General features: G+C 72.2%; 35 protein-coding genes and 1 pseudogene (2 of these 36 only partly in view). 19 read left to right on the plus strand and 17 right to left on the minus strand.

Annotated elements, in window-relative coordinates:
* On the plus strand, positions 1-1,118 hold the 3' portion of the coding sequence (locus tag ABZT47_RS14655) for a glycosyltransferase family 4 protein (RefSeq protein ID WP_354840921.1). It extends 19 nt beyond the left edge of the window; the window shows 1,118 of its 1,137 coding nt (coding positions 20-1,137); the start codon falls outside the window, past its left edge; its stop codon occupies positions 1,116-1,118.
* Positions 1,119-1,699: 581 nt separating this feature from the next.
* On the opposite strand, the gene ABZT47_RS14660 is transcribed toward ABZT47_RS14655, so the two are convergent.
* From ABZT47_RS14660 to ABZT47_RS14675, 4 genes are all read right to left on the minus strand, one after another.
* A complete protein-coding gene (locus tag ABZT47_RS14660) occupies positions 1,700-1,831 on the minus strand; it encodes a hypothetical protein (protein WP_354840924.1) in 132 nt (43 codons plus the stop codon).
* A gap of 350 nt (positions 1,832-2,181) precedes the next feature.
* Positions 2,182-3,423, minus strand: a complete 1,242-nt coding sequence (locus tag ABZT47_RS14665) for a hypothetical protein (RefSeq protein WP_354840927.1) — start codon at positions 3,421-3,423, stop codon at positions 2,182-2,184.
* 140 nt (positions 3,424-3,563) lie between these two features.
* Positions 3,564-4,505 (minus strand): nucleoside hydrolase, encoded by a 942-nt coding sequence (locus ABZT47_RS14670; RefSeq protein ID WP_354840930.1) that lies wholly within the window; start codon positions 4,503-4,505, stop codon positions 3,564-3,566.
* A gap of 148 nt (positions 4,506-4,653) precedes the next feature.
* The gene (locus tag ABZT47_RS14675) at positions 4,654-4,953 is read right to left on the minus strand and encodes a hypothetical protein (protein ID WP_354840933.1); all 300 of its coding nucleotides are present in this window, start codon (positions 4,951-4,953) and stop codon (positions 4,654-4,656) included.
* A gap of 297 nt (positions 4,954-5,250) precedes the next feature.
* Between ABZT47_RS14675 and ABZT47_RS14680 the strand changes: the two genes are divergently transcribed.
* The 5 genes from ABZT47_RS14680 to ABZT47_RS14700 all read left to right on the plus strand — a co-directional run bounded on the left by ABZT47_RS14680 (position 5,251) and on the right by ABZT47_RS14700 (position 10,834).
* Complete coding sequence (locus ABZT47_RS14680) at positions 5,251-6,693, plus strand: helix-turn-helix transcriptional regulator (protein WP_354840936.1); 1,443 nt, start codon at positions 5,251-5,253, stop codon at positions 6,691-6,693.
* Complete coding sequence (locus ABZT47_RS14685) at positions 6,690-7,586, plus strand: aminoglycoside phosphotransferase family protein (protein WP_354840939.1); 897 nt, start codon at positions 6,690-6,692, stop codon at positions 7,584-7,586. The genes ABZT47_RS14680 and ABZT47_RS14685 overlap by 4 nt, the downstream gene beginning before the upstream one ends.
* Before the next feature lie 262 nt (positions 7,587-7,848).
* The gene (locus ABZT47_RS14690) at positions 7,849-8,052 is read left to right on the plus strand and encodes a cold-shock protein (RefSeq protein ID WP_248959313.1); all 204 of its coding nucleotides are present in this window, start codon (positions 7,849-7,851) and stop codon (positions 8,050-8,052) included.
* A gap of 120 nt (positions 8,053-8,172) precedes the next feature.
* Positions 8,173-9,975 (plus strand): alpha-amylase family protein, encoded by a 1,803-nt coding sequence (locus tag ABZT47_RS14695; RefSeq protein ID WP_354840943.1) that lies wholly within the window; start codon positions 8,173-8,175, stop codon positions 9,973-9,975.
* Positions 9,976-10,165: 190 nt separating this feature from the next.
* Positions 10,166-10,834 (plus strand): DUF998 domain-containing protein, encoded by a 669-nt coding sequence (locus tag ABZT47_RS14700; protein ID WP_354840946.1) that lies wholly within the window; start codon positions 10,166-10,168, stop codon positions 10,832-10,834.
* 25 nt (positions 10,835-10,859) lie between these two features.
* On the opposite strand, the gene ABZT47_RS14705 is transcribed toward ABZT47_RS14700, so the two are convergent.
* On the minus strand, positions 10,860-11,846 hold the full coding sequence (locus tag ABZT47_RS14705; protein WP_354840949.1) for a malate dehydrogenase: 987 nt from the start codon (positions 11,844-11,846) through the stop codon (positions 10,860-10,862).
* Between the two features lie 187 nt (positions 11,847-12,033).
* On the opposite strand from ABZT47_RS14705, the gene ABZT47_RS14710 reads away from it, so the two are divergent.
* On the plus strand, positions 12,034-13,008 hold the full coding sequence (locus ABZT47_RS14710) for a phosphotriesterase-related protein (protein WP_354840952.1): 975 nt from the start codon (positions 12,034-12,036) through the stop codon (positions 13,006-13,008).
* A gap of 177 nt (positions 13,009-13,185) precedes the next feature.
* Here the strand turns inward: ABZT47_RS14710 and ABZT47_RS14715 are convergent, their stop codons facing one another.
* Complete coding sequence (locus tag ABZT47_RS14715) at positions 13,186-15,594, minus strand: Tex family protein (protein ID WP_354840954.1); 2,409 nt, start codon at positions 15,592-15,594, stop codon at positions 13,186-13,188.
* 270 nt (positions 15,595-15,864) lie between these two features.
* On the opposite strand from ABZT47_RS14715, the gene ABZT47_RS14720 reads away from it, so the two are divergent.
* A complete protein-coding gene (locus ABZT47_RS14720; RefSeq protein WP_354840957.1) occupies positions 15,865-16,068 on the plus strand; it encodes an SHOCT domain-containing protein in 204 nt (67 codons plus the stop codon).
* On the opposite strand, the gene ABZT47_RS14725 is transcribed toward ABZT47_RS14720, so the two are convergent.
* From ABZT47_RS14725 to ABZT47_RS14735, 3 genes are all read right to left on the minus strand, one after another.
* Positions 15,989-21,778: an amino acid adenylation domain-containing protein gene (locus ABZT47_RS14725; protein ID WP_354840960.1), complete on the minus strand. Its 5,790-nt coding sequence runs from the start codon at positions 21,776-21,778 to the stop codon at positions 15,989-15,991. The genes ABZT47_RS14720 and ABZT47_RS14725 overlap by 80 nt on opposite strands.
* A gap of 213 nt (positions 21,779-21,991) precedes the next feature.
* The gene (locus tag ABZT47_RS14730; RefSeq protein WP_354840962.1) at positions 21,992-25,474 is read right to left on the minus strand and encodes an amino acid adenylation domain-containing protein; all 3,483 of its coding nucleotides are present in this window, start codon (positions 25,472-25,474) and stop codon (positions 21,992-21,994) included.
* The gene (locus ABZT47_RS14735; RefSeq protein ID WP_354840965.1) at positions 25,475-29,119 is read right to left on the minus strand and encodes a condensation domain-containing protein; all 3,645 of its coding nucleotides are present in this window, start codon (positions 29,117-29,119) and stop codon (positions 25,475-25,477) included.
* Positions 29,120-29,843: 724 nt separating this feature from the next.
* On the opposite strand from ABZT47_RS14735, the gene ABZT47_RS14740 reads away from it, so the two are divergent.
* From ABZT47_RS14740 to ABZT47_RS14755, 4 genes are read left to right on the plus strand one after another with little or no spacing between them, the layout of a single operon-like run.
* Entirely contained in the window at positions 29,844-31,664 is a 1,821-nt protein-coding gene (locus ABZT47_RS14740; protein ID WP_354840968.1) for a class I adenylate-forming enzyme family protein, read from the plus strand.
* Positions 31,645-35,064, plus strand: a complete 3,420-nt coding sequence (locus tag ABZT47_RS14745; protein ID WP_354840970.1) for an amino acid adenylation domain-containing protein — start codon at positions 31,645-31,647, stop codon at positions 35,062-35,064. The genes ABZT47_RS14740 and ABZT47_RS14745 overlap by 20 nt, the downstream gene beginning before the upstream one ends.
* Entirely contained in the window at positions 35,061-35,351 is a 291-nt protein-coding gene (locus ABZT47_RS14750) for a phosphopantetheine-binding protein (RefSeq protein ID WP_354840973.1), read from the plus strand. Before ABZT47_RS14745 ends, ABZT47_RS14750 begins: the two co-directional genes overlap by 4 nt.
* 7 nt (positions 35,352-35,358) lie before the next feature.
* Entirely contained in the window at positions 35,359-36,726 is a 1,368-nt protein-coding gene (locus ABZT47_RS14755; RefSeq protein WP_354840976.1) for a condensation domain-containing protein, read from the plus strand.
* A gap of 165 nt (positions 36,727-36,891) precedes the next feature.
* On the opposite strand, the gene ABZT47_RS14760 is transcribed toward ABZT47_RS14755, so the two are convergent.
* Entirely contained in the window at positions 36,892-38,856 is a 1,965-nt protein-coding gene (locus ABZT47_RS14760; RefSeq protein ID WP_354840978.1) for a glycosyl hydrolase family 18 protein, read from the minus strand.
* A 766-nt stretch (positions 38,857-39,622) separates the two neighbouring features.
* On the opposite strand from ABZT47_RS14760, the gene ABZT47_RS14765 reads away from it, so the two are divergent.
* The 5 genes from ABZT47_RS14765 to fxsT all read left to right on the plus strand — a co-directional run bounded on the left by ABZT47_RS14765 (position 39,623) and on the right by fxsT (position 48,258).
* Entirely contained in the window at positions 39,623-39,787 is a 165-nt protein-coding gene (locus tag ABZT47_RS14765; protein ID WP_354840980.1) for a hypothetical protein, read from the plus strand.
* Positions 39,788-39,816: 29 nt separating this feature from the next.
* The gene (locus ABZT47_RS14770) at positions 39,817-42,156 is read left to right on the plus strand and encodes an FxsB family cyclophane-forming radical SAM/SPASM peptide maturase (protein WP_354840983.1); all 2,340 of its coding nucleotides are present in this window, start codon (positions 39,817-39,819) and stop codon (positions 42,154-42,156) included.
* A gap of 168 nt (positions 42,157-42,324) precedes the next feature.
* Positions 42,325-42,954 (plus strand): TIR-like protein FxsC, encoded by a 630-nt coding sequence (locus ABZT47_RS14775; protein WP_354840985.1) that lies wholly within the window; start codon positions 42,325-42,327, stop codon positions 42,952-42,954.
* 59 nt (positions 42,955-43,013) lie between these two features.
* Positions 43,014-44,279: a TIR-like protein FxsC gene (locus ABZT47_RS14780; RefSeq protein WP_354840988.1), complete on the plus strand. Its 1,266-nt coding sequence runs from the start codon at positions 43,014-43,016 to the stop codon at positions 44,277-44,279.
* Entirely contained in the window at positions 44,272-48,258 is a 3,987-nt protein-coding gene (gene fxsT, locus ABZT47_RS14785; RefSeq protein ID WP_354840991.1) for an FxSxx-COOH system tetratricopeptide repeat protein, read from the plus strand. Before ABZT47_RS14780 ends, fxsT begins: the two co-directional genes overlap by 8 nt.
* Positions 48,259-48,339: 81 nt before the next feature.
* Here the strand turns inward: fxsT and ABZT47_RS14790 are convergent, their stop codons facing one another.
* Complete coding sequence (locus ABZT47_RS14790) at positions 48,340-49,308, minus strand: alpha/beta hydrolase (protein WP_354840993.1); 969 nt, start codon at positions 49,306-49,308, stop codon at positions 48,340-48,342.
* 504 nt (positions 49,309-49,812) lie between these two features.
* Here ABZT47_RS14790 and ABZT47_RS14795 point away from each other — a divergent pair.
* Positions 49,813-50,589 (plus strand): maleylpyruvate isomerase family mycothiol-dependent enzyme, encoded by a 777-nt coding sequence (locus ABZT47_RS14795; RefSeq protein WP_354840995.1) that lies wholly within the window; start codon positions 49,813-49,815, stop codon positions 50,587-50,589.
* 189 nt (positions 50,590-50,778) lie between these two features.
* Positions 50,779-51,633: an alpha/beta hydrolase gene (locus ABZT47_RS14800; RefSeq protein ID WP_354840997.1), complete on the plus strand. Its 855-nt coding sequence runs from the start codon at positions 50,779-50,781 to the stop codon at positions 51,631-51,633.
* A 135-nt stretch (positions 51,634-51,768) separates the two neighbouring features.
* Here the strand turns inward: ABZT47_RS14800 and rbsD are convergent, their stop codons facing one another.
* The 6 genes and pseudogenes from rbsD to ABZT47_RS14830 form a co-directional block, all read right to left on the minus strand.
* Positions 51,769-52,158, minus strand: coding sequence for a D-ribose pyranase (gene rbsD / locus ABZT47_RS14805; protein ID WP_354840999.1), 390 nt, complete (start codon positions 52,156-52,158; stop codon positions 51,769-51,771).
* Complete coding sequence (locus tag ABZT47_RS14810) at positions 52,155-53,042, minus strand: ribokinase (protein WP_354841001.1); 888 nt, start codon at positions 53,040-53,042, stop codon at positions 52,155-52,157. Before ABZT47_RS14810 ends, rbsD begins: the two co-directional genes overlap by 4 nt.
* 269 nt (positions 53,043-53,311) lie before the next feature.
* Entirely contained in the window at positions 53,312-54,271 is a 960-nt protein-coding gene (locus ABZT47_RS14815; protein WP_354841004.1) for a D-ribose ABC transporter substrate-binding protein, read from the minus strand.
* 176 nt (positions 54,272-54,447) lie between these two features.
* Positions 54,448-55,404: pseudogene (locus tag ABZT47_RS14820) on the minus strand (ABC transporter permease); the annotation flags it as partial.
* Positions 55,388-56,917 carry a sugar ABC transporter ATP-binding protein gene (locus ABZT47_RS14825; RefSeq protein WP_354841007.1) on the minus strand — a complete coding sequence of 510 codons (1,530 nt, stop codon included), beginning with the start codon at positions 56,915-56,917 and terminating at the stop codon, positions 55,388-55,390. The pseudogene ABZT47_RS14820 and the gene ABZT47_RS14825, both read right to left, overlap by 17 nt.
* Positions 56,914-57,671, minus strand: partial view of a LacI family DNA-binding transcriptional regulator gene (locus ABZT47_RS14830; RefSeq protein ID WP_354841010.1) — the 3' portion only. The gene runs 346 nt beyond the window's last position; the window shows 758 of its 1,104 coding nt (coding positions 347-1,104); the start codon falls outside the window, past its right edge; its stop codon occupies positions 56,914-56,916. The genes ABZT47_RS14825 and ABZT47_RS14830 overlap by 4 nt, the downstream gene beginning before the upstream one ends.

Genomic DNA, 57,671 nt, shown 5'->3' on the forward strand with positions numbered 1-57,671 from the left:
CCCGGCTCGGCGGCATCGAGGTACAGGTGGCCGACCTGGTGCGGTCGCAGGCCGAGGCCGGACACGACGTCGAGGTCGCCACGGCGACCCCGGGCGAGCGCCTGCCCGGCGTCCACCGCATCGTGGCGCCGATGCCCTTCGACCTGCCCGTCCATCCCCGCGGCGGAGTGCATCTGCTGCGCCTGATGGCCGCCCGCCGCCCCGAGGTCGTGCACGTCCACACCGGCGCGGCCTCGCCGTTCGCCTGGATGGGGGTGCGCGCGGCCGTCCGCGCCGGGCTGCCGGTCGTGGTCACCGTGCACAGCATGTGGGACCCGGTGACGCGCACGATGTACCGCGGCCTGGACTCGCTGTTCGGCTGGACGTCGTGGAGCGTCGTGGGCACCACGGTGAGCCACGCCGCCGCCCGCCCGATCCGCGCCGTCACCGCCGGGCGGGTCCCGGTCGACGTGGTCTCCAACGGCCTTGACGTCTCCACCTGGCGGCCGGAGGGGGAGGCGCCGCCGAGGGAGGGCGACGAGGTGCACGTCGTGGCGGTGGGCCGGCTGGCTCCGCGCAAGCAGCCGGTGCGCCTGCTCAAGCTGCTGCTGGAGGCCAGGCGGCGGGTGCCGGCGGAGATCCCGATGCGGGCGACCCTCGTGGGCGACGGCCCCGCGCGCGGGTCGATGGAGCGGTTCCTGCGGTCCCACGGCATGCAGGGCTGGGTGTCGCTGCCGGGCCGTTACTCGCGCGAGCGCATTCGCGAGCTGCTGGCCTCGGCGGACGTCTTCGTGGCGCCGGCGCCACGGGAGTCGTTCGGCATCGCGGCCCTGGAGGCGCGGGCGGCCGGCGTGCCGGTGGTCGCGCGGGCGCAGAGCGGCGTGGCCGACTTCGTGCGTCCCGGCAAGGAGGGTCTGCTCGGACGGTCCTTCGACGAGCTGGTCCGCGCGGTGGCGCGCCTCGCACGCGACCGCGAACTACGCGAGCAGATCGCCCGGCACAACAGAGAGACCGAACTCACGCGCTGCACATGGCCGGCGGTCCTCGAAGGCTTCGAACACTGCTATGCCTTGGCGAAGTCCGCCGTGGAAATGCGCGGGCCGGAAGAATCCGGCGGAAAAGGTTTTAGCGGGCGTTAGAAGGGAAGGACGCGGCCGGAAGGGCTGCGGAGGTCCAGAGGGCTCGGACGGCGCGTGGGCTTCGGCCGGGGTGTGATGAGAATCCGTTTCATGTCCTTCTCCTTCGGTACGGGCTCACACTTCCCTCGTCACTCGTCGGCGGGCAGGTCCGTTGCCTCAGTGGTGACTCCGCGGTCGGGGCGAGGTGCGTGGGACCCGACCTCACCTCCTGTTTACCCGCTATTGGGCTGCCGCAGACGCTTTCGACCCCAGTTTCTCCGATCTTGATGTGCCGCGTAACCCCTAGCTCTCCCCAGCAGGGCCGATTGCGGCCCTTTCGCAGGCTCCTGCGAAGACACATGTTCATGTGGACGTATTCAAATCCTAAAAACGCGATGTTTCCAGCGATTATCGAACGTGTTGCGGGTGCCCGCCCCGCGATGGCCGGTGCGGGCCCGCGTATTCGCCGCCGTGAGCCCTCCGGGACCGTCCGTGAAGGGCGCGGCGTCGGTGAACGGCCGGGGTGATCCGCCCGCGATGGATTCCCCGAAGGCGCCGGTACGGGCGCGACCGCGCGCGGCGGCCGCCGCGGGCTCGGCGGCTCAGTGGACGGCGTTCCACACGGTGATGGCGGTGCGCCATGCGAGCAGGGTCATCTCGAGTCCGAGGCGCAGCCATTCGCGGCGTTCGCGGCCGGCCCACCGGGTGCGGTGCTTCTTTCGCCTGTCGGCCATCTGGCCCCCCTTTCCATGCCGGTCTCCGGGGGCGGGGAGCGGGGCGCGCGCCCTCGTCGCCCGCCGTGTCCGGGCGTCCGCGCGGGTGCCGTGAACTTCTGTCCGGGGACCGGGGGGCTGGTCGGCGGGCCGTTCGGGATGCAACCATGCCGGGCGCGTCAATAGGCGTTCCGCGTGCGCCCGCAGTGCCGGACGGCGCGAGGCGCTCCCCGGGTGAAGCTGTTCTCCCACGTCAGGCGCACGCGCGGTTATTGACATGATCGTACCCGTCGGTAACGACCTTGAACCTCCCGGCGGGACCGGCGTTTCCCGGCGTGTCGCGGCGGGGCCGTGCCGCCCCGGGGCCGGGGTCAGCGATGGCGCAGGATGAAGTCGTCCTCCTCGTCGCCGGCGCCGACGCTGCCGACCGCCCACAGGCCGCCGGCGCCCGGGACGCGGGCGATGCCGGTCCTGCGGACGTCGTCGGACTCCTCGTACTGCTGGCCCTCCCGGTGCTCGCGCACCAGCGGGCCGTACGACCGCGACCACCTCGTCCCGTCGAAGTGGAGGAACAGCGCCTGGCCCGAGTGGTCGGCGTCGACGCCGCTGATCCACACATCGCCGGGACCGAAGCCCGTGACGCCGTCGAGCGCGCCGCGCGGCACCGGCACCTCGACGCGCCGCCACGCGAGGCCGTCCCAGTGCAGGACCAGCGGGGCCTGCGGCGTCCGCGGGCCGCCGCCGGGGGCCGTCACGCCGCCCACCGCCCACACGTCGTCCGGACCGGCCGTCCACACCCCGCGCAGCACCCCGCCGGGGATCGCCGGGGTGCGGGCCCGCTGCCACGACTGGATCGCCGTGCCCGAGACGGCGCTGCCGTGCCAGATCATCGGACCGCCCTGCGCGTCCGGCGCCGCGGCGTCGTTGCCGACCGCCCACACGTGGCCGGTCGTGGCGGTCACGGCCGTGAAGTACCCGTCGGCGCGCAGGGCGTTGCGGAAGCCCCGCCCGGTCCACTCGGTGATGACGCCCTGTGTGGTGTTGCGGCCGGCCAGCCACGCGTGGCCGCCGTGCGCGGCGACGTCGGACAGGACGTACTCCTCAGCCACCCCATAGGGATGCCGCGGCGTCCAGCGCGTGCCGTCCCAGTGGGCCGCGTACGGGCTGTCACCGGCGCCGACGATCCACACGTCGCGGGCGCCCGCCGCGCTCACCCCGAGCAGGCGCCCGGCGTCGCCGGCCTCCTCCGGCATCTCAGTCCAGCGCGTGCCGTCCCAGTGCTGCAGGGCGGGGCGGCCCTCGCTGTCCTCGGCGCCGTCCTTGTACCCGACGGCCCAGGCGTCGCGCGGGCCGCTCGCCGCGACGTCGAGCAGCGCGGCGGCGGCGCCGAGGCGGGCGCCGGCGAAGAGCTTCCAGTGCGGAGAGGCGGCCGTCCTGCCCGTGGCGGCGGGGCTCGGGCCGGTCGTCGCGGCCCCGCCGGGGGAACCGGCGCCCGTGGCGGTGGAGGTGGCCGCGCGCGCGGGCGGCGCGCCGTCCTGGTCGCCGGCGCAGGCGGGCGCGAGTGCCAGGGCCAGGCAGGCCACCGCGAGCGGCCATCGGAGCGTTGTCCCCATGGGACGGCATGCTCGCAGGAAGCCCCCTGGCCACGCCACCGTCGCCACGCGTGCCGCCCGGCGTGGCGTGCCGCTCGGTCCGGCGGCTCCCGCGTGACGGCTCGCGGGGGTGGCCGCCCCAGGCCGGGGGGCGCGGGCGGTCAGAGGGTGGGGTCGAGCCGGCGGGCGACGTCCTGGTACACCCCGAGCAGCAGGTCCCAGAACCGCGGGACGTCCAGGCCGGTGCCCACCAGCGCGTTGGGCACGCGGTCGCCGAGGTCGAAGTGCGTGACGGTCATCCCCGAGGTGTACCGGCCGGCCGTCTCCACCTGCACCAGCGCCGGCACCACGTCGACCAGCGTGGGGTCGATCAGGTAGGCGATCGCGCACGCGTCGTGGATGGCCGGCCCTTCCTCGGCGGTGACCATGCCGTAGAACTCCACGCACGGCACCAGCAGGTCGGCGCCGAGCCGGCCCATCGCGCGCATGCGGTCGACGACCTCGCCGACGGCGAGCGCCCGCCGGCTCACGTCCAGCCCGATCATGGTGACCGTCCAGCCGGCGTCGAACACGATGGCCGCGGCCTCGGGGTCGGCGGCGATGTTGAACTCGGCGGCGGGGGAGAAATTGCCCCGGGTGGAGGAGCCGCCGAGGATGGCGAACTCGCGGGCCCACTCGACGATCCTCGGCTCGCGCAGCAGGGCCAGCGCCACGTTGGTCAGCGGGCCGATCGCGACCAGCGTGACCTCGCCCGGCGCGGCCCGCAGGGTGTCGATGATGAAGTCGGCGGCGTGCCCGTCGTCGGCGGGGAGCGTCGCCTCGGGCAGGACGGCTCCGCCGAGTCCGTGCTCGCCGTGGACGGACGCCGCGTCCACCGGGGTGCGCAGCAGGGCGCCGGCGCTGCCGGGGACGACCGGGACGCCGGGGAAACCGAGGAACTCGCGCAGCCGCAGCGCGTTGCCGGTCGTGTGGCCCAGGTCGACGTTGCCCCCGACCGTGGTGATCCCCAGGATCGAGAGCGCGGGGCTGCCGTGCGCGAGCGTGATCGCCAGGGCGTCGTCGATCCCCGGGTCGCAGTCGATGATGATCTTCTTGGGCGCCACATCTGTAGCTTGGACGACGCACGACAATTCCGGCAAATCTCCGTACTTCGGCCGGTGGCCGGTCACCGTCTCCGGGTCCGCGTGCGGACCCGCCGGGAACGTGTACGGCTCGCGCGGGGCGTGGTCGCGCGAGCCGTACGGTCTGGGGTCAGCGCCGGATGACGTGCAGGACGCTGGCGATGCGCTCCGCCGCCGTGACGATGTCGGAGGCGTGGCCGATGCGGCCGGCCCACGACAGCCAGAACCACCACTCGCCGTCGGCCGCGTTGGCGGCCAGGACGTCCTCGGTGACGGCCGGGGCCATGGGGTTGATCACGCGCAGGCGCGGATACAGGCCGGTGCGGGCCGTCAGGCGCACCTGGAACGCGTGCGCTTCGAGCTGCGCGGCGAGTCGCTCCAGGTGGTCGAGTGCCTCAGCCGAATGAACGCTCGGTTCTGCGGTTCTCATCTTTGGTCTCCAGCGGGGACATCGGTGACCGGATGGGGACCAGACTGAACCCGGCCGCTCCTACCGGCAATCGGAGCAAATCCACTGATAAGTGGAATACCGTCGATCGGACCGGAGGTTTACGTGGAAACCACGCGGATGCCCAGGCATCAGTCCCATAACGCTGTGGGCTAATAGGTGCCGGCTGGTTAACATCGGGGAAACATCCGTAAGGCCGAACACTCCAGTGGCGGAGGGCGAGAGATGGCCCGTGGAGAACACTCCCCGGCATGTGCGCGACGCTGGCGTGAGCAGGCCGTGTCCCGCCAGTGGACCCTGTGGCAGACCGCCCAGGCCATCAACGGCTGCTGCGGGGTCAGCCTGCTCAAGGCCCACCGCCTCGCGCGCGGCTGGTCCGCCCGGCAGGCCATCGAAGAGCTCGAACGGCTCTGCGAGGCCCACTCCCTCGGGCTGCCGCGCGCCAGCATCGACCTGCTGAACGCCTGGGAGAACAACCGCGCCCGCCCCCGGCCGCAGACCATCGACCAGATCGCGCGCCTGTACTCCGCCAACGCCGTGCGCCTCGGCCTGGCCGCCGACTACTGCGACGACGGCGAGGGGCCGAACGTCGTGGTCGTCGCCGCCGGCCACACCATCCCGGCCCCCGCGCTCCCCGTCGAGGACGCCGCCCAGCCCCGGCCGCGCCCGGCGCCCGCCGACCTGGACGACGAGGCCGAACGCCGCGCCCTGTTCCACCACGCGCTGCTCAGCTCCGGTCTGCCGCTCAACGGCCGCCTGCTCGCCGAGGTCGAGCGCACCCGCCAGGACGTCGACCGCACGCTCGCCGCCGCCACCGTCAGCGAGGACCAGCTCGACCGGCTCGACGAGCAGGTCCTGCGCTACCGCCGCGAGTACATCAAGAGCGCGCCGCTGCCGATGCTGTACCGCCTGATGCTGGAGATCGCCGATGTCCGCAGGCTGGTCTCGGCCCGGCAGCCCGCCGCCACCCAGCGCCGCCTGCTGAACGCCACCACGATGCTCGCGCTGCTGTCGGCCGACGCGCTCATGAAGCTCGGCGACACCCGTCAGGCCCACGCCTGGTACGGCACCGCGCGGGCCGCCTCCGACGACATGGGCGAGGTCCGGCTGCGCGCGCTCGTGCGCGCCCAGGAGGCCATGCTGCCCTACTACTACGGCGACCTCACCGAGACCGTGCGGCTGGCCCGCGAGGCGCGGATGCTGGCCGGGAGCGCTCCAAGCTCGCCCGCGGCCCTGGGCGCCGCGGCCGAGGCGCGGGCGCTGGCCCGCATGGGCGAGCACCAGGCCGCGCGCGTCGCGCTGGCCGAGGCCGAGCGCATCTTCTCGCGGATGCCCCGCGAGGGCGCCGACCACCTGGCCTTCCGCTTCTCCGAGCGGCGGCTGCAGTTCTACCGCATGGGCACGCTGATCGAGCTCGGCGAGGCCGAGCAGGTGCAAGAGTGGATCTCCCGGTCCGCGAGCCCGTACACCATCGACCCCGTGCTCGTGCTGCTCGACCAGGCGGGCCACGTGGCGCGCGAGGGCGACTACGACCAGGCGTGCCGGCTGGCCGAGCAGGCCCTGACCCAGGTGCCGCCCGAGCACCGCACCTCCATCGTGGTCACCCGGGCCCGCGCCCTGCTGGCGATCATCCCGAGGGCCCAGCGCCGCACCCCCGCCGCGCGACATCTCCATGACCTGCTCGCGGAAGCCGGCCCGCAGCTCGCGCTGGAGCGGCCATGAACATGCTGGCGGACGAGGCCGCGGCGATCCTGGGGGAGGTGTGCGAGAGCGTCGGCCTCGACGCCAGGGACGCGCAGCTGCTCCGGGTGCGCAGCAACGCCGTGTTCAAGCTCCGCGACGAGATCGTGGTGCGCATCGCCACCGCGCCGGACGCCATGACACGGCTGCCCGTCGTGCTCGCCGTCGCCCGGTGGCTGGCCGACCAGGGCTTCCCCACGGTGCGCCCGGCCGACGAGCTGTGCGACCAGCCGCTGGTGTACGACGGGCGGGTGGTCACCTTCTGGCACTACGTGCCGGCGAGCGGGCGGCCGACCACCACCCAGCTCGGCGACATCCTGCGCAGCCTCCACCTGCTGCCTGTGCCGCCGTTCCCGCTGAAGCGGCTCGCCGACCCGCTGGCGGAGGTGCGCGAGTCCGTCGAGCACCGCAAGGAGGTGCTGACCCCCGGCCAGCGCGCCTGGCTGCGCGACCGGGTGGCCGAGCTCACCTCGCGCTGGGCCGACCTCGGCACCGAGGGGCCTCCCGTGCTGCTGCACGGCGACGCCTGGATCGACAACCTGCTGCGCTGTCAGGACGGCCACGCCGTGCTGTGCGACTGGGACGGGGTCGCCGTCGGCCCCCGCGAGTGGGACCTCGTGCACACCTACCACGGGCAGCGCCGCTTCGGCCTGACGGCCGCGCAGGTCGACGACTTCGCCGGCGCCTACGGCTTCGACCTGCGCGCCTGGCACGGCTACCCGACCCTCATGGAGGTCAGGGACATGTACGCGGTGGGCATCCACATCCGCAACGCCACCCGCGATCCGTTCTCCCGCAAGGAGCTGCCGCGCCGGCTCGACTCGCTCACCCGTGGTGACGGACAGGCCCGCTGGTACCTCGCCGAGCCGGCGTGAGCCACCTCACGCGGAGCTCATGATTTCTTTGCCCTGGACACGAGTGATGCGTTTGTGATTCCGGGGGCGGGCGGGTACTGTCGGCGATGTTGCAGTCGTAGTTTCCTCGCACGTCTTTTTTGAAAGCGCCCGCGGGAAGTTCCTGGCAGCGGTCGTTCTTGCTTCTTCAGCGGTTTCGTGGATGCAGCAGGGTATGGTCCGCTACGCAGCCCCGTGCCGCCGACCCGGCGGACCGGTGAAGCCCTAACAGGGAGAAGCAGAGTTGTCTGAAGGTACCGTCAAGTGGTTCAACGCCGAAAAGGGCTTTGGCTTCATCGCCCCGGACGACGGTAGTGCCGACGTGTTCGTGCACTACTCGGCGATCACCTCCGGGGGCTACCGCAGCCTGGACGAGAACCAGCGCGTCACCTACGTGACCGTCCAGGGGGCGAAGGGTCCCCAGGCGGAGCAGGTCACCGTCATCTGACGCGACGTCTCCTCCGGGCCCGTACCGCCTCGCGGTGCGGGCCCTCAGATTTCTCCGGGGTAAGGCCACCCCGTCTCCGTCGCCCGATACTTTGCCCCTTCTTGGGGTAGAGGCGGCCGGGTGAGACTGACTTATACCTCAGACCTGTGGTGGAAGAACGCGGTCGTCTACTGCCTGGACGTCGAGACCTTCGCCGACGGCAACGGCGACGGCGTCGGCGACTTCCGGGGCGCCGCGCAGCACATCGACCACCTCGAACGGCTCGGTGTGACCTGTATCTGGCTGATGCCGTTCTTCCCGACCCCCGACCGCGACGACGGGTACGACATCACCGACTTCTACAGCGTGGATCCGCGGCTGGGCACGCTGGGGGAGTTCGTCGAGTTCATGCGGGTGGCGCGCGACCGCGGCATCCGGGTGATCGCCGACCTGGTCGTCAACCACACCTCCGACGAGCATCCCTGGTTCAAGGACGCGAGGTCCAGCCGGGACTCCCGCCACCGCGACTGGTACATCTGGTCCGACACCCCCGAGCCGGACGACCCCAAGGGCGTGGTGTTCCCCGACGCCGAGGACTCCCTGTGGCAGTACGACGAGGGCAGCGGCCAGTACTACTACCACCGCTTCTACCGGTTCCAGCCCGACCTCAACGTCGCCAACCCCGAGGTGCGCGACGAGATCGCCCGCATCCTGGGCTTCTGGATGGAGCTCGGCCTGTCGGGGTTCCGCGTCGACGCCGTGCCCTTCCTCGTCGAGGACGTCGGCAAGAAGGAGGAGGCCGACGAGGAGCCCTCCGGCGAGAAGAGCGCCAAGGCGGGCCAGGACGGCGGTGAGACGGGCAAGGCGGTGGACCACAAGGCCAAGGACGCCGGGCTGCCCGACGTGCACGAGTTCCTGCGCGACATGCGGGCGTTCATGAACCGCAGGGACGGCAGCGCCATGCTCCTCGGCGAGGTCAACCTCGAGTATCCCGACCTGCGCAAGTTCTTCGGCAACGACCTCGGTAACGAGGTCACGATGTGCTTCGACTTCATCGGCATGCAGCGCATGTACCTCTCGCTCGCGCGCGGCGACTCCCGCCCGCTCGCCGACGCGCTGCGGCAGCGCCCCGCCCCGCCCAAGGACTGCCAGTGGGCCTCGTTCGTCCGCAACCACGACGAGCTGACGCTGGACAAGCTCAGCGAGGCCGAGCGCAAGGAGGTCTTCGAGGCCTTCGGCCCGGACAAGGACATGCAGCTGTTCGGCCGCGGCCTGCGCCGCCGCCTGCCCTCCATGCTCGGCGGCGACCTGCGCAAGATCAAGATGGTGTACAGCCTGCTGTTCTCGATGCCGGGCACCCCCGTGCTGTTCTACGGCGAGGAGATCGGCATGGCCGAGAACCTCGCGGTCAAGGGCCGCGAGGCGGTGCGGACGCCGATGCAGTGGACGCCGCACGAGAACGGCGGGTTCTCCACCGCCGACCCCGAGAACTTCCGCAACCCGATGGTGCAGGGCGAGTTCGGGCCCGAGCACGTCAACGTGAGCGCCCAGCGGCGCGACCCGGACTCGCTGCTGATGTGGATCACCAAGCTCATCGAGCAGTACCGGGGCTGCCCCGAGCTGGCCTGGGGACGGTACGAGGTGCTGGAGACCGGCGCGCCGGCCGTGCTGGCCCACCGTTCCGACATCGACGGCGAGACGGTCCTCGCCGTGCACAACTTCGCCGACGAGACGGTCTCCTGCGAGCTCACCCTCGACGGCCTCGACGAGGGCAAGGTGCTGACCGACCTGCTCATCGACGGCACCGTCGAGATCGGCCCGGGCGGGCGGGTGTCGCTGGAGCTGGAACCCTACGGCACCCGCTGGATGCGCGCGTCCGAGCCCGAGCTGGCCCCCGCCGACGCGGGCGACATCGCCGATTCCGAGGCCCGTCAGAAGGCCTGACGCGAGACCCGGGGCCGGGGGACGGGTCAGGGGCGCCGCCGCTGGTGGCGGGCGCGAACCCTGAAGCCCGGCCCCGGACCCGGGCCCGTCCCGCCCCTGGTGGAGTAGGGGTCGGCTCGGGGATGCCCCAGGGCTCGCTCCGGCCGATCTCCGATGCCCGCGCGGCGCGCCGGAGGCGACAGTCAAGGGCATGACGACCTCTCCCTTGACCGCCGGCGGGTTCGCGGCCCTCGCCAACGGCGCCGTCGCGATGACGGCGCTGCACCTGACCTCCGGCCTCGACCCGCTGCACGGCATGATCAGCGAGTACGCCTTCCACCCCCACGGGTGGCTGCTGGGGACCTCGCTGACCTTCTTCGCCCTCGGGGCGGCGATGCTGGCCGTGGAGATGTCCCGGCGCGGGACCGGCCGGGCGACGGTGGCGCTGCTGGGCGTGTGGAGCACGTGCATGCTGATGATCGCCGCGTTCCCCACGGACCGGCCGGGGATGTCGCTGTCGATGTCCGGGGGCATCCACCGCTATGCCGCGTTCACCGCGTTCGTCAGCATGCCCGTGGCGGGCCTGGCCATCGCGGCGCGCGGCGGCCGGCACGCGGCGGCGTTACGCGGCCTGAGCCTGGCCGCCGCGGGCTTCCTCATCCTGGTCCTGGTGCCGTACGTGGTGCGCATGTTCGGCATGGACCCCGGGGCCGTCCCGGCCGGGCTGACCCAGCGGCTCGTCGTGGTGACCGAGGTCGTCGTCCTGGTGCTGATCGGACTGTCGGCCGCGGTCGGCCGCGACGGCGCCCGGGCCCGCGCCCGGGTGACGGCGCGCCTCGACGGAGCCGGGCCGCGCGTCCGCCCCGCCGTGGCGGCCTGAACGCCCCGTGAGAGCGCGGACGGGATCAGATGAGGCCGAGCTCCCGCACGGCGTCGCGCTCCTCGCCGAGCTCGCGCACCGAGGCGTCGATGCGCTCGCGGGAGAACGGGTTGACGGGCAGACCCTGGACGATCTCCCAGCGGCCGCCGCGGGAGACGGCGGGGAAGGAGGAGATGAGGCCCTCAGGGACGCCGTAGGAGCCGTCGGAGGGCAGGGCCGCGGAGGTCCAGTCGCCCTCGGCGGTGCCGTTCACCCAGTCGTGCACGTGGTCGATCGCCGCGTTCGCCGCCGAGGCCGCCGAGGATGCGCCCCGCGCCTCGATGATGGCCGCGCCGCGCTTGGCGACCGTGGGGATGAAGGTGTCGCGCAGCCAGCCCTCGTCCACCTGCTCGGCGGCGATCTTGCCGTTGACCTCGGCGTTGTAGAGGTCGGGGTACTGGGTGGCGGAGTGGTTGCCCCAGATCGTCATCTTGGTGATGGCCGTCACCGGGACGTCGAGCTTGGCGGCGAGCTGCGACAGCGCCCGGTTGTGGTCCAGGCGGGTCATCGCGGTGAACCGCTCGGCGGGGACGTCCGGCGCGTGCGAGCGGGCGATCAGCGCGTTGGTGTTGGCCGGGTTGCCGACGACCAGGACGCGGATGTCGTCGGCCGCGTGGTCGTTGATGGCCTTGCCCTGCGGGCCGAAGATGCCGCCGTTGGCCTGGAGCAGGTCGCCGCGCTCCATGCCCGCGGTGCGGGGGCGGGCGCCCACCAGCAGCGCGACGTTGGTCCCCTCGAAGGCGCGGCCGGCGTCGTCGCTGATGTCGATGCCCTGGAGCAGCGGGAAGGCGCAGTCGTCGAGCTCCATGGCGGTGCCCTCGGCGGCCTTGACGGCCTGCGGGATCTCCAGCAGGCTCAGCCGCACCGGCACATCAGGGCCGAGCAGATGACCCGAGGCGATGCGGAACAGCAGCGCATAGCCGATCTGGCCTGCGGCGCCGGTGACGGTGACCTTGACTGGAGCCTGCGTCATGACGTTCCCCTAGGTGGGCTGTTGACGTTTTCCGAACAGCCGAAAGATTATCCGTTCGAACAGGCCCCTCAGGAACGCAGGTCCCCTCCCGGCGCGCGTCCGCGTCCCCGGCGTGTCCGTTGACGCCGGAGGCGCGGCGTCCTACGGTACGGGCACCTCTGCCGCCGGTGTCACCCCTGGAGGTCCCATGCCGGTCGTCGAAACCGTACGCGGTCCGGTGGACGTGGGCGTCCTCGGCCAGACGCTGATGCACGAGCACGTCTTCGTCGTCGACCCCGGCCACCTCGCCGACCAGGGCGAGGACGGCTGGTGGGACGAGGAGTACCGCGTCGCCGACGCCGTCGAGAAGCTGCGGGCCCTGGTCGCCAGGGGCGTCACCACCATCGTGGACCCGACGGTGTGGGGGATCGGCCGGTACATCCCGCGCATCCAGCGGGTCGCCGCCGAGGTGCCCGAGCTGAACATCATCGTGGCCACCGGCCTCTACAGCTACATGGACGTCCCCTTCCACTACGCCCACCGCGGCCCCGGGACGGTGGTCGACATCCCCGAACCGATGGTCGACGACTTCGTCAAGGACATCACCGAGGGCATCGCCGGCACCGGGGTCAAGGCCGCGTTCCTCAAGTGCGCGATCGACCATTACGGCATGACCGCGGGCGTCGAGCGCATCTGCCGCGCGGTGGCCCGGACCCACGTGCGCACCGGGGTGCCGATCACCGTCCACACCAACCCCTCCACCCGGTCGGGCCTGGCCGTGGTGGACCTGTTCACCAAGGAGGGCGTCGACCTCACCAAGGTCGTGCTCGGCCACTCCGGCGACAGCAACGACCTGGACCACCTCATGGCCCTGGCCGACACGGGCGCGACGCTGGGAATGGACCGCTTCGGGCTCGACCTGTACAACCCCACCGGGGCGCGGGTGGACACCATCGTGAGCCTGTGCGCCCGCGGTTACGCCGACCGCATGGTGCTCAGCCACGACGCCGCCTGCTTCTACGACTACTTCGGCCACATGTGGGACGCCGTGCCGCAGATCGCGCCGAACTGGAACTACGGCCACATCCACCAGGACGTCCTCCCGGCGCTGCGCGAGAAGGGCGTCACCGACGCCCAGATCGAGCAGATGCTGGTGGACAACCCCCGGCGGTACTTCTCCTGAAGCGGTGACGCTCCCGGGAGGCTTTCCCTGGGGCGGCGACGCTCCCTCGGGAGGCATCTCCTGAGGCGATGACGCCCCGGGGGCTTCTTCTGAGGCGGTGACGCCCCGGGGGCTTCTTCTGAGGCGATGGCGCCCCCGGAAGGCCGGCCGCGGCCTTCCGGGGGAGACGCGCCCGGCTTACTTCAGGCCCTTGTCCAGGCCGGCCTTGCGCAGGGCTTCGGCCAGGGCGCCGCCCGCCGGGGCGCCGCGGTCCTGCCCGCCACGGCCGCCGCCGCCGCGTCGGCCGTCCCCGCCGCCCCTGCCCTGCCCTTGCCCGCCCCTGCGGCCGCCCGCGCCGCCCTGGCCGTCCTGGCCGCCGCGTCCCTGCGCCTGGCCGCCTCTGCCCTGTCCCTGGGCCGCGTTCTTGCCCGCTGCCTCGTCGTCCAGGCGGAGCGTCAGCGAGATGCGCTTGCGCGGGATGTCCACGTCCAGGACCTTCACCCGGACGATGTCGCCCGGCTTGACCACCTCGCGCGGGTCCTTGACGAACGTCCGCGACATCGCCGACACGTGGACCAGGCCGTCCTGGTGCACGCCGACGTCCACGAACGCGCCGAAGGCGGCGACGTTGGTGACGACGCCCTCCAGCAGCATGCCGGGCTCCAGGTCGGAGATCTTCTCCACGCCCTCCTTGAACGTCGCCGCGCGGAAGGCGGGCCGCGGGTCGCGCCCGGGCTTCTCCAGTTCCTTGAGGATGTCGGTGACCGTCGGCAGGCCGAAGGTGTCGTCGGCGAACTGGTCGGGCCGCAGCTTGCGCAGCACCGCGGTGTCGCCGATCAGCGTCCTGATGTCGCCGCTGGTGGCGTCCAGGATGCGCCGCACCACCGGGTAGGACTCGGGGTGGACGCTGGAGGCGTCCAGCGGGTCGTCGCCGCCGGGGATGCGCAGGAAGCCGGCGCACTGCTCGAAGGCCTTGGGCCCGAGCCGGGGCACCTCCTTCAGCGCGCGGCGCGAGCGGAACGGGCCGTTGGCGTCCCGGTGCTGCACGATGTTCTCGGCCAGGCCAGAGCCGATGCCGGACACGCGGGTCAGCAGCGGCGCCGACGCGGTGTTGACGTCCACGCCGACGGCGTTCACGCAGTCTTCCACCACCGCGTCCAGCGAGCGCGAGAGCTTGGTCTCCGACAGGTCGTGCTGGTACTGGCCGACGCCGATGGACTTGGGGTCGATCTTGACCAGCTCGGCGAGCGGGTCCTGCAACCGGCGGGCGATGGAGACGGCGCCGCGCAGCGACACGTCCAGCCCGGGAAGCTCCTGGGAGGCGTAGGCGGAGGCGGAGTAGACCGAGGCCCCGGCCTCCGACACGACGATCTTGGTGACCTTCAGGTCGGGATGCCGCTTGATCAGGTCGCCGGCGAGCTTGTCGGTCTCGCGGGAGGCCGTGCCGTTGCCGATGGCGATCAGCTCGACGCGGTGCTCGCGGGCGAGCCGCTCGAGGACGGCGATCGACTCGTCCCAGCGGCGGCGCGGCTCGTGCGGGTAGATCGTCTCGGTGGCGACCACCTTGCCGGTGGCGTCCACGACCGCGACCTTCACGCCGGTGCGCAGGCCGGGGTCCAGGCCCATGGTCGGGCGGGTGCCGGCGGGCGCGGCGAGCAGCAGGTCGCGCAGGTTGGTGGCGAAGACGCGGACGGCCTCCTCCTCGGCCGCCTGCCACAGGCGCATGCGCAGGTCGATGCCCAGGTGCACCAGCACGCGGGTGCGCCAGGCCCAGCGGACGGTGTCCATCAGCCACCGGTCGGCCGGCCTGCCGCGGTCGGCGACGCCGAAGTGGCGGGCGATGCGCGTCTCGTAGCCGCTCGGGCCGTCCTCGGCGGGCGACTCCTCGGGCTCCAGCATGAGGCCGAGCACCTCTTCCTTCTCGCCGCGGAACATGGCCAGCACGCGGTGGGAGGGCAGCTTGGTGAACGGCTCGGCGAAGTCGAAGTAGTCGGAGAACTTGGCGCCGGCCTCCTGCTTGTCCTCCCTGACCCGGGAGACCAGGCGGCCCTGCGACCACATCTGCTCGCGCAGCGCGCCGATCAGGTCGGCGTCCTCGGCGAACCGCTCGACCAGGATGGCCCGCGCGCCCTCCAGCGCGGCGGCGGCGTCCGCGACGCCCTTCTCGGCGTCCACGAACGCCGCGGCGGCGGTCTGCGGGTCGCGCGAGGGGTCGCCGAGCAGTTCCTCCGCCAGTGGCTCCAGCCCCGCCTCACGGGCGATCATCGCCTTGGTGCGCCGCTTGGGCTTGTAGGGCAGGTAGATGTCCTCGAGGCGCGCCTTGGAGTCGGCCGCCATGATCTGAGCCTCGAGGGCGTCGTCGAGCTTGCCCTGGGAGCGGACGGACTCGAGGATCGCGGTGCGCCGCTCCTCCAGTTCGCGCAGGTAGCGCAACCGCTCTTCGAGCGCGCGCAGCTGCGCGTCGTCGAGCATCTCGGTCGCCTCTTTGCGGTAGCGGGCGATGAACGGCACGGTGGCGCCGCCGTCGAGCAGGTCGACCGCCGCCTGCACCTGCCGTTCGCGCACGCCGAGCTCTTCGGCGATCTTCTGATGGATGGAGATCGTCACGATCCTGGTCCGCCTTCGCTTCTGAGGTCCGGGGAAGATTGTGCATGCTCGCCACCCCGATTGTCGCGCCGTCACGCCCTGCCCGGGTGGCCGGCCGCGCGTACGGGCGCCCGAGACCGGTCGGCCTGCGGGACGTTACCGCAGGCCCCCGGACCTGCGAGACTTGGAGCGCGGCACCCGGGCACCGCGGCGTCCCCCCGGCCCCCGGCGCCGTGCGCAGCGCCGCGGCGAGCCCGCGGTTCGGGCAAGCCGCAGGAACCGGAGGTCGGCGTGAAAACCCTTCTACTGCTCGTCGGACTGATCATCATCGTCAGCTGTGTGCTGATGCTGGCCCGCACCTACGTGGCCGACCGCGCGCGGCAGATCCCCGCCGCCGACCACCCCAAGGAGATCCTCAAGCGGCGCTACGCGGCGGGCGAGATCGACGAGGAGGAGTATCTGCGTCGGATGTCGGGTCTGTCGCAGGACTGGTAGCGCCCGCGCCGCGCCGGCGCAGCGCCTCGTAGCCCACCAGGTCGTCGGGCGCGGCGTCGGGGACCTCGGCGTCGAACCGGGCCAGGGTCCTCACCCGCGATGCCCCGGCGACCAGAGCGGCCATGGCGAGGGCAAAGACGATGTACATCAGTCCGACGCCGCGTCCCTCGCCCACCCCGATCACGGCGCCCACGCTCCCCGCGAGCGGCCCGCCGGGGGCGAGCAGCGGGTCGAACACCTGGCTCCCGTACGGCGCGACCAGCCCGAACCCGATCGGCAGCGTGGACCAGGCGATGAGGGTGTTGAGCGCGAACACCCGCCCGTGGAACCGCTGTGGCACCTTGACCTGCACGATCGTGGCGTAGATGCCGTTGACGACGGTCAGCGACAGGGCCATGCCGAACGCCCCGGCGGCGATGGTCAGCAGGTCCGGCCGCAGGCCGGTGACCAGGCAGAACGCCGCGAGCGCGAGCGTGCACGCCATCATGCCGGCAAGGCGCCGCCGCCGGGGGCCGCCCCAGACGGTCATGGCGAACCCGCCGGCCAGCACGCCGGCCCCGGAGACGAACGCGATATTGCCCGCGTCGGTCAGTGTGCCGAACGACAGCACCAGCGGCGAGATCAGCAGGAACAGCGGGGACAGGAAGATGTTGAGCGCGGCGAAGAACAGCAGCATGGCCCTGATCGAGGGGGTGCCCCAGCTGTACCGGAACCCGTTGGCGATCTCCGCCAGGACGGGTTCCTTGCGCTGCCAGGCCATGCTCGCGGGGAACCGGGTGACCAGCAGGACGGCGACGGCGAAGGCGTAGCTGGCGATGTCGATGACCACGATGCCGCCGAGGCCGATGGAGGCCATCAGCCCCACCGCGACCAGCGGGACGATCAACTGCGTCACGCCGTTGGCCATCTGCGCGACCCCGTTGGCATGGCCGAGATAGTGCTTGGGCACCAGCTGCGGGATGGAGGACCCGTACGCCAGGCGCTGGAACTGCAGCGCGACCGACAGGGCCACGATCAGCACATAGATGTGCCAGGTCGCGAGGTTGCCGGTCCACAGGAGGACGCCGAGCAGCGTCTGGACGCCGCCGGCCGCGATGTCGCCCGCCAGCATGACCCGCCGCCGGTCCGACCGGTCGACGATCGCGCCGGCCAGGGGGGCGACGAGCATGCCCGGCACCAGGCCGAGCACCGCGAACAGCGCGAAACGCACGAGCGAGCCGGTCTGCAGGTAGACCCAGATGGGGATGGCGAACTCGGTGAGCGCCGAGCCGGTCATCGACACCATCTGGCTCGCGGCCACGGTGACGAAGCGCTTCATGCTCGGCCGCGGGCCGCTCGCCGTCACCGGCCGTGCGGAGCGCGAGACGTCGTGCAGCCACCAGCCCGCCTCGCCGGCCTCGCCGGGCCCGCGCCGCTCCCGACCCGAGGGCCGCGCGGTGTCCAGGGTCCGGTGGACGCCGGTGACGATGTCGGCCAGCTCCCGCGCCCGATATTTCAGGAAGAAGTGCCCGGCCTCGGCCAGCACCACCACCGCCGAGGTGTCGGCGACGAAATGCCACTCGCGGAAGCGTTCCTGGTAGTACTCGGTGCTCGGGTCGCGCTCGCCCGCGATGGTGACGATGGGCGCGCGCAGCCGGTCGACGCCCTCGGCGAGCAGGCGCGTGTAGTGCGCCTCGGCCTCCTCCGAGTCCGCGCGCATGTTGCGGATGATGTGCCTGACCTGCCGGGGGTCCAGGTCGCCGAGCTCCAGGCCCCAGGAGATGAGCCAGTTGGTGTACTCCTGGTCCGAGCGCAGGAACTCCATCCGGGCGATCTTCGACAGGGCCTCCATCACGCGGTTGTCCGGCCGGGCGAAGGGGAACATCGCGCCGATGTGGACGACCTCCAGCTCGCGTCCCGCGGCCTCCAGCCGCCGCGCGATCTCCACGGTCAGCGCCGACCCGACGCCGCAGTGACCGTAGAGCGCGAGCGGCCCGTCGACCTTCGCGAGGATCTCGGCCACGCAGACCGAGGCCAAGGTGTCGAAGGGCAGCCGCTCCTCCTCGACGCCGAGATCGTGACCGGGGATGGCGACCGAGAACAGCCGGTGCCCCTCCGGCAGCGCGTCGGCCAAGGGCTGGTAGACCACCGCGCTCCCCCCGCCGTAGGGGACGCACACGTGCGACAGCACGCGCCGCTCGGCCGGGACGGGCCGCGTCAGCTCGTACAGCAGCCCCCGCGGGCCGCGCTCCGCGGCCGGGGTGTCCACCAGCGCGGCCAGCTCGCGCACCGTCGGGTTCTGGAACAGGTCCATCACCGAGACCCCCGCGCCGTGCGCCGCGCGCATCCCGGCGATCACCTGGGTGGCCAGCAGCGAGTGGCCGCCGAGGTCGAAGAAGTCGTCGTCGACGCCGATGCGCTCGACGCCGAGCACGGCGCGCCAGACGGCCGCGATCGACTCCTGGGTGCCGGGCTCGGGCGGCGCGAACGCCGTGGACTCCTCCCGCAGGAGCGCCGGGGCCGGCAGCGCCCTGCGGTCGAGCTTGCCGTTCGGCGACAGCGGCAGCGCCTCCAGCCGCACCAGCGCCGAGGGCACCATGTAGTCGGGCACGCGGAGCTTGAGCGCGGCGCGCAGCGGCGCCGTCTCGGCCTCGCCGACCAGGTAGGCGACGATGCGCTTGTCGCCGGGCCGGTCCTCGCGCACGACGACGGCGGCGTCGTTCACCCCCGGCTGCTCGCGCAGTACCGCCTCGATCTCGCCGGGCTCGATGCGCAGGCCGCGCACCTTGACCTGGGCGTCCAACCGGCCGAGGAAGTCGATCGTCCCGTCCGGGCGCCAGCGGGCCAGGTCGCCCGTCCGGTAGAGCCGCGCGCCCGGTGACCCGAACGGGTCGGGGACGAAGCGCTCCGCCGTCAACGACGGCCGGTCGTGGTAGCCGAGCGCGACCCCCACCCCGCCGATGTGCAGCTCACCGGGCACCCCGATCGGCACCGGCTCCATCCCGGCGTCCAGCACGTACAGGCGGATGTTCTGGATCGGCGCGCCGATCGGGACGCGGGCCAGGCCGGACAGCGCCGCCGGCTCGCAGGCCCACGCCGACACGTCGACGGCGGCCTCGGTGGGACCGTAGAGATTGTGCAGCTCGGCGGGCAGCGCCGCCCGGCACCTGAGCGCCAGGTCCGGCGGGAGCTCCTCGCCGCTGCAGATGATCGTCCGCAGCGACGTGCAGGCCCGCGCGCCGTCCTCGGCGAGGAACACGGCGAGCATCGAGGGGACGAAGTGCAGAGTGGTGACGCGCTCCGCGCGGATCAGCTCCGCCAGGTAGGCGGCGTCCTTGTGGCCGCCCGGCCGTGCCGGCACCAGACGCGCCCCGGCGAGCAGCGGCCAGAAGAACTCCCACACCGACACATCGAAGCTCGCGGGCGTCTTCTGCAGGACGGTGTCGCCCTCGCCGAGCACGAAGCGCTTCCGCATCCAGTCGAGCCGGTTGACGATGCCCCGGTGCGCGTTGGGCACTCCCTTCGGACGCCCGGTGGAACCCGAGGTGTAGATCATGTACGCGACGTCCCCGGGGTCCGCGCGGGGTGTTCCGGTGACGTCGCCGGCGGGCGCGGGTTCGGTGTGGTCGCCGGGAGGCCATTCCGCGGGGTCGTCGAGCGGCAGCGCCCGGGCGCCGCTCGGCGCCTCGGGGAGCGTCCCGCGAAGGCGCCGCTGGGTGAGGACGATCTGCGCGCCCGAGTCGGCGAGCATGAACGCCAGCCGGTCGGCCGGGTAGTCCGGGTCCAGCGGGACGTAGGCGGCGCCCGACTTCAGCACGCCGAGCAGCCCCGCGACCAGCTCGAGGGAGCGTTCGGCGCACACCGCCACCGGCGTCCCCGGCCCCGCCCCGAGCGAGCGCAGCCGCCGGGCGATCCGATCGGCCCACGCGCCGAGCTCGGCGTAGGTCAGCGAGGCGCCCTCGAAGGTGACGGCGATGCGGTCCGGCGTCCGGGCGATCTGCTCCTCGACCAGCCCGTGCAGGGTCGCGCCGGCGGGGAAGGGAGCGTCGGTGGCGTTGAAGCCGAGGGTCACCTGGGCGCGCTCGTCCTCGCCGAGGACGCCGATCTCCGACAGGCGCGCGCCGGGGCGGACGGCGACCGTACGCAGGAACATGGTCAGATGCGCCGCCATCCTGGCGACGGTGTCCGGCGCGAACAGGCCGGTGTTGTAGGTCAGCAGCAGGCCGAGGCCGCCTGCGTCCTCGCCCGCGTACAGCTCCAGGTCGTACCGGGTCGAGATCGCCTCCACAGGGAAGGGCGCGACGGCCGGCCCCTCGATCGGTCCACCGGCCGGACGCCCCTGGCCGCCGTAGTTCTGCATGGCGAAGATGGTCTGGAACAGCGGCGGCCGTGACACGTCGCGCGGCAGGTTCAGCTCCTGCACCAGCCGCTCGAACGGCAGGTCCTGGTGGGCGTAGGCGTCCAGGGCGGACTCCCTGGTGCGCGCCAGCAACTCGGTGAACGCCGGATCGCCCGACAGGTCCGCCCGCATGGTCAGCATGTTGACGAAGCAGCCGACCATGCCCTCCAGTTCGGGCCTGGACCTCCCGGCCACCGGGGAGCCCACCGCGAAGTCGTCCTGCCGGGCGTACCGCCCGAGCAGCGCCTGCCAGGCCGACAGCACCACCATGTGCAGTGTCGCGCCGTGGCGGGAGGCCAGGTCGCGCAGCGCCGCCGCCTCCTCGGCGGCGAGCCGGAAACCGTGCGACGCCCCGGTGAAGGTCTGCCGGTGCGGGCGGGGATGGTCGGTGACCAGATCGAGGGGTGGGAGCCCGGCCAGCCGCTCCCGCCAGTAGGGCAGGTCGCCGTCCCCGGCCGGGTCGCGCCGCTGCCACACCGCGAAGTCGCCGTAGTCGAGCGACGGACGCTCGACGGGAGCCGGTTCGCCGGGCGCGGGCTTACCCGCTGTGGGCTCGCCGGGAGCGGGTTCCACGGGGGAGAACCCGATGGGGGAGTGCTCGGCGGGAGAAGCACGCACCGCTTCAGGTCCGGCGGGCGCGGGTCCGGTGGGGGCGGGCCGGGCGGGGGCGGGGCCGCCGTGGGCGCGGGCCGCGTAGCGGGCGAGGATCTCCGAGGTGAGCAGGTCGCAGGACCAGCCGTCGCAGGCGATGTGGTGCACGGCCAGCGCCAGGACGTGGTCATCGGCGTCGAGCCGGATCAGCAGGGCCCGTAACAGGGGACCGGTGGCCAGGTCGAACGGCCGGGCGGCCAGCTCCTGGACCATCAGCCGGGCCTCCTGCTCGGAACCGGCCTCGGCGCGGGCGAGCCGCACGCCGGCGGACTCCTCGACCACGGCGGCCGGCCGGCCGTCGTCCCCGGCGGGGAAGCGGGTCCTCAGCGCCTCGTGCCGGTCGGCGACCTGGCCGACCGCCGTCGAAAGCGCCTCGGCGTCGACCGCGCCGCCCAGCCGCAGCGTGAGGACGATCGTGTAGGCGGCGGCCTCCGGCACGAGCTGGTCCATGAACCACAGCCGCTCCTGCGCGTACGAGAGCGGAGGGGCGGCACCGGCGGGCCGGGCCGGGATGAGGTCACGGGCTTGCGACCCCGGACGCCGCCGCAACCGCTGGGCGAGCAGCGCCTGCTTGGCCGCGCTGAGCGTGGCGGGGTGCGTCCCGCCCAGCTGAACCGCGGTCCCTTCCGAAACGCCGGGGGGACTCTGCCCTCTCTGGACTCCTGTCACAGGCTCGGCCATCGGATGTCCGGGGCGCGGTCCCCGGCTCGCGCCGAGGGGGAGCCGGCCCCGCCCTCCCTTCGCTTCGCGGGTGCGCCCGGAGATGCCGGACGGGATGTCGCCGGACGGGATGTCGCCGGACGGAGTATCGCCGGACGGAGTATCGCCGGACGGGGTGTCGCCGGACGGGGTGTCAAGGTCGGCATGTCAGGGTCGGCACGTCGGGTCGGCACGTCATGGCCGGGGCTCCGCCGGAGCGTCCTGGGCGGCGGACAGCAGCCGTTCGGTCTCCTCGTCGCTCAGCCCGCTGATCTCCGCGATCAGGAGCTCCTCGAGCACGGCCGCCAGCGCGGCGGCCGTGGGGTGCGCGAACAGCTCCTTGATCGGGACGTCGAGCTCGGCGATCGACCGGATCCTCGACATCACCCGGACGGCGTGCAGCGAGTGGCCGCCGATGGCGAAGAAGTCGTCCCCCGCGCCGATCTCGTCCAGGCCGAGGACCTCCGCCCAGATGGCGGTGACGAGATGCTCCGCGTCGGTCCGCGGCGGGACGAACGCGACGGCCGGGTCCCGCTGGAAGCGCGGCGCGGGCAGCGCCCGCGCGTCGACCTTCCCGCCCGGCGTCAGCGGCAGCCGGTCCAGCGGGACGACCACGCCCGGCACCAGGTGGCCGGGCAGGGCCCGCGCCGCGTGGGCGCGCACCTCGTCGGGCGCGGCGGAGCCGACGACGTAGGCGACCAGGGTGTCGTCCCTGGCGACCACCGCCGCCTGCGAGACGCCCGGGTGCAGGAGCAGCCGCGCCTCGACCTCGCCCGGCTCCACCCGGTGCCCGCGGACCTTCACCTGGTCGTCCAGGCGGCCGAGGAACTCAAGGGTCCCGTCGCGCCGCCACCGCGCCCGGTCACCGGTGCGGTACAGCCGGGCGCCCGGAGGCCCGTACGGATCGGGGACGAACCGGGCCGTCGTGAGCTCTGGGAGCCCGAGGTACCCGTCGGCCAGGCCGTCGCCACCGACGCACAGCTCCCCGGGCACCCCTGTGGGGACCAGGGAGAGATCGTCGGCCAGGACGTGGACCCGGGTGCCGCTGAGGGGCCGTCCGATCGGCGGGCGGTGGTCGCCGTCCCGCAGTTCGGCCCAGGTCGCGATGATCGTCGCCTCGGTCGGCCCGTAGGTGTTGACCAGCCGGACGGCGTCCCCGAACCGCGACAGCCACGCGCCGACGGCGGGCGCCGCCACCTGCTCGCCGCCGAGGATCACCAGCCGCAGCCGCGACGGCCAGCGGATCTCCTCCAGCACCTCGACGAGCCGGTGCCAGTACGACGTGGGCAGGTCCAGCACGCTGATCTCCGGGTCGCGCGCCAGCACGTCGGGCAGCGACTCGGGGCCGTCGGGCAGCAGGACGAGAGTCGCACCGGTCGCGAGCGCCGGCCACACCTCCTCCGCGTGGGTGTCGAAGCCGAGCGAGGAGAACTGCACCACCCGGTCGCCGGGGCCGAGCCCGTACGCCCTGGTCATCCACCCGACCCGGACGTCCAGCGCGCGATGCCCGACGGCCACTCCCTTCGGAGCCCCGGTCGACCCGGAGGTGTAAAGCACGTAGGCCGTGCCGGCGTCCACCGGAGCGCCATGTCCGTCACGAGCGCCGTGCCCTTCTAGAGCGCTGCGCCCGTTACGAGCGCCGTGTCCGTCGGGAGCGTTGTGCCCGGCCGGAGTGGCGTGTCCGCCGGGGTTCGAGGCGGCGTGTCCATCGGGAACGCCCTGCCGGTGCGGGGACTCGGGAGCCTCGCGCGCGGTCACTCCGTCCGGGGTGACCACATGGCGCACCCCCGCGCCGGACGCCATCAGCTCAAGCCGCTCTCCCGGGTAGGCCGGGTCCAGCGGCACGTACGCCGCCCCGGCCGTCCACACGGCCACGAGCGCGATGATCGCGTCCACGGAACGGGGCATGCTCACCCCGACGAGGTCTCCGGGCCGCATGCCGGCCTCGCGCAGTCGCGCCGCCAGCGCGTTCGCCCGGCCCACCAGTTCGCCGTAGGAGACCACGGTCGCGCCGCACACGAGGGCCGCCGCCCGCGGCCACAGGCGGGCGGCCCGGGCCACGGCCGCGAGCACGCCTTCGGGTGCTTCCACCGCGCCACCGGTCTCAGGCGGTCCCCCGGAACCGTCGTGGTCAGCCGGTTCCCCATGGGGGACGTGAGCGTCCGGTCCCTGGAAGCGGTCGTCGGCACCTGGTTCCCCATGGTGGACGCCGGCACCTGGTTCCCCATGGTCGACGTGGACGTCCGGTCCCTGGATGTGGTCGTCGGCACCCGGTCCCGTAGAGCCGGCGTCGGACCAGGGCGCTGCCGGGTCGTCGTCGCGGCACCGTTCGGCCGGGCCGCCGTCGGACCAGGCGAGCAGCCGTTCCCGCTCTCCGGGAGCCAGCAGCGGCAGCCGCATGACCGGCTCCCCCGGGGCGTCGGCGATCCGCTCCAGCAGCACCATCCAGCGGTCGGCGAGCAGTTCCACGGTCTCGATGTCCAGCACCTGGGCGTTGTGACCGAACACCGAGACGTCCCCGAGCTGGTCGAGGAGGAGGTCGAACTTCGCCTGCCGGAACCCCGGGTCCACCGCCTCCACCTCGACACCGGTGAGCGCGCCGGCGGCGGCGACCGGGTCACCGGCGCTCTGCAACGTGAACAGCGTCTGGAACAGCGTCATGCCGGGCTCCCGGCCGTTCCGCGCGCCCGCCGCGAGCTGTTCCAGGGGCACCGGACGGTGCTCGTAGGCGGCCAGGACGCTCTCACGGGTCCGGGCCAGCACCTCGCGGAACGTGGGATCGCCGGAAAGGTCGCCGCGCAGCACGAGCGTGTCGCTGAAGTAGCCCACCAGCGGCTCCAGCTCGACCCGGTCGCGCCCGGCGACGGGCGAGCCCACGCACACGTCGGACTGCCCGCTGTGCCGGCACAGCAGCACCTGGTAGGCGGCGAGCAGCACCATGAACAGCGTGCACCGCTCCTCGCGCGCCAGCGCGGCCAGCCGGTCGAGCAGGCCGGGCGCGGCGCGGCGGACGACGAAGCCCCCGGCGGACGAGCGCGAGTCCGGACGGGGCCGGTCCAGGGGCAGATCGAGGACGGGCGCGTCCGCCAGCCGGTCACGCCAGTACGTCAGAAGGTCCGGCGACATTCCGGCGTCCCGCTCCGCGCGAGCGTGGTCGGCGTAGGTGAGCGGCAACGGCGGCAGCGCTGCGGGCTCCCCTCGCACGAACGCGTTGTAGAGCACGGCCAGCTCGGACATCAGCACGTCGAGAGACCAGCCGTCCCCGGCGATGTGGTGCAGGACCACACTCAGCACGTGGTCGTCGGGGGAGACGCGAAGCAGGCCTGCCCGCAGGGGCGCGTCCACGGTCAGGTCGAAGGGCGCGTTCGTCCGCTCGGCCACGAGCGCGGCCAGACGTCCTTCCCCCGGTCCGGCGTCGACCGTCTCAAGGACCGGCGACGACGGCGGGTGGACGCTCTGGACGGGCCCCGTCTCCGTCACGGGGAAGCGGGTCCTCAGGGGCTCGTGCCTGCGCGCCAGCTCGTCGAAGGCCCTGGACAGCGAGGCGACGTCCAGCCGGCCGCGCAGGCGCAGGGCGAGGAACATGTTGTAGGAGGCGTCGCCGGGGTCCAGGCGGTTCAGGAACCACAGCCGCTCCTGCCCGAAGGTGAGCGGAGCCGCTCGCCGCGCGTCGGTCATCTAGGTCCCCCGGGAGCTGATCGCCGCCACCACGCCGGCGATCGTCGGTGTGTCGTAGAAGACCCGCAGCGGCAGGTCCACGTCGAGCCGCCGGCGGACGCGGGCCGCCAGGCGGGTGATCGTCAGCGAGTGGCCGCCCAGGTCGAACAGGTTCTCGTCCGGGCCCGCGCCGTCCAGGCGCAGCACGTCGCACCAGATGTCGTGGACCGCCCGGCTGATCGGATCGTCCCCGAGCGCGCGGCCGGGCGTCCGCGCCGCCGCCGGACGGGCCTCGGGCAGCGCCGACCGGTCGACCTTGCCGTTGGGGGTCAGCGGCAGCGCGTCCAGCCACACCACCAGGTTCGGCACCATGCCCGCCGGCAGCGTCCGCGCGCAGTGCTCCCGCACCTCCTCGCCCCGCACCTCCTCGCCCTGCGGCCCATCGGCCCCGGCGTCCTGCGGGCCGGCGTCGCCGGGTGCGGCGGCCGGGGTGGCGACGAGGTAGGCCACGAGCGTGTCGTCGCGCACGGTGACCGCGGCCTGCCCGATCCGCGGGTGGCGCAGCAGGCAGGCCTCGACCTCGGCCGGCTCGACCCGGTGCCCGCGCACCTTCATCTGGTCGTCGAACCTGCCGAGGAACACCAGCGTCCCGTCCGCGCGCCACCGCACCCGGTCTCCGGTGCGGTAGAGCCTGGCGCCGGGGGGCCCGAACGGGTCGGGCACGAAGCGCTCCGCCGTCAGCGACGGCTTGCCGAGGTATCCGTGGGCGAGCCCCGCCCCGCCGATCAGCAGCTCGCCGGGCACGCCGGGCGGCACGAGGTTCATGGCCGCGTCGACGACGTACACGGTGGTGTTGGCGATGGGCCGGCCGATGCCGCCCTCGCCGGGGGAGGGGGGCACCTCCCAGGCGGTCGACCAGATCGTCGTCTCGGTCGGGCCGTACACGTTGACCAGCCGCGCGACCTTCGATCGCAGCTCCTCGGCCAGCGGGGCCGGCAGCGCTTCGCCTCCGGTGAGCGCGGTCACCGCCGCGCCGTCGAAGTCGCCGCCCGCGAGCACCAGGCGCCAGCCCGACGGCGTCGCCTGGACGTGCGTCGCCCGTGCGGGACGCGCGGAACAGGCGCCGGGCGGGCCATCGCCCGTCAGGCCGCCGATGCCGGCGGCTCCGTCGACCACGGCCACCCGGCCGCCGGTGACCAGCGGCAGGTAGAGCTCCAGCGCCGAGATGTCGAACGCCATCGACGTCGCCGCGCTCCACACCTGGCCCGGACGCGCGTCCAGCAGCGAGCGCATCCCCCACAGGAAGTTCGTCAGCGCGCGGTGGGGCACCGCGACCCCCTTGGGTGACCCCGTCGACCCGGAGGTGTACATGACATAGGCCAGGTCGTCGGGGCCGGGGACGTCATGGCCCGCGTCCACCCGGCCGCCGCGCCCGCTGTCGCCGACCCATCCGCCGACCCATCCGTCGACCCGCCCGCCGTCGACCCGCCCGTCGCCGTCGCCGGTCCACGCGTCGTCATCGCCGTCATCGCCGGCCCGTCCGTCATCGCCGGCCCGTCCGTCATCGCCGGCCCGTCCGCCGTCGTCGGCCCGTTCGTCGTCGTCACCCGCCCGGACCAGGACGGAGGTGAACCCGCCGTGGGGCAGCCGCTCCTCGAGCTCCTCGCCGGTCACCACCACCGTCGCCCCGCAGTCGGCCAGCACGTAGGCCACGCGGGCCGGAGGAAAGGCCGGGTCCAGCGGGACGTAGGCGGCGCCCGCCTTCATCACGGCGAGCAGGGCGACGACCATCTCGGCCGACCGGTCGAGGTGCACGCCGACGAGCGATCCCCGGGCCGCCCCGGCGGCGCGCAGGCGCTCGGCGAGCCGGTCGGAACGGGCGGCCAGCGCGGCGTAGGTCAGAGCCCGCGTGGCGTCGCTCACCGCGACGGCGTGCGGGGTGTCGCGGGCTTGGGCCGCGAACAGTTCGGGCACGGTCGCGGCGGGCACCGGGGTGGCCGTGGCGTTCCAGGTCCGCAGGACCCGCTCGTACTCGTCGGCGGGCATGACCGCGAGCCGCGATACCCGCTCGGCCGGATCCGCCGCGACCGACCTCAGCACCGTCTCGTAGCGGCGGGCCAGCCCGGCGATGGTCGCGGCGTCGAACAGGTCGGTGTTGTAGGTGAAGGCGAGGAACAGCCCATCGGCGTCACGGGTGAGGTCCAGCGACAGGTCCGTCTTGGTGTACCGGAAGCCCGGCGGAAAGGACTCGACCCGCAGATCGGGCAGGCTGAGCCGTCCGTGCTCGGCGTCGGCCTGGTTCTGCTGGATGAACATCGTCTGGAACAGCGGGGTGCGGCCGAGGTCGCGCGGGACCCGCAGTTCCAGCAGCAGCCGCTCGAACGGCACGGCCTGGTGGGTGAGGGCGCCGAGCGTGTCCTTGCGCACGCGGCGGAGCAGGTCGGAGAAGGACGGGTCTCCGTCGAGGTCGGCGCGCAGGACCAGGGTGCTGGAGAAGAACCCGATGGCGGGCTCCAGGTCGGTCTCGCCGCGCCCGGCCACCGAGGAGCCGACGGCGAAGCCGGTCTGCCCGGTGTGGCGGGACAGCAGCACCTGGTAGGCAGCGAGCAGCGTCATGAACGGCGTGCACCGATGCTCGCGGGCGACCTGCTCGACGGCCTCGGCGACCTCCAGGGGGACGCGCGTCACATGGACGGCGCCGCGGGTGGTCCGCTCGGCCGGCCGGGGCCGGTCGGCGGGCGGTTCCAGGGGCGGAACGCCGGCCAGCCGCTCCTTCCAGTACGCCAGGTCGCCCGCCCCGTCGTCGTCCTGGACGGCGCGCACATACTCGGCGTACTGCCGGGGAAGCGGCGGCAGCGGCGAGGGCTCACCCCGGCGGAACGCCGCGTACAGCGCGGACAGCTCGCGGTACAGCACGTTCAGCGACCAGCCGTCGGCGACGATGTGGTGCACGACGAGGCACAGCACGTGCTCCTCGGCGGACAGGCGAAGCAGCGAGACCCGCAGCGGCGGCGCCTGGGCGAGGTCGAACGGCCGGTTGGTCCGCTCGGCCACCAGGTCGAGCGCCCGCCCCTCCCGGTCGTCGCCGGGGAGCGCCGACAGATCCAGGTGCTCGACGGGAACCGGCGCCGGCGCCAGAACCTGCTGGACGGGGCGCTCCTCGCCGCGGAAGCGGGTGCGGAGGGTCCCGTGGCGGGAGACGATCTCGTCCAGGGCCCGGCCGAGGGCATCGATGTCGAGGGCACCGCGCAGGCGCTCGGTGACGAAGATGTTGAAGGACGCGTCGGCGGGGTCGAACCGCTGGAGGAACCACAGCCGTTCCTGCCCCGCGGACAACGGCGCCTCGTCCACCACCCACCGACCGTCGTCCACCACCCGCCGACCGTCGTCCACCACCCGCCGACCGTCGTCCACCACCCGCCGACCGTCGTCCACCACCTGCGGACCGTCGTCCGGCGCCCACCGGCCATCGTCTCGCGCCGGCCCGGCGCCGTCCGGCGCGGACCGGCCGTCGTCGATCGCGGGCCGCGCGGGGTCGTCGCCGGGCTGGGACGGTTCCTCGGTGAGCGGCGGCCGGTAGGCGAGCCGGCGCGCGAGCAGGGACCGGTGCCGCGATGACAGAGAGGCGCCCTCGCCGGAGTCGGCGGGCTTCGATGGTGAGGCCACGGTGAGCTCGTCTTTCAGCGGTCCGGTTTCCTCCTCGGTGGGAGGCGGCGCGGTGCAGCGGATATGTCGCCTCGAAGGCATTGTGCGCGAGAAAACGCACTTACGCGGTATCGAACAATGAGCCGTACGCTATGAACGCGAAATGGGAATTGTCAATACTCGCTCGATCTTCTCGAACGGTCGCCGGTCCAGTGCGCTCCGTCGCCGTCGCCGGTCGTCGGTTGCCGTCCCGGTCGGTCGTTCGCGTCCGCCGCCCGACGTCCGTGACCGTGGGCGTATCGCCTCGTGAACCCCTGGAACCAAGGACTTCGCGCTCGCGGACCCTTGACACGGCTGCGGCCACAGCGCAATATGGGAGCGCTCCCAAGGGGGGCTGTCCGCCAGCCGAAAAGGCGGCGAAACGGGGAGTGAACGCCTGCTTCATCAGGGGCCGGGCGCTCGGAGTTCATGAATCACATGCTCCACCACAGGGGAAGACGGTCGTTCTCCGATTGAGGTCCGCGCCGGCCCGGGTGACGCCGCAATTTCGCACGCGCGCATTACTCGGAGGTGCATTGTGCGTGCCGCAGAACCGGATTCGGACGCCCCGCGTCCGAATTCCGCCGCCCCGCGACCGGATTCCGGCGTTCTGCGACCGAATTCGGACGCCCTAGGTCCGGTCTCCGGCCGGCGCCCACCCGCCGAACCCCCCACGCCGGCAGAGCTGGGAGACCCCGCCACGCACGTGCCTCCGACGCCGACGCCCGCCAAGCGCGTCAAGCCCGCCAACCGCGCCGGGCGTGCGAGGACCGCGCCTGTCCTCCCCGTCATCTCGACCGTGCCGGGGCTGCTGGCCGCCCGCGCCGCGGCCGAACCCGCGGGCGTCGCGCTGACCGTCCACGACGTCGGTTCGCTCACCTTCGCGGAGTGGGACCGCCGCTCGGACGAGGCGGCGCTGGGCCTGCTCCGCCGCGGGCTGCGGCACGGAGACCGGGTCGGCCTCGTCTTCGGCGAGAACGAGTGGATCGACTACGCCATCGCCTACTGCGCCGCGCAGAAGGCCGGGGGTGTCGCGGTGCCGCTGGCGGCCGCCCTGCCCCCGGGCGAGCTGCACCGGCTGCTCGCGCACAGCTCGGCGGCGGCCGTCGTCCACGGCGCGGGACGGACTCCGCCACAGGCGGACCTGTGGACGGTGACCCTTTCCGACCTCAGCCCCGGCGCGGACGGCACCCCCAGCGTGGACGGCGATGTAGGCGTGAACGGCGGCTCCGGTGTCCGGGGCCTGGACGAGGTGTCGGTCCGGCCGGGGGACGCCGCGCAGATCCTCTACACCTCCGGCACGACGGGGGAGCCGAAAGCGGTCGTGGCGAGTCACGCCAACCTGACCTTCGGCTGCTCGCGCGACCCGCGCCGCCGCCCGCTCGCCCACTCCCGGTACTTCCTGCACGCGTTTCCGATCGGCACGAACGCGGGGCAGACGATGCTGATCAACGCGCTGGACGCCCGTCCGGGCGCGTTGACCCTGCCGCGTTTCACGGCCGCCCGGTTCGCCCGGCTCATCGAGACCTACCGGGTCGGGACCGTCTTCCTCGTCCCCTCCATGGCGATCGAGCTGCTCAACTCCGGCGTGACAGATAAGTACGACATGTCGAGCGTGCTGCTGCTCGGGTCCACCGCGGCGGCCCTGGCACCGTCCGTCGCCACGGCGCTCACGGCGGCCTTCCCCCGGGCGACCATCGTCAACTACTACACCTCGACCGAGGCCGCCCCGGCCCAGACGACCATGGTCTTCGACCCCGCGCGGCCGGACTCGGTGGGCCGGCCGGCCTCCGGCGGGACCCTGATGATCTCCGACGGCGAGGGCCCCGTCCCGCCGGGGACGCCCGGTGAGGTCTGGCTGCGCTCGCCGACCGATCCCCGCAGCTACGACCGGGACGGCGACGCCGCCGGGAGGGTGTTCCGCGACGGGTGGGTGCGCATGGGCGACATCGGCCATCTCGACCAGGACGGCTACCTGTACCTGCTCGACCGCGAGAGCGACATCATCAAGTCGGGCGCGTTCAAGATCTCGACCCTGCGCATCGAGGCGGCGCTCCACGAGCATCCGGCCGTCGCCGAGGCGGCCGTGTTCGGCGTGCCGCACCCCGTCATGGGCTCCGCCGTCGCGGCCGCCGTCGTCCCCCGCGCCGAGCCGGCCTCGACCCCCGCGACCGTCCAGGACTCCGCGATCGTCCAGGACTCCGCGATCGTCCAGGACTCCGCGACCGTCCAGGACCCCGAGCCCGCCTCGAATGCCGTGGCCACTGCGGACCTGACGGGCGAATCGGACGCCGGAGATGTCCGGGACTCCGCGATGGTCCAGGCGGCGAGGGTGGTCCAGGGGACCGGGGTCTCCACCTCCGAGTTGCGGGCCTTCCTCGCCGACCGGCTCGCCGGCCACGAACTGCCGGCCCGATGGCTGGTCCTCCCCTCCCTGCCCAAGAACGCCGCGGGAAAGGTACTCAAACGCGAACTGCGGACGCTCCTCGCTACCCCGGAAGGCGACCATGCCGCGCACTCCTCTTGACACCCATCCGCCCGCCTCGTTCGCCCAGCACGGCATCTGGATCACCGAGCGGACCGGCGCGGCCGGGGACGCCTACCGCATGCCGCTGGTCGTCACGTTCGAAGGCGGCCTGGATGTCGAGGCGATGCGCGGGGCGTGCCAGGCGGTCCTCGCCCGGCACCCGGTGCTCGCGACCGTGCCGGTCGAGCGGGACGGCGAGGTCCGCCTGGTCCCCGCGGACGTCCCGCCGTCCGTCGAGCTCCATGACCTCTCCGGTCAGGCCGGAGGGGACCCCGACGCCGCCGTGCGGGCGCACGTCGAGCGGGCCTTCGACCTGGACCGGGGCCCGCTGGCGGACTTCGCCGTCCTCACGCTGAGCCCGGTGCGCCACGTGCTCGTCTTCACCGCGCACCACCTGGTCTTCGATGGGATGTCCAAGGACGTCCTGGTGCCAGACCTCGCCGCCTGTTACCGGGAGCGCGTCACCGGCGCCCCGGCCGGCCTGCCCGTCCTCACCGGCTCCTACGCCCGGTATGTGGCGGAGGAGCGCGAGGAGGTCGCCGCGAGCCGGGACGAGGCCGCCGCGTTCTGGCGGTCCCGGTGGAGCGACCCCCGCGAGCCCATCCTCCCCGGCCCCGCCCGGGCCGTGCGGGCGGCCGAACCCGGCGAGACGATCGAGGTCGTGCTCGACGACATCGCCCGCGCCGCCACGGCGCTCGGCGTGACCGACTTCGAGTTCCTGCTCGCCGCCCTGCACGCCCTGCTGCGCCGCTACGGCAACGAGCAGGTCGTCGTCGCGGTCGACATGTCCACCCGGACGGCCGGCACCCGCGACCTGGTCGGCCTGTTCGTCAACGAACTGCCGGTCGTGACCCGTCCCGCGCTCGACATGACCTTCGCCGAGTTCGCCGGCGCCGTCCGCGATGAACTGCGGCAGGTGTACCGGTTCCGCCGCGTGCCGCTCACCCAGGCCGTCGGCGGCATCGCGCCGCGCGCCGCGCTCGCGCCCGTCTCCCTCAGCTACCGCGAACGCGACCCCGACCCGGTCTTTCCCGGGCTCGACGTCACCGTCGAATGGACGGTGTTCAGCGGGGCGGCCCGCAACACCCTGCACATCCAGGCGGTCGGCTCCTCCGCCGGGCTCACCCTCGGCTTGCAGTTCAGCCCGGACGCCGTAGCCCCGCGCACGGTCCAGGCGCTGGCCGGGCATCTGCGCACCGTGATCGAGAGCCTCGCGGACCGGCCCGACCTGCGCGTGGGCGACCTTCCTGTGCTGACCCCGCAGGAACGGGAGGCCTTGGAGGGGTGGAACGCCACCCGCAGGACCTTCCCCGACCTCACCGTGACCGAGCTGTTCGAGCGGCGCGCCCGGGCGGCCCCGGACGCCGTGGCGGTCGTGTCCGGTGACCGTGAGGTGACCTACGCCGAGCTGGACGCGGCCGCCGGCCGGCTGGCGGGAGCGCTGCGGGAACGCGGCATGGGCCCGGGCAAGGTCGTCGCCCTCCACCTGGAGCGATCGCCGGAGATGGTCGCCGGCGTGCTGGCCGTCCTGAAGGCGGGCGCCGCCTATCTGCCGCTGGATCCGGCCTACCCCGCCGAGCGGCTCGCCTTCGTCCTGAGGGACGCGCAGGTCTCCCTAGTCCTGGCCCCGGAGCGGCTCGGCGGCCCGCCCTGCGTCACCGGCGCCCCGGATCTGTCCGGCATCATCGGCCCGCCGAACGAGCAGGACACCCCGAACACGCCGAACGGACATGACACGCCGAACGGGCGGTACACGTCGATCACATCGGACACGTCCGCGACCTTGGCCGGCGATCCTCCCCAGCCGCTCGGTGACACCGAGGCGCCCATGCCGGTGCCGGTGCTGGAGCTCGGGGAGCTGGCCTCCTGGCCCGGCGCGGCCGGCCCCGTGAACCTGGCGTCCCCGGCCTCCGGCGACCTCGCGTACGTCATCTACACCTCCGGATCCACCGGCCGGCCCAAGGGCGTCGAGGTGGAACACCGCTCGCTGACCAACCTCCTGCTCGCCATGCGCGACGAGCTCGGAGCAGGTGACGGGGACGTGTGGCTCGGGCTGACCACCCTGGCGTTCGACATCTCGGCGCTGGAACTGCTACTCCCGCTGATCACAGGGAGCCGGGTCGTCGTCGTGCCCGAGGCGAGCACCAGGGACGGCGCCGCGCTGCGACGGCTGATCGAGGCCGAGTCCGTCACCCACGCGCAGGCGACGCCGTCGAGCTGGCGGCTGCTGCTGGACGCGGGGTTCGACGCGCCGGGCCTGGTCGCGCTGAGCGGAGGTGAGCCGCTGCCGTTGCCGCTGGCACGGGAGCTGCGCGACCGGGTGGGCCGTCTGGTCAACGTCTACGGCCCGACGGAGACCACGGTGTGGTCGTCCATCGCGGAGATCCCGCAGACGCCGGCCGAGGTCACCATCGGCGGCCCGCTCGCCAACACCACGATCCGCCTGCTGGACGAGCGCCTGGCGCAGGTCCCCGTCGGGGTCCCGGGCGAGATCTGCATCGGCGGGGACGGGGTCGCCCGCGGGTACCGGGACCGTCCCGAGCTGACGGCCGCACGCTTCCCGCAGGACCCTCACGGCCCGCCGGGAGCGCGGCTGTACCGCACGGGCGACCTCGGCAGGAGACGGCCGGACGGGCTGATCGAGTTCCTGGGCAGGGCCGACTCCCAGGTCAAGATCCGCGGTCACCGCGTCGAGCTGGGCGAGATCGAGGCCAGGCTGCTGGAGCACCCGCTCGTCGCCGAGGCCGCCGTGGTCCTGCGGGAGGACGAGCAGCGCCTGGTCGCCTACGTCGTCCCGAAGACGGCCCCGTCGGCCCCGTCCAACGCGTCGGACGTGTCGACTCCGTCAGACCGGTCGGCTCCGTCGGCTCCGTCGGCTCTATCAGACGCGTCGGTCCCGCCGGCTCCTTCGGACCCGGAGACGGCGTCGGACCCGGAGACGGCGTCGGACCCGGAGACGGCGTCGGACCCGGAGACGGCGTCGGGCCCGGAGATGAGCGCCCGGTTGCGCGAGCACCTGGCACGGGTGCTGCCGGGCGTCATGGTGCCGGGCGTCTTCGTCGAGTTGGAGCGCCTGCCGCTGACTCCGGCGCGCAAGCTCGACCGTGCCGCCCTGCCCGATCCGCCGTCGCGTACCGCCCCGCAGTCCCCGCCACCGGCCGAGACCGATCCCTTGGTGGCCGAGGTCACCCGCATCTGGGAGGAGGTGCTGCGGTTCGACGGCATACGGCCCGACGAGGACCTGTTCGAGCTCGGTGGCCATTCGCTGACCGTCACCCAGATCGCGAGCCGCATCCGCAAGCACCTCGGGGTGGACGTCGACCTGGACGTCTTCTTCGACACCCCTACCATCGACGGCGTGGTACACGCGATCAGATCGTCCGGACAGGAGATGACATGACCGACTCTGATGACACGCCGGCGGCCCTGGACGCCGCGACGGTGCGCAGGCGCGTCGCCGACATGGTGGTGACGGCCTCGGACGGCGAGATCGCCGCCGAGGAGGTGCTGCGGCCGGGCGTCTCGTTCACCGCGGCCGGGGTGACGTCGCTGACCACCCTGCGCCTGATCGACGCGATCGAGGAGGAGTTCGGGGTGGAGGTCGAGTTGGGCCGCGACGTGAGCTTCCTCGACGGCCTGGACTCTTTGGTGGCCCACATCCTCGACGCCTCGGCCGCCCACCGGTGAGCGGCCGATGAGGACGCGGCTGGAGTTCCGCGGGGAGCGGTCCGGGACGGCGCCCCTCGCCTGGGGGCAGCGGTCGATATGGCTGGCGATGTGCCGGACCATGCCGAGCGACCACTACTTCAACTTCGGCCGCGTCGTCACGATCGCATCGCACCCGCAGCGGGTGGTGCTGGAGGCGCTCGCGGCGCTGGTCGCCCGGCACGAGTCCCTCCGCACGCGCCTGCGTGAGGCCGACGGCGACGTCCACCAGGCGGTGGAGCGCTCGGGGGCCCTGGAGGTCGAGGTCGTGGAGTGTCCGGCCGCGGACCTCAGGCGCACGGCGGAGGACATGCTCGAGCGTCTGGCCGCGCCCGTCTTCGACTACCACGCCGAGTGGCCCGTGCGCATCGGCCTGGTGACGTGCGACGGCGACGTCCGGTCCGTCGTGATCGTGTTCTGCCATCTGGCCGCGGACGGGCACGGCGCCGACGTCGCCGTGCGCGACCTGCGGCTGCTGCTGCGCCGGGGCGCCCTCCCCGGGCCGCCGCCGCGTCAGCCGCTGGACCTGGCCCGCGAGCAGTCGTCGCCCGCCGGCCTGCGCGTCTCCTCCTCGGCGCTGGCCTTCTGGGAGCGGGAGTACCGCCGCATCGCGCCCTCGATGTTCGGCGCCCCGGCCGGCCCGCCCCAGCGGCCCCGGTTCTGGCGGGCGGCGATGACGTCCCCGGCCATGGGCACCGCCGTGCAGGTGATCTCCGGCCGGTACCGGGTGAGCCAGACGACGGTGCTCCTCGCCGGCGCCGCCGCGATGGTGGGGGAGGTGACGGGACATCGCACCTGCGCCATGCTCCCCGTGGTGAACAACCGCTTCCACGTGCGCGACCGTGAGGTGGTCACGCCGCTCGCGCAGGACGGCCTGTTCGTCCTCGACCTCACCGACGAGACCTTCGAGAGCCTGCTGCGCTCGGCGTGGGCGTCGTCCCTGCGCGCCTACAAGCACACGAGATTCGACCCGCTGGAGCTCCGCCGGGTGGTCGACGCCGTGAGCGCCGAGCGCGGCGAGACCGTCCACCCCTACTGCTGCTTCAACGACCAGCGGCTGGTGGAGCCGCCGCGGATCGTCGCCGCCGAGCACGACGAGGCGGCCGTCCGGGCCTCCCTCGACGAGACGAGGGTGAGCTGGCCGGTCAAGCTGGACCAGCTGAACTGCAGGTTCTGCCTGCACGTGACCGACGAGCCCGCCGGCCTCGGGATCTCGCTCACCGCCGACACCGCCTACCTCCCGCCGGAGGCGATGGAAGGCTACCTGCGCGGACTGGAGCGCCTGCTCCTCGCGGCCGCCTACCGCGAGGTGCGACTGGCTGAGCTCCCACGCCTGGCCGGCACGGCATCCGCCTGACCACACACGGCGCCCGGACACCGCGGCGCGGACCGGAAGTGGCCGGACGACGCGGCGGCGCGCCGCCACCTGCTCCCAGGTGACGGCGCGCCGGTCGTCTCGTCTTCGCCCTTGTCCTTGGTCTCGTCTCGTTCTTGTCCTTGTTCTCGCGGCCTGTCGCCGGGCTCAGCCCAGCCCGTTCCGCATCGCCGTGATCAGCTCGCCGTTGGTCGTGTCCCCGCTGAGCTCCCAGAAGAAGGAGCCGCCGAGACCCTGGTTCTTGGAGTAGCTCATCTTCCCCGAGATCGTGCTGGGGGTGTCGTAGCTCCACCACTGGTTGCCGCAGAACGCGTAGGCGGTGCCGGCCACGGTGCCGGTCGCCGGGCACCGGGTCTTGAGCACCTTGTAGTCCTCGATGCCGGCCTCGTAGGTGGCGGGCGCCGCGCCGGAGGCGCTGCCGCCGGGGGCGCTCTGCGTGACCCCGGTCCAGCCCCGGCCGTAGAAGCCGATGCCGAGCAGCAGCTTGCTCGCCGGGACGCCCTTGCTCTTGAGCTTCTGGATGGCCGCGTCGGAGTAGAAGCCGGGGGTCGGGATGCCGCTGTAGGAGGTCAGCGGCGAGTGCGGCGCGGTCGGGCCGTTGGCCGCGAAGGCCCCGAAGTAGTCGTAGGTCATGACGTTGTACCAGTCGATGTACTGCGAGGCGCCGCCGTAGTCGGCCGCGTCGATCTTGCCGCCGGAGGTGCCGTCGGCCGTGATCGCGGCGGTGACCAGGTAGCTGGACCCGAAGCGGGAGCGCAGCGCCGACATCAGGTTCCTGAACGCCGCCGCGCCGCTGCCGTCACAGCTCAGGCCGCACGCGTTCGGGTACTCCCAGTCGATGTCGATGCCGTCGAACACGTCGGCCCAGCGCGGGTCCTCGACCAGGTTGTAGCAGGAGTTGGCGAACGCGGCCGGGTTGGCCGCCGCCTGCCCGAACCCGCCCGACCAGGTCCAGCCGCCGAAGGACCACAGCACCTTCAGGCCGGGATGCTTGGCCTTGAGCTTGCGGAGCTGGTTGAAGCTGCCGCGCAGCGCGCCCGCGTCCCAGGTGTCGGCCACCCCGTCGACGCTCTCGGCGGCGGTGTAGGCGCGGTCGTAGTCGGCGTAGGAGTCGCCGATGGCGCACTGGCCGTTGGTGACGTTGCCGAAGGCGTAGTTGATGTGGGTGAGCTTGGCGGCCGACCCGCTTGTCTCGATGTTCTTGACGTGGTAATTGCGCTGGTAGACGCCCCACTCGGCGAAGTAGCCGAGCAGTTTGTTCCCGCCGCCGCCCCCGCCGGGCTGGGTGGTGGCGCTGACCTGGTTGCTCGCGGCCGACAGGTTGCCCGCGGCGTCGCGCGCCTTGACGGTGTAGGTGTAGGCCGTGGAGGCCGAAAGACCGGAGTCGGTGTAGCTCGTCCCGGTCGCGGTGGTGACCAGCGTGCCGCCGCGGTACACGTTGTAGCCGGTGACGCCGACGTTGTCGGTGGAGGCGTTCCAGGCGAGGGAGACGCTGGAGGAGGTGGTGCCGGTGGACCGCAGGCTGCCGGGCGTGCTCGGCGGGGTGGTGTCGCCGCCGCCGGTCGCCGTGGTGACGTTGAGCGTGTTGCTCGCGCCCGACAGGTTGCCCGCGGCGTCGCGCGCCTTGACGGTGTAGGCGTAGGCCGTGCCGGCCGACAGACCTGTGTCGGTGTAGCTCGTGCCGGTGACGGTGGTGACCAGCGTCGAGCCGCGGTAGACGTTGTAGCCGGTCACGCCGACGTTGTCGGTGGAGGCGTTCCACGCCAGCGAGACGCTGGAGGAGGTGGTCGCCGTGGACCGCAGACCGGCGGGCGCGCTGGGCGCGGTGGTGTCGCCGCCTCCGCCGGTGACCGGCGTCCACAGAGCCGGCACGTTCGGCGGCTCCCAGCCGACCAGCGACGTGTGGCTCTGGACGCACCGGTAGTCGACGCCGTTGTAACTGACCACGGTGCCCACGGTGTAGGCCGTGTTCGGGGCCCACGCGGCGGCCATGGCGGCGCGGCTCGCGACCGCGACCGTGGCGGAGGCGCTCGGCCCGAACGCGACCGCCGTCCCGAGCGGCAGGAGCATTGCCCCCGTCGCGAGCAGGACCTTGGCGAACTTGTATCTCATTTGTGCTCCACGTCCATCGGGCGGATGCGAATTGGGGGGTCGATGAGGACGTATGTACGGCGGGCGGCGCGCGGGGCCGGAAACCCGGCCCGGCGCGCGGGGCCGGAAACCCGGCGGGAGGCACGCGGCACGGGGGCCGGGAACCCGGCGGGCGGCCGCGCGGGCGGCTTCGCCCGGCATTCACTGAGGGCGGCGGTACGGGGCGAACTGGCGGAGGACCGGCGGAGACCGCGGCATGGCGGCAACCTCCCCACCTCGTCGTCACAACGAAACTGTTAGGAAGCTTTCCTTTTAATTAGCAGCGAACCTACCCGCCCTTGACTCCGCCGTCAATGTCCTGTCACCCCGGATTCCCCCGGCCGTCCACCCCGGAGCGCCCCCGCGCGACCGCCCGCCCGGCGGTGGGGATCGCGATGGCGCCGGGCACGCCCGGCGGAAGCCGGCGGCCCGCTATCGCCTCGCCGTTTCGCCGTGACCGGTAGCCCGAGAAAAGGTCGGAAACAAACGCGCCTGACCGGCCCCGGTGGACTGTGTACAGAAAGTAAGATCCCGCTTTCCGGGGTGCAAAAACGAAACCAGGGTAGTAATGTCAAAACGAAGCCGGTCGGAAGTCCCATGATCGGCCGATTGGGGCGCACATGCGGGAGTCCGGCACCGCATCATCCCAGCGCCCACGGCGCGAGAGCGCCGCCGCCGGCCAGGTTGGTCCATCGATCCGAAGCTCGCTCGCGAATAATTCCAGCCCCCCAAGCAGAACGGTAAAGGCATGCGGAACTCTGGAGACGGCACGATGCTTCCCTCGGTCGAAGATCTGTCCGTCCTGCCACTCACCCAATTGCTAGAGACGGCGCAGTACAAGGATCTCTTTGACACGGTTCCCCCGAAGGCCGGCGTGAAAGTTTCCGTGGCGGCCTTCAACTCCTCGATCTGAGGAGGCCGGCGGCTTCAAGGGACAACCCGGTGCCGTTCCGACAGTTCGTGCTCAAGGTCGCGAGCCGGTGCGACCTCGCGTGTGACCACTGCTACGTGTACGAGCACGCCGACCAGAGCTGGCGCCGCCGTCCGAAGGTCATCGAGCCGGACACGCTGACGGCGGCGGCCGACCGCATCGCCGAGCACGCCCGGGCGCACCGCCTTCCCGCCGTGCACGTGGTGTTGCACGGCGGGGAGCCCCTGCTGGCGGGACACGACCTGCTCGAACAGGCCATCGTGGGGCTGCGCGGCGCCCTGGAGGGGGTGTGCGGCCTCGACCTGCGCGTCCACACCAACGGCGTGACGCTCGACGACCGCTTCTGCCGCCTGTTCGCGGCCCATGGCGTGCGGGTGGGCGTCTCTCTGGACGGTGACCGGCCGGCCAACGATCTGCACCGGCGCTACGCCGATGGCCGGGGGAGCTACGACAGGGTCATCAGAGGGATCGACCTGCTGCGCAGGACCTACCCCGGCATCTACGCCGGACTGCTGTGCACCATCGACGTGCGGAACGACCCGGTCGCCGTCTACGAGGCGCTGATCGCCCTCGATCCGCCGGTGGTCGACTTTCTCCTGCCGCACGCGACGTGGGACCACCCTCCACCTCGCCCCCGTAGTGAGACCGAGTACGCCGACTGGCTCATCGCGATCTTCGACCGGTGGGTGAAGGACGGCCGCCCGGTCGGCGTGCGGATGTTCGACTCCATCATCCGCACCGGCCGCGGGCAGGGAAGCCTGACCGAGGCGTTCGGCCTGGACGAATGCGACCTGGCGGTCATCGAGACCGACGGCCGGTACGAGCAGGTCGACTCCCTCAAGACCGCCTACGACGGCGCCCCCGCCACCGGGTGCGATGTCTTCACCCACACGCTCGACCAGCTCGCCGCGTCGCCGAGCATGGCCGGCCGCCGCGCCGGCCTGGAAGGACTGTGCGAGACCTGCCAGAGCTGCCCGGTGGTCACGAGCTGCGGCGGAGGGCTGTACGCCCACCGGTACCGAGCGGGCGCCGGATTCCTCAACCCCAGCGTGTACTGCCCTGATCTGCTCAGGCTCGTCACGCACATCCACGAGCACGACGACCGGGCACGAGGTGCTTCCCCGCCGCCGCGCGGCAGCGCGCCCGTCGTCTCCGCCGTGGCGTTGCCGATCCCCCAGGATGAGCTCGACGCTCTCGGGAGCGGTTACGGCGGAGGTGAGGTGATCGCCCGGCTGGAGAGCGGGCAGAGGTTCATTCGCCGCATGCTGGTGACCGGAGTGGGCGAGACGGGCCTGCCCGGCGTTCCGGGGGCATGGGACCTGCTCCTGGCCCTCGACCGCGATCATCGGGACGCGCTGCAGCGGGTCCTCGACCATCCGTACGTGCGGGTGTGGGCCGAGCGGTGCCGCGAGAGCGCCGCGCATGCCGCGCCCGAGCCGGGCTACCTGGCGAACATCGTCCTCGCGGCGGCCGTCCGCGCCGGGGTCGTGGCGCGGCTCACCGTTCCGGTGACGGGTGGGCTGCTGCATCTGCCCACGCTGGGCGGCCTGGTGACGGGGCGCGTCGCCGAGGCGCGGGTCGAGACCGGTCCCGGCGGGTTCGCCGTGACCGCCGGCCGCCGCCGCTGGGAGGTCCGGCCGGACGATCGGGCGGGCGGCGACTGGCGGCCGGTCCGCCGGCTCGCCGCGAAGGGCCTCTCGGTGGTCCTGGAGGACACCGACCCCCACCGGGACTGTTACGAGACGCCGGTCTCGCCGCGGCTGTCGCGGAAGCGGGCGGAGGAATGGCAGGAGATGTTCGCGCGGGCATGGGACCTCATCCTCGCCGACCACGCCGCCTACGCCCCCGCCCTGGCCGCGGGGCTGCGGGTGATGACGCCGCTCGCCTCGGCAGGGCCGGACGCCGATGCGAGCGCCACCGCCAGGTACGCCGGTGGCGCGATCGGCGTCGCCCTTCCCGGCGACCCGGCCACGCTGGCGTTGCTGATGATGCACGAGTTCCAGCACGTCAAACTGGGCGCCGTGATGGACCTGCTGGGGCTGTACAAGCTCCACCTGTACCACCAGAGCGACACCAGGCTGTACGAGGCGCCCTGGCGCGCGGACAGGCGTCCGCTGGAGGGGCTGCTCCAGGGCACCTACGCGCACGTGGCGGTCGCCGACTTCTGGCGGGTGCGGCGGCACGGCGGCGCGGAGGCCGACACCCGCGCCGCGGAGATCCGGTATCGGCGCTGGCGTTCCGGCACCCTCGCCGCGTGCGGCACGCTGATCGACAGCGGGTCGCTCACCCCGCTCGGCGAACGGTTCGTCGGGAAAATACGGGCTACGGTCGAATCATGGTCTGATGACTGATTTTCGCGATCTTCTGTGTGCTTCATCTGAAACAGATGCCGTGTAGCGCTTGACCATTGATGGGCGGTCGCGTTGCATTACCTTTATCGTGGTAAGTGTTCGAACACTTCCGCGTCCGGCTTCCTCTGGGTGGGGAGGAGCAACCGCGAGGTCGGGAGACGGAACCTCATGGCAGACGGATCGTTCTCCGGCGATGGACTGGGCGGGCCGTTTTTCTTCTTGTCCTACCGCCATATCGGGCCGACCGACAGCGGGGAGCAAGATGGCCATGTCGTCGAGTTCTACAGAGATCTGTGCCGCCACATCATGCAGTTGACCGACCATCCGGACGGGGTGCCGGCCGGATTCATCGACCGCACGATACTCGGTGGCAACCGCTGGAACGCCGACATCATGCATGCCCTCGCGACCTGCAAGGTCTTCGTGCCGCTGTACCAGCCCAAATATTTCACCAGCGAATTCTGCGGCAAGGAGTGGGACGCCTTCGCCCGCCGCGTGGAGTTGCACCGGAACGAACGGTACTACCCCTTCACCGCGATCCTTCCCGTGCTGTGGGCTCCGGTCGACATGAACCACCTCCCGAAGGTCGCCAGTGAGCTTCAGGTGCGCCACCCCGAGCCGGGAGGAGACTGCCTCTACCGACTGGCGATCATGAAGGACTTCCACAAGGGGTATGTCAGCGCGACCTTCGAAATAGCGACCGCGATCGTCGACGTCGCGACGAGCACGCGTCTGGCGCCGTGCGACCCCGCGGTTTTCACCAACCTGAGGAACGTCTTCGATGAGGCGCAGTGCTGAGCGGGACGCGGTACGCGGCCGCCCCTATTCCCGTCATCGCGCGGGCGAGGTGATGTGACATGTCCATTCTGACGCCCGGCGACATCGACCATCGCGTTCCCTACTTCTTTCTCAGCTACGAGCCGACGCCGAAATACGGGCCCGAGGACACCGGAGACCCGGACGAGTGGGTCAGGGCGTTCTTCGAGAGGCTCTCGCGCGTGGTCGCCGAATCGACGGCGCTCGGGGACTCCGACGTGGTGGGCTACATGGACGACGAGCGGCCACGGACCGGCTGGTCGCCGCGCACCGCCGCGGCGCTGCGGTCGTGCCGCGTCTTCGTCCCGCTCTACGCGCCGCGTTACTTCGTCAGCGAGCGCTGCGGGCGCGAGTGGGCGGTCTTCGCGCGCCGGGTGAGGCGGTCGGTCAGCGAGTCGGAGCAGATCAAGGCGATCGTCCCCGCTCTGTGGGTGCCGACGCCGCCGCCGAAGGTGCCGGCCGCGACCGAGGAGGTCAAGTTCGACGCGGCGGCGATGGGCGAGACCTACCAGCGGCTCGGCCTCTACGGCATGATGCGCACCGATCTGAACCAGGCCTACGAGGCGTCGGTGGCCGAACTGGCCCAGCGCATCGTCGACGCGGCCGAGTCCTCTCGCGTGCTGCCGGGCGAGGAGATGAGCTACCAGGCGGTGCACAACGCCTTCACCGGCTATCCCCGCCGAAAACTGCAGATCGTGCTGGCCCCGGCCCAGAGGGCCCCCGCCAGGAGCGGCGCCTATTACGGGGGTGAGGACGCCGAGTGGAATCCGTACTATCCGCAGAGCACGACCTCTCTGGCGGACTACGCGACCGATCTGGTGCGCAACCTGGAGTACGCCCCTGAGGTTCTCATTCTGCGCGACAGTGCCGAGGAGGTGCTCGGGTCCCAGCCGCCCTCGGCGCCCGCGGTGCTCATCATCGACCCGTGGGCGGGCGACGATCCCGAACTGCTCGGGCAACTCAGGCGGCTGGACGATCTGGACAAGCCGTGGATCGACATCATCGTCCCCTGGAACCGCGACGACGATCAGACGTATCGGCTCGAAGGCGAGCTGGCGCGGAAATTGGAGGAGGTTCTGCGCCGCAGGCTCGTGGAAGGGCGAATGAGCTCTAGGATTTCGGCACGGGATACATCGACCATCGAAGAGTTCGGCCGCACTCTGCGCGCCGTTGTGCACCGCGTGGGAAATCAGTATCTCAAGCATACGACGGCTCATCCTCCCACCGGGCCGCAGGCCTCGCGCCTGAGACTGCGGGGACCGGATGGCGCAGAGAATCGGATAAACCGTGAGGATCGAGATGCGTGACCACCAAGAAGGTCAGATCATCACCTTCTACTCGTACAAGGGTGGAACGGGACGCACGATGGCGTTGGCCAACACCGCGTGGATCCTCGCGAGCAACGGCCATAAGGTGCTGGCCATCGACTGGGACCTGGAGTCGCCGGGGCTGCACAAGTTCTTCCATCCATTCCTGACCGCGGGCATCAGCGATACGCCGGGTGTCGTCGAAATGCTGCAGGAATACGCGTGGGCGGCCGTTCTGGACGAGCCGCGGCCCGACGACTGGTATGAGCAGTACGCGCAGGTCCATCCGTATGTGACCCCGTTGAAGTGGAACGGATTCCCTGCCCCCGGCCGGTTGGACTTCATGTCCGCGGGCAGGCAGAACCGCGAGTACTCGTCGTTGATCGCCTCGTTCGACTGGGACAATTTCTGGGACCAACTCGGCGGCGGCCTGTTCTTCGACGCGCTGCGGTCCAGTGTCAAACGCGATTACGACTTCGTGCTGATCGACAGCCGCACCGGACTGAGCGACATCGCCGACATCTGCACGATGCACCTGCCCGACCGGCTCGTCGACTGCTTCACTCTCAGCGACCAGGGCATCGAGGGCGCGGCCAACGTCGCCCGTGACGTCAGCCAGGCGAGCACCGGCCGCAGCATGCAGATCTTCCCCGTCCCCATGCGGGTCGAAGAAAGCGCCGAGAAGGAGAAGCTCGACGCGGGACGGGCCTACGCCCGCAGTAAGTTCGACCGCTTCCTCACCGGCCCCGGCAGGGCCGAGCCCGACCGCTACTGGGCCTCCGTCGAGATTCCCTACCGGCCCTTCTACGCCTTCGAGGAGATCCTCGCGGCGTTCGTGGACGTCCCCAACACGGCTCGCTCGATGCTCAAGGCCTACGAGAGCCTCACCGAGGTCGTCACCGGCATCGAGCTCAGCAACGTACCCATCGACGAGAAGCAGCGGCTCCGCTATCGCGATCTGTTCACCCGTGTCCGGCCGGTCGCACCGGGGGACGTGATCCTCAGCTACGTCCCCGAGGACCGCATCTGGGCGGAGTGGCTGCAGTCTCTGCTCGTCCGCGCCGACTTCCGGGTCCACATGCACTGCGAGACCCTCGACGAGCCCTCCGACGCCAGGCCCGAGCGGGGCGGCGTCGACCACTTCATCGCCGTCCTCTCTCCCGCCTACGTCCGCTCGCCCCAAGTACGCGAGCTGTGGCCGGGCCTGTCGGCCGGTGCCGGCTCCGCCGGGCGCCCGGTCGTGGTGCCGGTGCGGGTCGCCGACATGCGCACGGCCTACCCCTTCAGCGACCCGCCGGCCGTCGATCTCGTCCGCATCGACGAAGACCAGGCCACCATGGCGGTCATGCGGGCGCTCGGCCAGTCGCCGCGCGACGTGCAGAGCCTGTCGGCGACGGCCTCCTCCGGCGCGCGGTTCCCCCGCACCCAGCCGGTGATCAGCAACCTGCCCACCCGCAACACCGCCTTCACCGGCCGCGGCACGCTGTTGGAGCGGCTGCGCGACCAGCTCATCGGCGGCAACAACACCGCCGCGGTCGTGCCGCAGGCGCTGCACGGCCTGGGCGGCATCGGCAAGAGCCAGGTGGCGTTGGAGTACGCCCACCGCTTCACCGCCGACTACGACGTGCTTTGGTATGTCCCCTCCGCTCAGGCGGCCCTGGCCATTCCCGCGCTCGTCGACCTGGCGGAGCACCTCGGCATCTCGGTCGGCGACAACGTCGAGGACGTTCTGCAGAGCCTGCGGCGCAAGCTGCAGCGCGACACCCAGATCCGCTGGCTGCTGCTGTTCGACAACGCGCACGAGCCGGCCGACATCGAGAACCTCCTGCCCGGCGGGCACGGCCACGTCATCATCACCTCACGCGGGCAGGAATGGTCACAGCTCGCCACCCCGCTCGAGGTCGACGTCTTCACCCGCGAAGAGAGCGTGCAGCACCTGGTGCAGCGGGTCGGTGCGCTGAGCCGTGAGGACGCCGACATGGTGGCGGACGCTCTCGGCGACCTGCCCCTCGCCATCGAGCAGGCCGCCGCCTGGCTCTCAGAGACGGGCATGGCCCCGGGCGACTACGTCGACCAGCTCAAGACCAAGATGTCGCAGGTCCTGTCGCTCAACAAGCCGGCCAACTACCCGACCCCGGTCGCGGCGGCCTGGGAGGTGTCCTTCACCGAGCTGCAGCAGCGCTCGCCCGCCGGCACCCGGCTGCTCCAGCTCTGCGCCTTCTTCGCGCCGGAGGCCATCTCCATCGACATGCTCTACAGCGACGAGGCCAGGCGCGCGTTGGTGCCCTACGACCCGGCGCTGCGCGAGAAGCTCGTCATGGGACGGGTCATCAAGGAGATCAGCCGCTTCGGGCTGGCCCGGCTCGACCAGGCCATCAAGTCCGTGGTCGTCCACCGGCTCGTGCAGGGCATGGTCCGCCACCGGATGTCGGAGGACGAGCAGGTCACGGCCGCGCGCGAGGTGCACGCCATCCTCGTGCGCGCCCGGCCGTGGGACAGCGACGTGGACGACCAGAGCAAGTGGCAGGAGTACGACAAGATCTGGCCGCACCTCGATCCGTCGAAGGCCATCGAGTGGGGCAGGGAGCCGATCCGCGACCTGCTGATCGAGCGGGTGCGCTATCTGTGGCGGCGCGGCCAGTTCGAGGACGCCATCGCCCTGGGCGAGGAACTGGAGTCGGCGTGGCTCGTGCGCTACCCCCCCGTCCGCGAGCGGCTCACGGGCGATCCCGAACCCGCCCCCGATGATCAGGAACTGGAGACGATCGAGCGGCAGATCCTGCACCTGCGGTTCCAGGTGGCCAACGTCCTGCGATCGCAGGGCCTCTACATCGAGGCGCGGCGCACCGACGACGAGGTGCTCACCCGGCAGCGGGTCTTCTTCGGCGCCAACGCCGAGAACCATCCCCACACGCTGATGACGGCGGGGGGGCTGGCCGCCGACCTGCGCGCGCTGGGGGAGTACGCCGACGCGCTGCGGATGGCCACCGACACCTTCGACCGGCTGAAGGAGAACTTCGGCGACGATCACCCGCGCACCCTGGCCGCGGCCAACAACCTGGCGGTGTCGCTTCGCACGGTGGGCAGGTTCGCCGACGCCCGGGACGTGGACGAGGACACCTACCAGCGCCGCATCCTCGTCCTGGGCGCGCAGCACCCCTACACGCTGTTCTCCGGCGCCAACCTCGGCGGCGACCTGCGGGACGCCGGGGAGTACACCAAGTCGGTGCAGCTGCTGCGGCAGATGTACGAGCAGCACCGCACGCTGCTCGGCGAGGACTACCCCGACACGCTGCGCACCGCGAAGAGCCTCGGCGTCTCCCTGCGGAAGGCCGGCTTCTACTCCGAGGCGTTCCAGCTCACCGAGCAGACCAGCAAGCTGTTCGAGCGGGTGTACGGCGTGGAGAGCCCCGACACGCTGGTCTGCCGCATCAACCTGGCCTCCGACCTCGCCGCGCTGGGTGAGAAGAGCCAGGCCCGCGACATCGTGAGCAAGGTGCGCGACGCGTTCGCGGGAATGCTGGGACCCGAGCATCCCTACACGCTGATCGCGGCCAACAACCTGTCGATCTACGTTCGCGAGGCCGAGTCCCCCGAGAAGGCCGCGGGCATGGCCGCCGACACCTTCCGCGCCATGGAAGTCATGCTCGGCGACAACCACCCTTACACCCTGTACAGCGCCGTCAACTACGCCAACTGCCTGACCGACCTCGGAAACCTCGGTGAAGCGCTGCGCCTGGAGCGCGCGACGTTCCAGGCGCTGCGCGAAACGCTCGGACCGACGCACCCCGACACCCTGGCCTGCTCGGCCAACCTCGCCAAGACGTTGTCCTACGCCGACCACGACTCCGAGGCGCGGTCGTTGCGGGAGGAGACGCTGAACTCCTTCCGCGCCGTGCTCGGCGAAACCCACCAGTTGCTGGAGTTCCTGGAAGGCGACCGCCGGATGACCCTGGACCTGGAGGCGCTCCCCGTCTGACCACGCGCTCCCGTACGCCGCACGCCCAGGCCGTTGGACGGCCTGGGTCCGGCCGTGCCGAACCCGTGGGTCAGGCGGCGCTCATCCGCAGTAAGCCGGCCGGGCGAAGGACGGCGCCCCGGCCGTGAGCCAGGTGAGAAGGCTGGGCAGGGCGTAAATGGCCGAGAAATGACCGACGCCCGGCTGGATGAGCGGTTCGGCGCCGCGTATCTTCTCGGCGAGCCATCCAGTGTGACTCACGGGGGAGAAGATGTCATCCGCGCCGTGCCACAGTCGGACGGGGGCCGATATGAGCGCCAGGTCGAACCCCCACGGGTTGCGGAATGCCACGGCGTCGTCCACCCAGCCGCCGAAAGAGCTCTTCAACGCGATTTCATAACCCTGGGTCAGCGATTTACGGACGACCGCATTCATGACGATACGCCGATCGGACTGCGGAAGTTCATGAAAGAACCCGCGGATCAGGGAGGTCGGTTTCTCGCGGATATCCTGGGCTCTCGGCTCGAGGAATTCGGTGAAATACCGGGTGCCCTGCGACGCGGCCTCGTACTCCTTGATATTGGAGGGCGCCATGTCGTCGTACCACCGGCGGCCCATGCCGTCGGGGCCTTCGTCGGGCGGCGCCAGCGTCACCAGGGTCGCCGCCTTGGTGACCCTCTCACGCAGGAGCGCCGCGCACGCCAGTGCGTGCGGCCCGCCGCCCGATCGGCCGACGACCGCGAAACGCTCGATGCCGAGCCGGTCGGCGATGGTGCGCACCTGGTCGGCGCCGTCGCTCACCGCGCGTTTCTCGCGCCTGGTGGAACGGCCGTAACCAGGGCGGTCGTAACAGATGAGCCTGATCCGGTGACGGAAGAGGAAGGATGTCTTGGGCAGTGGCCCCACGCGGCATCCGGGAGTGCCGTGGAAGAAGAAGACGGGAGTGCCATAGGGGTCGCCCCACTCGGTGACGGCGAGCCGGCCGTCTCGCCCGTAGGGGATGCTCCTTGTGGGCACGCCATCTTGCAGCCTCACGTCACGCGTCGGCGGCACATCGTGCTCGGTCAGCACATCTCTCCCCATCCAAGAGCGTCGTCGAGCCGAGGGATACCCGCGGCCGGTGGGGTTCACCGAGACGCGGATGCCTCCCCGGCGCAATCATGGCCGAAAATACACGTGCCATGACACGATGCGTGCACAGGCGTGACGTAGGAGTGCACCCCGCCGGGCCTGCCCGGATGAGCCGACGCCTTGAGATGTTCCAACGTCGGCCTTGCCGAACCGCACAGCGAAGGTCCCTCAACCTTACGCGACGTAGGTACGGGTTACCATAGCGCGCTTCGGGTCACGGGTCCCCTAAAAGCATTCGTTCCAGCCCTCTGGTTGCCATTCTGTGCGCCTATGGGCGTCTTCGCGCCAGGACTCTCTGCGGTTGTTGTGGAGGTTTCATCGCCATTTGCCATTACTGTGACACATGTCCGACGGATGATCTGGTGTCCGAAGCGTCACCATGTAATGCCGCCGGGGCGGGTTTCCCTCTCGGTGTGGGGACGGTGCGGGGTTACGCTCACGGGCATGACTGTGGGAGATGGCTGGTCGCACGAGAGGTACTGTTCGGCGGTCGAGGCGGAGGTGGCGCGGCTCGCGGAGGTCGTGGAGGGGCCCGTCCTCGCGGTGGAGGTGCCCACCTGTCCGGGGTGGACGGTGGGGAAGCTGGTCAGGCACGTCGGGATCATCCATCGGTGGGCGGAGCACATCGTCCGTGAGCGGACCCGGACGCCGGTCACGTCGCGGGAGGTGCCGGTGAAGCTGCCGGAGGACGACGCGGCGTACTCCTCCTGGCTGGCAGAGGGCGGCGAAACCCTGGTGGCGACGTTGCGGGCGGCGGGGGGAGGGGTCCCGGTGTGGTCATGGGGAGGCGAGACGAACTCGGTGTTCTGGGCGCGGCGGATGCTGCACGAGTCCACGGTGCACCGGGCGGACGCCGAGATCGCGCTCGGGCGCGAGCCGGACATCGCCGTGCCGGTCGCGGTGGACGGGGCCGAGGAACTCCTGGACAATCTGCGGGTCGCCCCGTGGCTCGCCGAGGGCCTCGCCGAGCCGGCGGGAAGCGGAGAGCGGCTGCACTTCCATGCCACGGACGCCGGCGAGGCGGGGGAGTGGACGGTGACGCTGGTGCCCGGCGGCTTCACCTGGGAGCGGGGCCACGGAAAGGGTGACGTCGCCGTACGCGGGACCGCCGGTGATCTCCTTCTCCTCCTCTACGGCCGCCGCGAGCCCGCCGGGGACCGCTACGAGATCTTCGGCGACCGACCCCTCCTCGACCGCTGGCTGACCAAGACCGCCTTCTGACCCGGTGGGAGAGGGTGACGGCGGTGGCGGCGCTTGGTTGCGGTGGGGGGAGCGGCGTCCTTCTGCCGCCATGGGGGTTGGTAGTCAGTGCACTTGTTCGAGAGCGGTGCTCTTGACGGTGATGGGTGGTCTCGTGTTGACTGGTCCTGCGGGAGAGCGGTGCTCTCGTCAAGTGGGAGGAGAGCGGCGATGCGGACCAGGTTTCTGGAGAGGGCCGGCGGGCGGGTCGCGTACGACGTGACGGGGCCCGAGGACGGGCGGCCGGTGATCCTGGTGCACGGGATGGGGGACACGCGGGCGACCTTCCGGCTCCTGGGGCCGCGTCTGGCGCGGGCCGGGTACCGGGTGGCGGCGATGGACGTGCGCGGGTATGGGGAGTCGAGCGCCGACTGGCCGAGCTACGACGTCGTGCCGATCGGAGAGGACGTGCTGGCCCTCGCCCGCGTACTCGGCGGTCCGGCCATCGTGGTCGGGCACTCCATCGGGTGCGCCTCGGCGGTATGGGCGGCCGCGCGGGAGCCCGGGCTGGTCGCCGAGCTGGTGCTGATCGGCTCGTTCTCCGGGGACACGCCGATCAAGTCGTGGATGAGGCTCGCCTCGCGGGCGGTGGGCCGCAATCCGTATCTGTGGAGCATGTTCCTGCGCTCGTCCTACCCGACCGCGCGGCCCGCCGACTTCGACGACCACCTGCGCGCGATCAGGACCAACCTGCGCGAGCCGGGACGGGCAGCGGCGCTGCGCGCCCAGATCGAGGTGTCCCTGGCAGGGGTGGTGACCCGCTATCCGGAGGTGCGCTGTCCGGCGCTGGTGGTCATGGGCACCAAGGACCGCGACTTCGCCGACCCGGCGGCCGAGGCGCGGTCGATCGCCGCCAAGCTGGGCGGTCCGGCTGCGCTTCTGCTGGTCGAGGGCGCCGGACACTACCCGCACGCCGAGATGCCCGAGGCGACCGCGAAGGGCATCCTCGCCGCCCTTGACCATGGCCCTCCCGCCGGCCGCTTCGGTGACGGACCGGCCATGGGGTGTGCTGAGGTTACCGCGTGAGGCGTCCTTGCTGCTCTTGACCATGGTCTTCCCGGGGCCACTTCGTTGACGGGCCGGTAACCAGGGTGCTGAGGCGGCCGCGAGGTGAAGTGACGGGCTGCTGGGGGAGGGCGTCCCTGGAAGGGGGCCGACCGGTCAGAAGGCGACGCCGCAGCGGAGGATGACGTTGGCGTAGGGGTGGGCCTCGCCGGTGCGGACGATGAGCTTGCAGGCGCCGGTCAGGTGTTTGAGCCGCTCGTGCGGCACATGCGACAGGCGGGGGAGCCGTTCTGCCAGCAGGGCGGCGCAGCCGGGGTTGGCCGAGCGGACCTCCTGGGCGGCGATGGCGCTCTCGACCACGATCTCGGCCAGGATGCCGTCCAGCACGTCGGCGAACGAGGGGATCCCTGGCAGGAACGCCAGGTCCACGACCTGCGCGCCGGACGGCAGCGGCATGCCGCTGTCGCAGATCAGCACCTCGTCGGTGTGCCCGAGCCGGGCGATGGCCCCGGCGAGGGCGGCGTTGAGGATGCCCGTGCGTTTCATGGCCCTTCGACCTCCTCCAAGGTCGGAAACGAACTCTGGGCCCCCGCCGCGCGCACCGTCGCCGCGCCGACCCGCACCGCGAACGCCGCGGCGGCGGCGACGCTGTCACCGCGCGCCAGCCGCCAGGCCAGCGCGCCGGTGAACGCGTCCCCGGCGCCCGTGGTGTCCACCACCTCGACCCGCGGGCTGGGGATCGCGGTGATCCCCGAGGCGTCGGCGACGAGGGCGCCGTCCGCGCCCAGGGTGATCACCACCGACCGGGGGCCGAGGGCGAGCAGCGCCTTGGCCTGGACGTGCGGCCGCGCCGCCACGCCGAGCACCATCGCGGCCTCGTGCTCGTTCACGACGAGCGGATCACACCGGGCCAGCAACTCGTCCGGCACGGGAGCGGGCGGCGAGAGGTTGAAGACCACGCGGCGCGCCGCCCGCGCCGCCGCGAGGACCGTGGGCAGGGGCGTCTCCAATTGGAGGGAGACGACCGGGGCCGAACGGAGCAGGTCGCCGGACTCGGCCACGTCCTGCTCGCTCAGCCGTGCGTTCGCGCCGGGGGAGACGATGATGCTGTTGTCGCCCTCCGGCCCGACCGAGATCATCGCCACCCCGGTCGGCGCGGCCGTCGGCCGCAGGTGGCGGAGGTCCACTTCGTCGCGTTCGAGAGCCTCGCGGAGCAGCCCGCCGTAGGCGTCGTCGCCGACCCGGCCGAGCATCGACACGCGCCCGCCGAGCCGGGCGGCGGCCACGGCCTGGTTGGCGCCCTTGCCGCCGGGATAGGTGGCCAGGTCCGAGCCGAGGACGGTCTCGCCGGGGCGAGGACGCCGGTCGACGCGGACCACCAGGTCCATGTTGACCGACCCCACGACCACGACGTCGTACAGCCACGGCACTACACCACCGCCCGGCCCGGCGCCGGTGGTCGTAACGGGTCCGTCCGGTTTGCTACGAGGGGTCGTGACGGGCTCGTCCGGGTTGCTGCCAGTGGTTGCGACAGGCTGGTCTGGGTTGCTGCGGCGTGTTGCGACGGGCTCGTCCGGGTCGGCGTTGGGGGGTGTGGCGGGTCCGTCGGGTCGCGGCCACGGTGCGCCTCCGGCGGCATGGGGGTCGCCGGGGCCGTCCGGGGGGCGGTCGTTGATCACTTCATCGGTGGCCATGACGGTCAGGAGGCCGAGAACTCGGAGAGGTTGTCCTTGGTGGCGATCTTCACCGGCACGTCGAGGGTGGCCGGCAGCTTCTCGCCGCCGGCGGCCTTGACGGCGTTCTGGACGGCCTGCTGACCGAGCAACGCCGGCTGCTGGGCGACGCTGGCGGCCAGGGTGCCGGCCTGGATCGCCTTGAGACCGTCGGGGGTGCCGTCGAAGCCGACGACCTTGACCTGCTTGCCGGCCTTGGCGCCGAGGGCCTTGATGGCGCCGAGGGCCATCTCGTCGTTCTCGGCGAAGACGCCGGTGATGTCCGGGTGGGACTGGAGCAGGTTGGTCATGACGTCCAGGCCCTTGGTCCGGTCGAAGTCGGCCGGCTGCTGGGCGACGACCTGGATGCCGGCGTAGGCCTTGACGCCGTCGGTGAAGCCCTGCCCGCGGTCGCGCGCGGCGGAGGTGCCCGCGACGCCCTGCAGGACGACGACCTTGCCCTTCTCACCTAGCTGCTCAGCCAGCTCCTTGGCCGCGAGCTTGCCCCCGGCCACGTTGTCGGAGGCGACCGTCTGGGCGACCTGGGCGTTGTTGACGCCGCGGTCGACGGCGAGGATCGGGATGCTGGACCGTTCCGCCAGCTTGACGGCGGGCGCGGCGGCGTCGGAGTCCACCGGGTTGAGGATGATCGCCTTCATGCTCTGGCTGGTGAAGTTCTGCACCTGATTGACCTGCTGGGACGCGTCGTTCTGCGCGTCGGTGACGGTCAGGGTGGCGCCGAGCTTCTTGGCCTCGGCCTCGGCTCCGTCGCGCAACTGCACGAAGTAGGGGTTGTTGAGCGTGGAGATCGACATCCCGATCTTCACGCCTGAGCCGCCTGAGCCGCCGGAACCCCCGGAGGAGGCGCCTCCGGAGGAGCCGGAGCCGCAGGCGGCGAGCCCGAGGGTGAGCGCCGCGCCGGCCAGGACAAGGGCGGGGATTCGCATGATGGTCTACCTCGTTGGTGTCGCGGTGGTTCGGAAGGTCGGGGACAGAGGGCATGGACGGTCTGGGCGGGCGGTGCGGCCGCCCGGCCGCCGCCGCGGGCGTATGGCGGGGCGGCGTGGTGGCGCGGCGCCGGGGCGGTGACGGTGGCGCGGCGCCGGGGCGTTCAGCCGGAGCCGCGGCGGCGGAGGGTGTCGACCAGCACCGCCAGCGCGATCACCACGCCGATGACGACCTGCTGCCAGAAGGCCGATACCGACAGCAGGTTCAGGCCGTTGCGCAGCACGGCCAGGATCAGCGCGCCGACGAGGGTGCCGAGCGCCCGGCCTTTGCCGCCGGACAGGCTCGCCCCGCCGATGACGACGGCGGCGATGGCGTCCAGCTCGTAGCCCGACGCCGCCTGCGGCTGCGCGGAGGCCAGGCGGCTGGCCAGGACGATGCCGGCGATCGCGGCGAACGCCCCGGACAGGGCGTAGGTGATCAGCTTCTGCCGGTCCACCTTGATGCCGGACAGCCGGGCGGCCTCCTCGTTGCCGCCGATGGCGTACATCGCGCGCCCGGCGTACGTGCGGTTCAGCACGACCGCCGTGACCACGCCCATGAGGGCCATGACCAGCACCGGGACCGGCAGGTACCCGCCGAGCGTGTCGCCGAGACGGGAGACGGCGTCGGGCATCGCGATCGGGCTGCCCTGCGAGACGACCAGCGCCAGCCCTCGGGCCACGCCCAGCATGGCCAGCGTGGCGATGAACGGGGGCAGCCGGCCGTAGGCGATCAGCGCGGCGTTGACCAGCCCGCAGGCCAGGCCGACGACCAGCGCGACCACCGCCGCCACCGGCCAGGGAAGCCCGGCGGAGGTGGCCGTCCAGGCCAGCGTGATCGCCGACAGCGCCGCCACCGCGCCGACGGACAGGTCGATGCCGCCGGTGATGATGACGAACGTCGCGCCGAACGCGAGGATCGCGGTGACCGCCGCCTGCACGCCCACGTTGAGCAGGTTCGTCACGGTCAGGAAGTCGCCGGACATCAGCGACAGCGCGACCGCGAGCACGACCAGCGCGACGACCGGGCCGTTCTCGGCGAGCAGCCCGCGCAGCGCGGGGCGCCGGGTGAGCACGTCAGTGGACACGAGCATCCTCCACCTCGGTGACGGCCAGGGCCATCACCGAGTCCTGTGTCGCCTCGGCCGTGTCGAGCTCGCCGACGAGCCTGCCTCTGGCCATGACCAGCACGCGGTCGCTCATCCCGAGGATCTCCGGCAGGTCGCTGGAGATCATGAGGACCGCGTGCCCGGAGGCGGTGAGCGAATTGATCAACTGGTAGATCTCGACCTTGGCCCCGACGTCGATGCCCCGCGTCGGCTCGTCAAGGATGAGCACGCGGGCGTCGGCGAGCAGCCACTTGCCGATCACGATCTTCTGCTGGTTGCCGCCCGAGAGCGTGCGGACCTCCTGGCCGAGATGGCTCATCCGCACGCCGAGCCGCGCCGCGACCTGGCCGGCCGCGGCCCGCTGCCCGGAGCGGTCGACGAACCCGCCGCGGGTCGCGCGGCGGAGGGTGACCAGGCCCAGGTTCTCCGCGACGTCCGCGCCGAGGACCAGCCCCTGGCCTTTGCGGTCCTCGGGGACCAGGCCGAGCCCGGCCTCCATCGCGGCGTGCACGTCGCCGCGGGGGAGCGGGCGGCCGTCCATCAGCACCTCGCCCGAGTCGTAGCGGTCGGCGCCGAACACGGCCCGCGCCACCTCGGTGCGGCCGGCGCCGACCAGGCCCGCCAGGCCCACGACCTCCCCCGCCCGCACCTCGAAGGAGACGTCGGTGAAGGCGCCGGCCCTGGTCAGGCCGTTGATCCGTAGGAGGGGCGGGCCGGCGTCGGCGGCCTGCCTCGGGTACTGCTGGTCGATGGGCCGGCCCACCATGAGCCGGACCAGCTCCTCCTGCGGCGTCGTCGCCGGCACCTCGCCGACCGAGCGCCCGTCCCGCAGCACGGTCACCCGGTCGCCGACCTGCGCGATCTCCTCAAGGTGGTGGGTGATGAACACCACCGCCACCCCCTGGTCGCGCAGTTGGCGGACGATGGTGAACAGCCGCTGGACCTCGGTGGTCGTCAGCACGGCGGTCGGCTCGTCCATGATCAGGACGCGGGCGTCCAGCGCCAGCGCCTTGGCGATCTCGACCATCTGCATGCGGGCGATGCCCAGGTCGGCGACCTTCGTGCGCGGGTCCACCTCGACGCCGACCCGCGCCAGCAGCCCGCGGGCCTGCTCGTGCATCCGCCGGGTGTCGACCAGGCCGAACCGGCGTGGCGGCCGTCCGAGGGCGAGGTTCTCCCCGACGGTGAGCTGGGGGACGAGGTTGAACTCCTGGTAGATGGTGGCGATGCCGAGCCGCCGGGCGCCGGCCGCCGAACGGATCTCGACCGGCGCGCCGTCCACCAGGATGCGGCCGGAGTCGGGGTGGTAGGCCCCGGAGAGCATTTTGATCAGCGTGCTCTTGCCGGCGCCGTTCTCGCCCAGCAGGACGTGCACCTCTCCCGCGCGCAGTACGAGGTCGACGCCGTCCAGGGCCACCACGCCCGGGAACCGCTTGCCCAGGCCCTCGACCCGCAGGACCTCCCGCGCGTCCGTGCGGCCCGCCCCCCGCTCGCTCATGCCGTTCCCCTTCCGACGACCGCGTCCGGTGTGTCCCCGTGCCCGTCCGGTGTGTCCGGGTGCCCGTCCGGTGTGCGGTCGTGCCCGTCCGGGGGACGTGCGTGCGGTCGGGCTTCGCCGCAGGACTCGCGGACGACGAGGTGGGCGGGGAGCACCACCGAGTCGGCGCGCCTCCCCCCCAGGATGTCCAGCAGCACGCGCACCGCGCCGCGGCCCAGCTCCGCCGTCGGCTGGCTGATCGCGGTGACCGGCGGGTCGGTGTGACTGAACCACGGCACGTCGTCGAACGACGCCAGCCCGATGTCGCCGGGTATCCGAAGCCCCCGCTTCCGGATCTCGTCCAGCGCACCGAGTGCCATGAGGTTGTCGCCCAGGAAGATGACCTCGGGCGGCTCGGGAAGGTCCAGCAACGCGGCGGTGAGCGCCTGCCCGCTGCCGGCCCGGAAGTCGCCGACCCGGACGTACTCCGGGGGCACCTCCAGCCCGGTCTCGGCCGCCGCCATGAGGAACGCCCTTGTCCGCTCACGGCCGGTGGACAGCGTGCCGGGCCCCGAGATGAAGGCGACCCGCCGGTGGCCGAGGGCGCGCAGGTGGCCGGCCAGCCGTCTGATCGCCTCGGTCCCGTCCGCGCGCACCGAGGGGACGTCCAGGCCGGGAAGGGTCCGGTCCAGGAAGACCAGCGGCCGCCCGCCGCGCGCGACCTCCTCGATGAGCGGCGTGACCTCGGCGGTCGGGCAGATGAGCAGCCCGTCCA

Source organism: Sphaerisporangium sp. NPDC005289, from assembly GCF_040607455.1.
Classification (GTDB): Bacteria; Actinomycetota; Actinomycetes; order Streptosporangiales; family Streptosporangiaceae; genus Sphaerisporangium; species Sphaerisporangium rhizosphaerae.

Bases quoted from the DNA above. Each gene is read 5' to 3' on its own strand.
- ABZT47_RS14665 (WP_354840927.1), bottom strand. From the start codon at position 3,423: ATGGGGACAACGCTCCGATGGCCGCTCGCGGTGGCCTGCCTGGCCCTG.
- ABZT47_RS14745 (WP_354840970.1), top strand. From the start codon at position 31,645: ATGCCGCGCACTCCTCTTGACACCCATCCGCCCGCCTCGTTCGCCCAG.
- ABZT47_RS14660 (WP_354840924.1), bottom strand. From the start codon at position 1,831: ATGGCCGACAGGCGAAAGAAGCACCGCACCCGGTGGGCCGGCCGCGAA.
- ABZT47_RS14760 (WP_354840978.1), bottom strand. From the start codon at position 38,856: ATGAGATACAAGTTCGCCAAGGTCCTGCTCGCGACGGGGGCAATGCTC.
- ABZT47_RS14710 (WP_354840952.1), top strand. From the start codon at position 12,034: ATGCCGGTCGTCGAAACCGTACGCGGTCCGGTGGACGTGGGCGTCCTC.
- ABZT47_RS14825 (WP_354841007.1), bottom strand. From the start codon at position 56,917: ATGAGCGAGCGGGGGGCGGGCCGCACGGACGCGCGGGAGGTCCTGCGG.
- ABZT47_RS14700 (WP_354840946.1), top strand. From the start codon at position 10,166: ATGACGACCTCTCCCTTGACCGCCGGCGGGTTCGCGGCCCTCGCCAAC.
- ABZT47_RS14705 (WP_354840949.1), bottom strand. From the start codon at position 11,846: ATGACGCAGGCTCCAGTCAAGGTCACCGTCACCGGCGCCGCAGGCCAG.
- ABZT47_RS14750 (WP_354840973.1), top strand. From the start codon at position 35,061: ATGACCGACTCTGATGACACGCCGGCGGCCCTGGACGCCGCGACGGTG.
- ABZT47_RS14800 (WP_354840997.1), top strand. From the start codon at position 50,779: ATGCGGACCAGGTTTCTGGAGAGGGCCGGCGGGCGGGTCGCGTACGAC.
- ABZT47_RS14815 (WP_354841004.1), bottom strand. From the start codon at position 54,271: ATGCGAATCCCCGCCCTTGTCCTGGCCGGCGCGGCGCTCACCCTCGGG.
- ABZT47_RS14795 (WP_354840995.1), top strand. From the start codon at position 49,813: ATGACTGTGGGAGATGGCTGGTCGCACGAGAGGTACTGTTCGGCGGTC.
- rbsD (WP_354840999.1), bottom strand. From the start codon at position 52,158: ATGAAACGCACGGGCATCCTCAACGCCGCCCTCGCCGGGGCCATCGCC.
- ABZT47_RS14775 (WP_354840985.1), top strand. From the start codon at position 42,325: ATGGCAGACGGATCGTTCTCCGGCGATGGACTGGGCGGGCCGTTTTTC.
- fxsT (WP_354840991.1), top strand. From the start codon at position 44,272: ATGCGTGACCACCAAGAAGGTCAGATCATCACCTTCTACTCGTACAAG.
- ABZT47_RS14780 (WP_354840988.1), top strand. From the start codon at position 43,014: ATGTCCATTCTGACGCCCGGCGACATCGACCATCGCGTTCCCTACTTC.
- ABZT47_RS14725 (WP_354840960.1), bottom strand. From the start codon at position 21,778: ATGGCCGAGCCTGTGACAGGAGTCCAGAGAGGGCAGAGTCCCCCCGGC.
- ABZT47_RS14675 (WP_354840933.1), bottom strand. From the start codon at position 4,953: ATGAGAACCGCAGAACCGAGCGTTCATTCGGCTGAGGCACTCGACCAC.
- ABZT47_RS14755 (WP_354840976.1), top strand. From the start codon at position 35,359: ATGAGGACGCGGCTGGAGTTCCGCGGGGAGCGGTCCGGGACGGCGCCC.
- ABZT47_RS14685 (WP_354840939.1), top strand. From the start codon at position 6,690: ATGAACATGCTGGCGGACGAGGCCGCGGCGATCCTGGGGGAGGTGTGC.
- ABZT47_RS14730 (WP_354840962.1), bottom strand. From the start codon at position 25,474: ATGACCGACGCGCGGCGAGCGGCTCCGCTCACCTTCGGGCAGGAGCGG.
- ABZT47_RS14765 (WP_354840980.1), top strand. From the start codon at position 39,623: ATGCGGAACTCTGGAGACGGCACGATGCTTCCCTCGGTCGAAGATCTG.